A 43,351-nucleotide genomic window follows, 5' to 3' on the forward strand; every position below is an offset into this window, starting at 1 on the left:
GGCGCCGACGACGGCAACGTTGAAGCGACGGGTACTGGGGGTGTTCATCGGAATGGTCCGGAAGGGTGTGCAGGGGAGTGTCGTGGAGTGACGCGCGCGGCAGGCACCGGCCGGGCGCGCGCGCCGTCGCTGTCTTCGGGGGAACCCGCGCGGGACGACCCGCCGGCGGCTCCCCTATCGTTTCGCGGGAATCCCGCCCGCGGCCGGCGCGCCGATCGGCGTCGGCGGATCGCCGGCGCGCGGGCCGTGGCCGAGCGCGGCGATCAGGTTGTCGACCGCCAGCGACGCCATCGCGCGGCGCGTGGCCAGGCTGGCGCTGCCCACGTGCGGGGTCAGCACCACGTTGCGCAGCGCGAGCAGGCGCGGATTGACCGACGGCTCGCCTTCGAACACGTCGAGCGCGGCCGCGGCCAGGCGCCCATGCGAAAGCGCGTCGGCGAGCGCGTCCTCGTCCACGAGCCCGCCGCGGGCGATGTTGGTGAGCGTCGCGGTGGGCTTCATCTTCGCGAGGGCGGCGGCGTCGATCAGGTGGCGGGTGGCGGACGAATACGGCAGCACCAGGACCAGGTGGTCCGCGGCGCGCAGCAGTGTATCCAGATCGACCCAGGCCGCACGACTGTTGCTTTCGATACGTTCCGGCAGGCGGCTTCGGTTGTGGTACAGCACCCGCATGCCGAAGCCGAGCGCGCCGCGGCGGGCGACGCCCTGCCCGATCCGGCCCATGCCGAGGATGCCCAGGGTACTGCCGTGCACGTCGTGCCCCAGCAGGGTGTCGAACGACCACTGCGTCCAGCGCCCCTCGCGCAGCCAGCGCTCGCCTTCGGTGACCCGCCGCGCCGCCGCCATCAGCAGCGCGAAGGCCATGTCGGCCGTGGTCTCGGTGAGCACGTCGGGGGTGTTGGTGGCGACGATGCCGCGCGCGTGCAGCGCGGCGACGTCGAGGTTGTCGTAGCCCACCCCGACGTTGGCGACCGCGCGCAACGCAGTCGCGGACGCGATCTCGCCGGCGCCGATGCGCTCGTTGAGCGTGACAAGTGCCCCGCTGGCGTCGTGCAGCCTGTCGGCGATCGCATCCGGCGACCAGATGGTCACGTCCGTGGCGGCATCGAGTTCGAAGTGCTCGCCCAGGCGCGCGACGATGTCGCCGAACAGCGGCTGCGACACCCAGACCCGGGGCCGCGCCTCAGCCATCGGCGGACGCGGGGATGCGCGGCGACACCTCGCCCACGTCGCCGCACTGCGCCCGGTGGCGCAGCGCCTGGTCCATCAGCACCAGCGCCAGCATCGCCTCGCAGATCGGCGTGGCGCGGATGCCCACGCAGGGGTCGTGGCGGCCGGTGGTGATCACGTCGACGACGTTGCCGTCGACGTCCACGCCCTCGACCGGCAGGCGCAGGCTGGAGGTCGGCTTGAACGCCACCGACACCACCACCGGCTGGCCGGTGGAAATGCCGCCCAGCACCCCGCCGGCATGGTTGCTCAGGAAGCCGCCCGGCGTCATCACGTCGCGGTGCTGCGTGCCCTTCTGCGCCACGCAGGCGAAGCCGTCGCCGATCTCCACGCCCTTGACCGCGTTGATCGACATCATCGCCGCGGCCAGTTCGCCGTCGAGCTTGCCGTAGACCGGCTCGCCCCAGCCCGGCGGCACGCCGTCGGCGACCGCGACCACCTTCGCGCCGACCGAATCGCCCGACTTGCGCAGCGCATCCATATACGCCTCGAGTTCGGGCACCTGCCCGGCGCACGGCCAGAAGAACGGATTGTCCTCCACCGCCTCCCAGTCCTGCGCCCGCGGCAGCACGTCGCCGATCTGCGCCATGCAGCCGCGCACGCGCACGCCGTAGCGGTCCGCCAGCCATTTCTTCGCGATCACCGCCGCGGCCACGCGCATCGTGGTCTCGCGCGCCGACGAGCGCCCGCCGCCGCGTGGATCGCGGATGCCGTACTTGTGCCAGTAGGCGTAGTCGGCGTGGCCGGGACGGAACTGGCGCGCGATCTCGCGGTAGTCCTTGCTGCGCTGGTCGGTGTTGCGCACCAGCAGCGCGATCGGCGTGCCGGTGGTGAGGCCCTCGTACACGCCGGAGAGGATCTCGACCTCGTCCGCCTCACGCCGGGCCGAGGTGTGGCGGCTCTTGCCGGTGGCGCGGCGCGCCAGGTCTTGGGTGAAGTCCTCCACCGCGATCGCGATGCCCGGCGGGCAGCCGTCGATCACGCAGCCGATGGCCGGGCCGTGGGATTCGCCGAAGGTGGTGACGCGGAACAGATGGCCGAAGGTGTTCAAGCGGTCGATGCCCCTGGGGTCAGAACAGCCCGCCGCCCGTCGACGGCGCGGGCGCGAAGGCGCCTGGCGGCGCCGGGGCGGCGGCTTCGCGCGCGTCGGCCAGCGCCCGGATCCGCGCATGGTGCGCCACCAGGTCGTGGCGGTCGGCGACGAACACGCCCATCTGCCCGACCTTGAACTCGACCCACATCAGCGGCAGCTCCGGCAGCAGCCGGACCAGGTGCTGCTCGGACTCGCCGACCTCGCAGATCAGCAGCCCGTCGTCGGTCAGGTGCAGCGGCGCGTCACGCAGCATGCGCAGCACCAGGTCCAGGCCGTCGTCGCCGGCGCGCAGGCCGAGTTCGGGCTCGTAGGAATATTCCCGCGGCAGCGCGTCGGTCTCGGCGTTGGTCACGTAGGGCGGGTTGCTGACGATCAGGTCGTAGTGCTCGCCCTGCAGGTTGGAGAACAGGTCCGACTGCACGAACCGGGTGTTGCGCGAGAGCAGCCGCTGCGCGTTCTCGCGCGCCAGCGACAGCGCGTCCTCGCTGATATCGGCGCCGTCCACGTGCCAGTCCGGCTGGTAGTGCGCCATCGCGATCGCGATGCAGCCCGAGCCGGTGCACAGGTCGAGCGCGCGCCGCACCTCGCGTCCGCCGAGCCAGGGCTCGAAGCCGGCTTCGATCAGCTCCGCGATCGGCGAACGCGGCACCAGCGCGCGCGGATCGCTCTTGAAGCTCAGCCCAGCGAACCACGCTTCGCCGGTCAGGTAGGCGGCGGGCACGCGCTCCTCGATCCGGCGCAGGAACAGCGCCAGCACGTCCTCCTTCTCCGCCAGCGTCACCCGCGCCTGGCCGTAGGCGGGGCCCAGGTCGTGCGGCAGGTGCAGCGCGTGCAGGGTGAGCTGGGTGGCCTCGTCGATCGCGTTGTCGTAGCTGTGGCCGAACGTCAGCCCGGCCGCCTGGAAGCGGCTCGCGCCGTAGCGGATCAGGTCGATGATCGTCTGCAGTTCGTCGGTCATGGGCGCGGGCGTCGGGGCGGGATTCGGTGCCGGCATCGGGCGGGAGCCTCCCCGCGCGATCCGTCGTGCCGGCGCTGCGCGCGGGCCCGGCGCGGGCCGGCATGGCATCGCCGCAGCCCTGCCCGGCGCCGCGGGGGGACCGGCGAGTATAGCGGCGGCGGGGGTATCATGGCCGCACCGCACCTGGATCCCCGGATGTTCAACCGTACCGTCCTCATCGTCCTGCTGGTGGCCGTGTTCGCCGGCCTCGGCCTGCTGGCCTCGCGCCAGTTCCTGTCCGAGCCCGCCGCGCCGCAACCGGACCTGCGCGCGGTGAAACTGTTTCCCGCGCCACGCGAGATCCCGCCGTTCGCGCTGCAGCAGTCGGACGGCACCCAGCTGGTGCCCGGCGAGCTGCACGGGCACTGGACCCTGGTCTTCATCGGCTTCACGTTCTGCCCCGACGTGTGCCCCACGACGCTGGCGCAGCTGGGACAGGCGCAGCGGCAGTGGGAAGCGCTGCCCGAATCGACCCGGCCGCGCGTGCTGTTCGTGTCGGTCGACCCCGAGCGCGACTCGCCCGACCGGATCGGCGAGTACGCGCACGCGTTCCACCGCGATACCCTCGCCGCCACCGCCGACATTCCCTCGCTGGAAGCGTTCACCCGCTCGCTGTCGCTGGTGTTCGCCAAGGTGCCGGGACCCGACGGCGCCCCGGCCGACCAGTATTCGGTCGACCACAGCGCCTCGATGGCGGTGCTCGATCCGAAGGGCCGCATGGCCGGCGTCGTCACCGGCGCCGCGCTGGACGACCCGGCCGCGATCGCGGCGGACTTCGCCGCGCTCACTGCGGCGCCGCGTCCGTGAGCCTGGTCACCGCGCTCACCTATGCGCTCCCGCACCGGCTGCTGTCGTCGCTCGCGCGCTCGCTGGCGTATTCCGATTCGCCGCGCCTGCGCCGCTGGCTGATCGACACGGTCACGCGCCGCTTCGGCGTGGACCTGTCGGAAGCGGCGGAACCGGATCCGGCCGCCTATCCCACCTTCAATGCATTCTTCACCCGCGCGCTCAGGCCCGGCGCGCGCGTGCCCGACCCCGACCCGCGCGCCCTGCTGATGCCCGCCGACGGCCGCATCAGCCAGTGCGGGCCGATCGCGTCGGGACGCATCTTCCAGGCCAAGGGCCGCTCGTTCACCGCCGCCGAACTGCTGGGCAGCGAGGCCGCGGCCCGGCCCTACGACGACGGCCTGTTCGCCACGGTCTACCTGTCGCCGAAGGACTACCACCGCGTGCACATGCCCTGGACCGGGCGCCTGCTGGAAACCGTGCACGTGCCCGGGCGGCTGTTCTCGGTCGGCCCGGCGGCGGTGGCGCGGGTACCGCGGTTGTTCGCGCGCAACGAGCGCCTGGTGTGCCACTTCGAGACCGACTTCGGCCCGATGGCGGTGGTGATGGTGGGCGCGCTGCTGGTCTCGGGCGTGGAGACCGTCTGGAGCGGCGAGGAGATCCCGGCCTACGGCGACCGCATCACCAGCAGGACCTGGACCGGCGAGGACATCGTGCTGGAGCGGTTCGAGGAGATGGCGCGCTTCAACTACGGCTCGACCGTGGTCGTGCTGCTGCCGCCGGGCGTGGCCGCGCTGGAGCCGGGCCTGGGCGCGGAGTCGCCGGTCCGGCTGGGCCAGGCGCTGGCGCGGCGCACCGGGGCCTAGACAGCGCGACCGGCGCCGCAGGCAGCGTGCACGGTCGCGTCCGCTCCGCTAGCGGCACCCTTCGAGCCTGAGCTTCTGCCCCTGGCGCAGCAGGTACCGCGGTGCCTTCAGATCGTTGGCGGCGGCCAGCACCTTGGTGTCGCAGGCGTAGCGCTGGGAGATCGACACCAGCGTCTCGCCGCGGGCCACGCGATGGCTGCGCGGCGCCGCCGGCGCGGGCGCAGGTGTCGCAGCCGGTGCAGGTGCCGCCGGCACCGGCATGGTCGCGACGCTGCCGTCGGGCGCGGTCACCGTCTGCATGGCGCCCACCCGCACGATCGCGGTGGACGGGTCGCTGTCGACCAGCTGCCGCGCCAGTTCCGACCGCGGGCCCCGGGTGCACCAGCGCTCGTACAGGCCGGCCATGCGCACGGTGGCATTGAGCCGGGTGCCGGCGGGGATCCAGCTCTCCGCCTCGTACTGCGGGTTGAGGTTGCGCAGCACGCGCATGTAGCCGTCGCGGGTGCCGCCGTTGCCCAGGCAGATGGTCAGTTCGTAGATCGAGGCGGGGCGCTGGAGCGTGATCGTCGCCGTCCGCGCGTCGACCTTCGGGAAGGTCAATCCGTATTCCTTCGGATGCAGGTACAGCCACGCGGCCGCGATCACCATCGGCACGTAGTCCCGCGTCTCCGGCGGGAATTCGTTGTTCACGTCCGGATCCCAGAAGCTGCGCCCGCCGAACTCGCGGTACACGCGGCGCGCCCGCCCCTCGCCGCCGTTGTAGGCGGCCAGCCACAGTTCGATGTTGTTGCCGAGCTCGGCGTAGCGCTCGCCCAGGTACACCGCGGCGGCGTCGGCGGAGGCGCGCGGGTCGTAGCGGGTGTCGAAGCCGCGCCCGTCCGGCCCCAGGCCCAGGCGGCTGCCGGTCGCCGGCATGAACTGCAGCGGCCCGGCGGCGCCGGCGCGCGAGCGCGAGTGCACGCGGCCGTTGGACTCCTTGGCCAGGATGCCGAACAGCAGCGCCTCGGGCAGGCCGCGGCGCTTGAACGCCGGCGACATCATGTGCTGCATGTACTGGTAGTTCTCGTGGCTGGTGATCAGCGCCACGCGCATGTCGGTCAGCCAGCGGCGGATGCCGGCCTGCACCGCGGGATTCATCTGGACCCGCTCCAGGAACCTGCGATCCTCGGCGGCCAGCAGCGAGGCCGCGGTGGCGGCGTCGGGGACGTCGCCGGTGGGCAGGTCGCCGCCGTCGTCGACCAGGGTGTCGTCGCCGTCGGGCTCGACCACCCCGGCGGCGGCGTCGGCCTGCGCCTTGAGCAGGCGCTTGTAGCTCGCCAGCAGGTCGCCGGTGCCGCAGCCCTTGATCCGGCCGCATTCGACCAGGACGTCCTCCATGTCCTCCAGCGCGGCGTTGCTCTCGTCCAGCCCGGCCGGATCGGCGTTGCCGATCTTCACCAGCGCCTCGCGGTAGCGCGTTTCGGCCAAGGCCATGCGCTGGTTGAGCGCGTCGATCGCGGCCTGCGCGCGCCGCGACTGCGCCTGCGCGGGCGTGGCGATGACGCACGAGGCGAGGAGGACGGGAAGCAGCCACCAGCGTGCGGCACGGGACGGCAGGGACATCGACCACCAGGGAAAGCGAAAGCGGCCCGCAGGGTATCCGCTGCGCCACGGAGCCACAAGGAACGCGCGTCGCGTCTGGGACGCATCGCCGCCAGCGCCTAGAATCGGCGCGACTCCACACGGACCGCGCGCATGGACCCGATCCTCGTCGGCAAGGCGATCACCACCCCGGACGGCGGCCCCGTGCACCTGCTGCCGCGCTACGGCAACCGCCACGGGCTGGTCGCCGGCGCGACCGGCACCGGCAAGACGGTGACGCTGATGACCCTGGCCGAGGGCTTCTCGCGGATCGGGGTGCCGGTGTTCCTGGCCGACGTGAAGGGCGACGTGGCCGGCCTGGCGGTGCCGGGGACCGCGAACGAGAAGCTGCAGGCGCGGGTGGGGCAGATCGGCATCGACGGCTGGGCGCCGGAAGGCAGCCCGGTGGTGTTCTGGGATCTGTACGGCAGGCTCGGCCACCCGGTGCGCACCACGGTCAGCGAAATGGGCCCGACCCTGCTCTCGCGGATCCTGGAGCTCAACGACACCCAGTCGGGCGTGCTCGACATCGTGTTCAAGCTGGCCGACGACCGCGGCCTGCTGCTGCTCGACCTGGACGACCTGCGCGCCCTGCTCGGCCTGGTGGCGGACGAGCGCAAGACCATCTCCACCGACTACGGCCTGGTCAGCCCGCAGTCGATCGGCGCCATCCAGCGCGCGCTGCTGCGGCTGTCGCAGGACGGCGGCGACCACGTGTTCGGCGAGCCCGCGCTCGAGCTGCACGACCTGATGCGCACCACCCACGACGGTCGCGGCGTGGTCGGCATCCTGGCCGCGGACCAGCTGGTGCTGCGGCCGCGGCTGTATTCGAGCTTCCTGCTGTGGCTGCTGTCGGAACTGTTCGAGACCCTGCCCGAGGTCGGCGACCTGGACAGGCCGAAGCTGGTATTCGTGTTCGACGAGGCGCACCTGCTGTTCGACGACGCGCCGCCGGCGCTGCGCCAGCGGATCGAGCAGGTGGTGCGGATCATCCGCTCCAAGGGCGTGGGCGTGTACTTCTGCTCGCAGTTTCCCGACGACGTGCCCGACGACATCCTCGGCCAGCTCGGCAACCGCGTGCAGCACGCGCTGCGCGCCTTCACCCCGCGCGACCAGAAGGCGGTGCGCACGGCGGCCGAGACCTTCGTCGCCAACCCGCAACTGGATGTCGCGCAGGCGATCGGCAGGCTCGGCACCGGCGAGGCGCTGGTCTCCACGCTGCAGGACAAGGGCATCCCGATGCCGGTCGAGCACACCCTGGTCGCCCCGCCCCGCTGCCGCATGGGCGCGATCACCGACGCCGAGCGCGCGCAGGTGCGCGCCGGCAGCCCGGTCGGCGCGAAGTACGACACCGCGGTAAACCGCGAATCCGCCGCGGAACTGCTCGCCAGGCGCGCTGAAGCGGCGACCGCGCATTCCGGCGCGCCGGCGGCAAAGCGTGGCAACGAGGCCCCCGCGCCCGAGGAAGGCGGCATGGGCCGGGCGGTGAACGAATGGCTGTTCGGCACCAGACGCCGCCAGGGCGTGGTGCAGGCCGCCGGAAAGCAGGCCGCGCGCACGATCACCAACCGCATCGTCCGCGGCATCCTCGGCAGCATCCTGAAGTGATCCGCGCGCCGGCCGCACGACCCGTTCACCGCCACGGCGCCAGACTCGCTTTCCGCACCTCCCCTTCACAAGGAGACGCCCCATGGCCCATCGCCCCATGATCCGCCTCGCCCTCGCCACGCTCGCATGCGCGCTGGCCGCTTGCCGGCCCGATCCGGAGCCCAGCCCCGACCCCGCACCGGAACCGCTCGCGTCGGCGACGACCGCGGATGCGGGCGCGCTTGGGGGCACCGATGCCAGCGCGGTGGTGCACCACGCGCCGAAGGATCCGGCCGGGTTCGACCGCAAGGCATTCGCCGGTGCGTTCGCCGGCACCCTGCCCTGCGCGGACTGCCCGGGCATCGACACCAGCATGCAGATCGGCGACGACGGCACCTTCCGCCTGACCGAGACCTGGCGGGACCGCGATAGGCGCACCGAAACGGCTGGCACATGGACCATCGATGCCGACGGCACCCGGCTGCAGCTGGATCCGGACAGCAAGGAGGCGGACGACCGCTGGTTCGAGATCGTCTCCAAGGACGAGATCCGCATGCTCGACACCAACGGCGAGGCCATCGCCGGCACGCCCAACACCAGCCTGCGCCGCGGCTGACCGCGCCGCCTTGGGTCGCTGGCGTCCTCCCGCCGAATCGAGCACCGCGCTGGTCACGCCGGAGGGCCACGCACGGCTGAAGGCCGAGCTCGACGATCTGTGGCGGGTGCGGCGCCCCGAGGTGGTGAAGGCGCTCGCTGCCGCGGCCGCCGAGGGCGACCGCTCCGAGAACGCCGAATACACCTACCGCAAGAAGCAGCTGGGCGAGATCGACCGGCGCGTGCGCTACCTCGGCAAGCGCCTGGAAACGCTGCGGGTGGTGGACACGGTGCCGTCGGATCCGCAGGCGGTGTTCTTCGGCGCCATCGTCGAGGTGGAGGACGCGGCGAGCGGGCAGATCGCGTGCTATCGCGTCGTCGGCCCGGACGAGACCGACGCCCGCCGCGGCTGGATCAGCATCGACTCGCCGCTCGCCCGCGCGATGCTGAAAAAGCGCGTCGACGACGAGTTCGAGGCGCTGCTGCCGGCCGGACCGGCGCGCTTCTTCATCCTCGACGTGCGCTACGGCGACTGAGCGCCGGGCCGTGCGTCAGGCCGGCGCTTCCGGGTCGCGGTCGATGTCGTCGAGCACCTCGCCGCGCTCGCGCGCGCGCCGCGCCAGCGCGATGTAGCGGGCGCGGAAGGCGTCGATCTCGCGATCGCCCAGCTCCTCCAGGTCCAGCAGTGCGTTGTGCGCGTCGCGCGTCACCCGGATCAGTTCGTCGAGCTTGATCTGCATCGCCTCGGTGTCGCGGTTCTGGGTGTTCTGGATCAGGAACACCATCAGGAAGGTGATGATGGTGGTACCGGTGTTGATCACCAGCTGCCAGGTGTCGCTGAAGCCGAACAGCGGACCGGTCAGGGCCCAGGCCGCGATCACGCCCAGCGCCAGCACGAAGCACAGCGAGCGGCCGGTGAAGCGCGAGGCCGCCTTCGCCAGACGGATGAACAGAACGTCGCCGATCATGGCGCCTGCTCCAGGTGGGAAGACGCCGCCGAGTATGCGTCCGTGCGCGGCGGCCGGACAGTCGCTCGGCGCGGGCGCCGGCGCGCCGGCGTCAGCCCAGCATGCGCAGCGGCGCGACGGTCTCGCCGTACAGGTCGTGCTCGTCGCTGCCCAGGATGCGCACGTCGACGAAGTCGCCCGGTTGCAGGCCCGCCTCGCGGCCGTCCTGCACCTGCACCACGCCGTCGATCTCGGGCGCATCGGCCATCGAACGCGCGATCGCGAGTTCGCCGTCGACCAGGTCCACCAGGCAGCGCTGCACGCTGCCGACCTTCGCCTCGAGGATCTGCGCCGAGATCTCCGCCTGCACCTCCATGAAGCGGGCCAGGCGTTCCTGCTTGACCGCCTCGGGTACCGGGTCGGGCAGCGCGTTCGCGGTGGCGCCCTCCACCGGCGAATACGCGAACGCCCCCACCCGGTCCAGCCGCACCTCGCGCAGGAAGTCGAGCAGTTCCTCGAACTCGGCCTCGGTCTCGCCGGGGAAGCCGACGATGAAGGTGCTGCGGATCGTGAGCTCCGGGCAGATCGCGCGCCAGCGGGCGATGCGCTCGATCACGCGGTCGACCGCGCCGGGGCGCTTCATCAGCCGCAGGATGCGCGGGCTGGCGTGCTGGAACGGGATGTCCAGGTAGGGCAGCAGCCGGCCTTCGGCCATCAGCGGGATGGTGTCGTCCACGTGCGGATACGGATACACGTAGTGCAGCCGCGTCCACACGCCGAGTTCGGACAGCCCCTCGCACAGCGAACGCATGCGCGTGTCGTAGTCGCGACCGCGCCACTGTCCGCCGGCGTAGCGCCGGTCGACGCCGTAGGCGGAGGTGTCCTGCGAGACCACCAGCAGTTCGCGCACTCCGCCGCGCTCGACCAGCCGCTCGGCCTCGCGCAACACTTCGTCCACCGGGCGCGAGACCAGGTCGCCCCGCATCGAGGGAATGATGCAGAAGCTGCAGCGGTGGTTGCAGCCTTCGGAAATCTTCAGGTACGCGTAGTGTTTCGGCGTGAGCTTGATGCCGATGTCGTCCTCGCGCGCGCGCCGCGGCACCAGGTCGACGAACGGGTCGTGGCGCGGCGGCAGCGCGCCGTGCACCGCGCGCATCACGCTGGCGTAGTCCTGCGGCCCGCTGATCGAGAGCACGTCGGGGTACTGCTCGCGGATCAGCTCCGAGCGCTTGCCCAGGCAGCCGGTCACGATCACCTTGCCGTTCTCGGCCATCGCCTCGCCGATCGCGTCCAGCGACTCGGCCACCGCCGAGTCGATGAAGCCGCAGGTGTTGACCACCACCACGTCCGCATCGTCGTAGCTCTGGACCAGGTCGTAGCCCTCGACCCGGAGCTGGGTGAGGATGCGCTCGGAATCCACCAGCGCCTTGGGGCAGCCGAGGCTGACGAAACCGACCTTGGGACTGGCAGCGGACATGGGGAACCGGGCGCGGAGAGGGCGCGCGACGCGAGGCGCGTCACGGGGCGCGAATTATAGCCTCGGCTAGAATCGGGCCCTCCGCCGGATGGAGCCTGCCATGGGCCGCGACATCGTCATCCACGGACCGCAGGGGCCGGTCGACGCCTGGCGCGCCGACCCGCCGGAGCACGCCGCCGCGCTGGGCGCGGTGGTGGTGGTGCAGGAGATCTTCGGAGTCAACGACCACATCCGCAGCGTGGCCGAGGGCTTCGCCGCGGCCGGCTACGTCGCGCTGGCGCCCGCGCTGTTCGACCCGGTGGCGCGCAACGTCGAACTGGGCTACGACGAGGCCGGCTTCGCCCGCGGCCGCGCCCTGGTGGAGGAACTCGGCACCGACCGCGCGGTGGCGGTGATCGCGGCCGCCGCGGGGCAGCTGCAGGACGAAGGACTGAAGACGGCGGTCGTCGGCTTCTGCTGGGGCGGCAGCATGGCGCTGCTGGCTAATACCCGGCTCGGGCTGCCGGCGGTGTCCTACTACGGGGCGCGCTCGCGCCCGTTCCTTGGCGAACCGCTGCGCGCGCCGATGCTGTTCCATTTCGGCGGCGAGGACGCCACGACGCCGGACGAGGACATCCGGGCCCACCGCCAGCCTGGCCCGAGGCCGGGATCCACGTGTATCCGGGCGCCGGCCATGCCTTCAACCGCGATGTCGATGCCCGCTACTTCCATCCCGCCAGCGCGGCGCTCGCACGCAAGCGTACGCTGGCCTTCCTGGATGCCGCGCTGCGAGGACCGGAGGCCCCATGAATGCGAACGCCCACGGCCCCTACGCGCTGGATGAGCAGCTCGCGGCCGACACCCACCCGCTGGCCGCGCTCGACCTGTGCGACCTGCGCCTGATGGACGACGCCAACTACCCCTGGCTGGTGCTGGTGCCGCGCGTGGCCGGGGCGCGCGAACTGCTCGACCTCGACGCCGCCCAGCGCCACCGCCTCACCGACGAGATCGACCTGGCCGGGCGTGCGCTGCGCGAGGTATTCCACCCGTTCAAGCTCAACGTTGCCGCGCTCGGCAACCTGGTGCCGCAGCTGCACGTGCACGTGATCGCGCGCTTCCAGGACGACCCGGCCTGGCCGGCACCGGTCTGGGGACGCGTGGCCGCACGCCCGTATTCGCCCGATGCGCTGGTCGGGCGCATCCGACTGCTCGAGGCCGCGCTGCGCGCGTGAGCGGCGTCGCGATCGAGCCGCTCGGCGAGGACGCGCTGCTGCTGCGCTTGGACCGCCGCATCGATCCTGCGGTGAACGCGCGCGTGCATGCGCTGGCGCGGCGGATCGAGGCCGCGCGCTGGCCGTGGGTGCGGGAGGTGGTGCCGGCCTACGCGTCGCTCGCGGTGTGCCTGGCGCAGGACGCCTGCGACGATGCCGGCGGGATCGACGCCACAGCCGAGGCCCTGCGCGTCCTGCTGGCCGGCGGTGACGATCCGGATGATGCGCGCGCGGCGGCTGCGCCGCCGATCGAGATCCCCGTCTGCCATGCGCCGGCGTTCGCGCCGGACCTGGACGCGGTGGCGGCGCATGCCGGCCTGTCCACGGCCGAGGTGATCGCACTGCACTGCGCGGGGGACTACCGGGTGGCGATGACCGGGTTCGCGCCGGGCTTCCCGTACCTGCTGGGCCTGGATCCGCGCCTGGCGATGCCGCGCCGGGGCACGCCGCGCACCCGCGTACCCGCGGGCAGCGTGGCGATCGGCGGCGCGCAGACCGGCATCTATCCGCGCGAAGGCCCGGGCGGGTGGCAGCTCATCGGCCGCACACCGGTGACGCTGTTCGACCCGCATCGCGATCCGCCCTGCCTGCTGTCGGCCGGTGCGCGGGTGCGCTTCGTCGCGATCGACGAAGACGCGTTCCGCGCCGCGAGCGGGGACCGCGCCCCATGAGCATCGAAGTGCTCGCCCCCGGGCTGGCGACGCTGATCCAGGACGGGGGCCGAGCGGGCCTGCGCCACCTCGGCATCGGCAGCGCCGGCGCGCTGGACCCGTGGGCGTTCGCGCTGGCGAACCTCGTCGTCGGCAATCCGCCCGGCGCGCCGGTGCTGGAGATCACCCTGTCCGGGCCGACGCTGCGCTTCCATGCGCCGGCGCGGATCGTGCTGTGCGGGGCCGCGGTCGAGGCCGAGGTCGATGGCGTGCCGGTGCCGGGTCATCGCTGCGTCGACCTGCCGGCCGGCAGCGCGCTGCACATCGGGCGCTGCACGGCCGGCGCACGCGCCTACCTCGCCGTGGCCGGCGGCCTGTCCGTGGCGGCGACCCTGGGCAGCGCGAGTACCGACCTGCGCGGCGGCTTCGGCGGCCAGGCGGGGCGCGTCCTGCGCCGGGGCGACCAGCTGGCCATGTGCCCGGCGTCCATCGACGTGGCGGCATTGCGGATCGCACCCTGGTGGATCGAGCCGGCCTGCGACGACCGTCCGAGGGGCGCGGAACCCCTGGTGCGCGTGCTGCCCGGCAGCGACACCACCATCCCACCGGATGCACTGCTCGGGCCCGCGTGGCAGGTGCGCCCCGACAGCAGCCGCCAGGGCCTGCGCCTGGCAGGGCCTGCACTCGCACGGGAAGACGACAGCGAACGCGTGTCCGAACCGGTGATGCCGGGCACGATCCAGCTGCCCGCCGATGGCCAGCCGATCGTGCTGCTGGCCGATGCCCAGACCCATGGCGGCTATCCGCGCATCGGCCATGCGATCCGCGCCGACTGGCCGCTGCTGGCGCAGCTGCGGCCCGGCGACCGGGTGCGGTTTGCCGCCTGCACGCACGCGCAGGCGCGCGACGCGCTTTGCCGCCAGCGCCAGCGCCTGCATAGAATCGCACTGGCTCTCGATGCGAAGCGCGCCCTTGCTTGACCGGATCGATTTCAACTGCGACCTCGGCGAAGGCTGCGGCCAGGATGCCGCGATCGTGCCCTACATCAGCTCGGCCAGCATCGCCTGCGGCGGTCACGCCGGAAGCGACGACACCATGCGCGAGGCCGTGGCCCTGTGCCGTGCGCACCGCGTGGCGATCGGCGCGCATCCCTCGTTCGTCGACCGCGAGTACTTCGGCCGTCGCGAACTCGCGCTGGGGCCCGGCGCGATCCACGTGCTGGTACTGGCGCAGGTGCGGCGGCTGGCGGCGATCTGCACTGCCGCCGGCGCGCCGCTGCGCCACGTCAAACCGCACGGTGCGCTGTACAACCTCGCCGCGCGCGACCACGACGTCGCCGATGCCATCGCCGCCGCGGTGCATGCGATCGACCCGGCGCTGTGGCTGTACGCCCTGTCGGGGTCGGCACTGGCCGAGGCCGGGCGCCTCGCGGGCCTGTCCGTGGCCGAGGAAGCCTTCGCCGAGCGCCGCTACGCCGCCGATGGCCGGCTGGCGCCGCGCACGCAGGCCGGTTCCGTCATCGACAGCCTCGATGCCGCGCTGGAACAGGTGCGGAGCCTGCTGCACGACGGCGCGGTCACCGCGCTGGACGGCAGCCGCGTCGCGGCGCGCGCCGACACCCTGTGCCTGCACGGCGACCGGCCCGACGCGCCCGCCTTCGCCGCCGCGCTGCACGAGGCGCTGCGGGCGGACAGCATCCGCATCCGCGCGCCCGGCGCCGACGCATGAACTGGTGGCCGCTGCTGGGCATCGCCCTGGTCGTGCTCGGCTTCGTGCTGCGGCTCAATCCCGCACTGGTCGTGGTCGTGGCCGGGATCGCGACCGGCCTGCTCGCCGGGATCACGCCGCTGGACGTGCTGGCGCTGATCGGCGAGGCGTTCACCAAGCAGCGCTATCTCGCGCTGTTCCTGCTCACGTTGCCGGCGATCGGGCTGCTCGAACGCCATGGTCTGAAGGAACGCGCGCAGCAGTGGATCGCGCGCCTGCGCGGCGCGACCACGGGCCGCGCGCTGGCCGCCTACCTCGGCGGCCGGCAGCTGCTGTCCGCGCTGGGGCTGGTCGACCTGGGCGGCCATGCGCAGACGGTGCGCCCGCTGATGGCGCCGATGGCCGTGGGCGCGGCCGAGAACGCGCACGGCACGCTGCCCGAGGCCACGGTCGAGCGGATCAAGGCGATGACCGCCGCCAGCGAGAACGTCGGCCGGTTCTTCGGCGAGGACGTGTTCATCGCCTTCGGCGCGGTGCTGCTGATGCAGGGCTTCTTCGCCGAGCACGGCATCGTGCTCGAACCGCTGCACATCGCGCTGTGGGGCATCCCGACCGCCATCTGCGCCTTCCTGATCCACGCCTCGCGCCTGCTGCGGATGGACGCGCAGCTGGCGCGCGAGGCGGCGGCGCTGCGGGATGCGGCCGCGCGGAACGCCCCGGCACCGGAGCGCGGGCCGTGATCACGCTGTCGATGGTCTACTGGCTCGCCGGCGCCTACCTGCTGGCGGTGGCCGCGCTCGGCCTGCGCGACCGGCACAATCCGCGCCGCCATGCGACCGCGCTGTTCTGGGGCCTGCTCGGGCTGATGTTCCTGGCCGCGGACCGGCTCGCGCCGGCCGTGGTCGGCGTGGTGGTCGTGGTGCTGGCGGTCCTGGCCGGCTTCGGCGGGCTCGGCCGCGGCCGCTACGACGAGCCCTCGCCGGAGGCCAAGCGCGCCGAGGCCTTGCGCCTGGGCAACCGCCTGTTCTGGCCGGCGCTGCTGATTCCCGGCGTCTGCGTGCTGCTGGCGGTGGTGCTGAAGGATGTCTCGTTCGGCGGCCGGTACCTGCTCGGTCGCGAACAGACCACCCTGGTCGCGCTGGGCGTGGCCTGCGTGGTCGCAGCGATCGCCGCCTGCCGGCTCACGCGGCAGACGCCCTGGAGCGCGGTGGAGCAGTCGCGGCGGCTGATCGACGCGGTGGGCTGGGCGGCGCTCCTGCCGCTGCTGCTGGCGACCCTGGGCGGCGTGTTCGCGGCGGCGGGCGTGGGCGAGGCGGTGGCGGCACTGGTGGAGATGGCGATCCCGGTCGACAACCGCTTCGTGGTGGTGCTGGCCTACGCGCTCGGGATGGCGCTGTTCACAATGGTCATGGGCAACGCGTTCGCCGCGTTCCCGGTGATGACCGCCGGCATCGGCCTGCCGCTGCTGGTGCAGCTGCACGGCGCCGATGCCGCGCCGCTGGCGGCGATCGGCATGCTGTCGGGCTACTGCGGCACCCTGCTCACGCCGATGGCGGCGAACTTCAACCTGGTGCCCGCGGCGCTGCTGGAGCTGAAGGATCCGAACGCGGTGATTCGCCAGCAGGTGGCGACTGCGCTGCCGCTGCTGGTCTGCAACATCGCATTGATGTACTTCATCGTCTTCCGATGAGCACCCGGGGCCCGCGCATGCGCAACGTTCTGCTCACCGGCTTCGCGCCGTTCGATGGCGCCGCTTGCAATCCGAGCTGGGACGCGGCGCGCGTGCTCGATGGCGAGGACGTCGCGGGCCACCGCATCGTGGCACGCAGGCTCCCGGTCGAGTTCGGCGTGGCGCGCGACGCGCTGCGCCAGGCGATCCGGGAACTGCGCCCGGCGCTGGTCCTGTGTACCGGGCTGGCCTCCGGGCGCAGCGCGATCTCGCTCGAGCGCGTGGCGATCAATGTCGACGATGCTCGCATCCCCGACAACGCCGGCCGCCAGCCGGTCGACGCGCCGGTGGTGCGCCGCGGCCCGGCGGCCTATTTCTCGACCCTGCCGATCAAGGCGATGTACGCGGCGATCGGCGAGGCCGGCATTCCGGTGGAGGTCTCGCAGAGCGCCGGCACCTATGTCTGCAACCACGTGTTCTACGGCCTGATGCACGCGCTGCGCGGCCGCAGGATACGCGCGGGCTTCGTGCACGTACCGCCGGCCCTGGACCCGAGCGCCGAGAACGGATCCGGAGGCGCGTTGACCCACGACCAGATCGTCGCGGCCCTGCGCATCGCGCTCCGCGTGGCGCTCACCACGCAGCGGGACCGGCGCATCGGCGCCGGCGCGACGGAGTAGCCGGGCGCGCGGCCCGCCCCGTCCGCTCAGGTGCGCTCAGGTCCGGGGAAGCGTGACGCCCGTCTGCCCCTGGTACTTGCCCCCGCGATCCTTGTACGAGGTTTCGCACACGTCGTCCGCATCGGACTGGAAGAACAGCATCTGCGCCACGCCCTCGTTGGCGTAGATGCGCGCCGGCAGCGGCGTGGTATTGGAGAACTCCAGGGTCACGTGCCCCTCCCACTCCGGCTCCAGCGGCGTGACGTTGACGATGATCCCGCAGCGCGCGTAGGTACTCTTGCCCAGGCACACCACCAGGGTGTCGCGCGGAATGCGGAAATACTCGACCGTGCGCGCCAGCGCGAACGAGTTCGGCGGGATGATGCACTCGTCGGCCTCGATGTCGACGAAGCTCTTGGGATCGAAATGCTTGGGATCGACGATCGTGGAGTTGATGTTGGTAAACACCTTGAACTCGCGCGAGCAGCGCACGTCGTAGCCGTAGCTGGACGTCCCGTAGCTGACGATGCGCCCGCCCGCGGCCTGCTTCACCTGGCCCGGCTCGTAGGGCTCGATCATCCCGTGCTGCTCGGACATGCGCCGGATCCAGCGGTCGCTCTTGATGCTCATGCGGTGTTCCCTGCGGCGCGCGGCCGGAAGCGCGCATTGTAGGGGGGGGCCGGCCCGCCGTCAGCCGTCGGCGCCCGCTGGTTCTGCGCGTCGCGCGGGTTGCCTTACGCTCGAAGGCGGCACGAGGCCGGAAGCGTAGTCGCCCCATCCGCCGGTGGTCGCAGGGATCGAAGCGCCCGGGTTCGCCTGCGCCGGCACCGGATCGCAGGCGCTCACCCGGACAGCGCTGCTGCGCAGGTCCAGGCCGATCTAAAGGAGTGAGGCGGAAATGCCCCGCGGCGCGCGCGGACGCTTCTCGAGTTCCTCGCGCAGGCGCGCGGCGGTGGCGCGGTAGGCCGCGGCGGCGGCCGAGTCCGGGGACGCGGCCACGATCGGCACGCCGGCGTCGCCCTGCGCGCGGATCCCGATCTCCAGCGGCAGCGATCCCAGCAGCGGCACGCCGTACTGCGCCGCCATGCGCTCGCCGCCCCCGTGGCCGAACAGGTGCTCGACGTGGCCGCAGTTCGAGCACACGTGCTGGGCCATGTTCTCCACCAGGCCGAGCACCGCGACGTCCACCTTCTCGAACATCCGCAGCGCCTTGCGCGCGTCGAGCGTGGCCACGTCCTGGGGCGTGGTCACCACCACCGCGCCGGCGACGGGGATCTTCTGCGCCAGCGTGAGCTGGATGTCGCCGGTACCGGGCGGCAGGTCCACGATCAGGTAGTCGAGGCCCTCTTCGCCGCCCCACAGCGTGTCGTTGAGCAGTTGCGTGAGCGCAGAGGTCGCCATCGGCCCGCGCCAGATCATCGGCGTGTCCGCCTCGACCAGGAACCCGATCGACATCGCCTCGATCCCGTGCGCGCGCATCGGCAGGATCGACTTGCCGTCGGGACTGTCCGGCTTGCCCGACAGGCCCAGCATGGTCGGGATGCTCGGCCCGTACACGTCCGCATCCAGCACCCCGACGCGCGCCCCTGCCGCGGCCAGCGCCAGCGCGAGGTTCACCGCCGTCGTCGACTTCCCCACCCCGCCCTTCCCCGAACCGACGGCGAGGATGTTGCGGATGCGGGGGTGGGGGCTCAACCCGCTCTGCACGGCACCCGGGGACACGGATCGATGAGCCTGTCTGATCTCGCCGTTCACAACCTTCACCTCTCGTCGCCCTTGTCCGGGCGCCCGCCTTGGATCAGCCCGACGGCCAAAAAATGACTGGCCGATGACCACATCATTAAGGTCATGTTAACCTCCGGCGCAGCCATCGCAAAAAAGGGCATTGAGTCCTGCGCAATGGCCATGCTCCCGGCAATCGTCTTGGAACTCATTGGGGAATCGTATGAGACAGAAGAAGTATCTCGGTGCGCGAAGCAAACTGACCGTCGCCTTGATGGCAACCCTCGTTTCTGTGGCCGCCATGCCTGCCTCGGCCCAGGACCAGTCCTCGTCCCAGGACGCGGCCGACCAGCCGGCTTCGACGGAACTGGACAAGGTCGTGGTAACAGGCTCGCGGATCAAGAAGGTCGACATCGAGGGGCCCGCCCCCGTTACCGTGATCACGGCCGATGATATCGAGCGGCAGGGTTTTTCCACCGTCTACGATGCGCTGAACACCCTGACCGAGTTCACCGGCTCTGTCCAGAACGAACTCAATCAGAACGGCTTCACACCCAACGCGAGCTTTCTCAACCTGCGCGGCCTGGGCCCCGGATACCAGTTGATCCTCGTCAATGGACGCCGTACGGCGGACTACCCGTTGCCCTACAACAGCCAGTCGAACGCAGTGAATCTGGCGAACATTCCCGCGGCCGCAATCGAACGCATTGAAGTGCTGTCCGGTGGCGCCTCGGCGATCTACGGCTCCGACGCCGTGGCTGGCGTTGTGAATATCATCATGAAGTCGAACTACGACGGCGACATGCTGACCCTGCGCGGCGGCACAACGACTCGCGGCGGCGGCGATAGCGGCCGACTTCAGTGGATTGGCGGCAAGGTCGGCGACAACTGGAGCCTGACGTATGCGGCGGAGTACTTGGAACGCGAGGAGATCTTCGCCGCGCAGCGCGACTTCATGGATTCGTACCGGGACGACCCGTCCGTGGATCCGGAGGACGCCACCGCGGTCATCGGCATCCGCCTGCGCGACCGACTGATCGGGACTGGGTTGGATTCCTACATCTATCCCGAAGGCGAGGATGCGGCATCCACCTGCGCACGGTTCTCCGAGTTCGAACTCGAGGCGCGCGGAACCTGCGGTTATTTCGGCTATCCGGCCACACAGCAGATACGCAATTCGGACTCGACCTTCACCGGCTACCTGTACGGGACGTACGACTTCGCCAACGACCTGCAGGCGTTCGCCCAACTCTCCGTGGCTCGCGCCGACGCCAAGATCGCTTCCGCGACCCAATTCTGGCAGTCCCCCCTGGCGTACGACCCCACGCTCGATACCATCGTGGACACGCAGCGCATTTTCACTCCTACCGAACTCGGCGGACGTGGGGCTCAGCAGACGGAGGTGAGCGAACGCTCGTTCGACCTGGCAACCGGCCTGCGCGGCATGATGTTCTCGGATCGGTTCGACTGGGACGTGACCCTGTCGCACGCGCGCTACGAACTGGAAGTGCAGCAACCGCGCTTCCTCGCGAATCGGATCAACGAGTACTTCCTCGGCCCGGAGACCGGAGAGCTCGATCCGTTCTTCGGCGCGTATCCGGTCGTCAATTTCAACGTCGATCGCTACTTCACGCCGCTTGATCCTGACACCTACCAGTCCCTGATCACGACGGTCAACACGGATGCGACCTCCGAAGTTTCTCAGGCGTCGTTCGTCCTGTCGGGCGACCTGTTTGAGCTGCCTGCGGGCCCGGTCGGAATGGCCGCCACGCTCGAGGCCGCGCGGCAGGAGTACGACCTCGAGAACGATCCGCGCATCGCCCCGAACTACGACGGCCCCGAGCCGATCTACAACCTCACGGGTACCGGTGGTGGAGGCGAGCGCGATCGCTATGCGGTTGGCGTCGAATTTAGCGTGCCACTGCTGGAAACGCTCAAGCTCAGTGTCGCCGGCCGGTACGACAAGTACGACGATGTGACCGATGTCGATGGCGCCTTCACCTGGTCGTCGGGACTCGAGTTCAGGCCGACCGACAACTTCATGATCCGTGGCAGTTTCGCCACGAGCTTCCGCGCGCCCGACATGCATTATGTCTTCGCGCAGGAGTCGGGCTTCTTCGTCACTGTGCTGGATGAGTACCGCTGCCGCCGTGACGGCTTCGATCCCACTGAAGCCGGCGGTCCGTGCAACACCGGCGACTACACCTACTCAGTCTTCGGAACCCGTCAGGGAAGCACCGAATTGCAGGAGGAAGAGGGGCGCTCGGCGACCGTGGGTATCGTCTGGGACGTGACCGACAGCATGTCCTTGAGCGTGGATGCCTATCGGATCAAGCTTGAGGGAGCGGTGAGCGATATCTCGACCAGTTACCTCCTCCGGGAGGAGGCAGCGTGCCTGCTCGGCACCGACCGCAACGGGAATCCGGTTGACTCCGGTTCGTCGTCGTGCCAGTTCTTCACCGGCCTGGTCGAGCGCACTGGCGTCGACGAAGTCAATGACGACGAGATCGACAACTACCTATCGTTTCCGTTCAACCAGTCGATGCTCGAAACATCTGGCATCGACGCCAAATGGCGCTACCAGCTCGACACCGACCGGATGGGAGATTTCAACTTCGGCTTGGGCTGGACCCACGTCCTGAAGCTCGACGAGCAGGAATTCCCTGGCGACGAGATTCGGAACCTGCGTGACAACCGCCAGTTCTTCAACTTCCGGAGCCGCGTGAATTGGGAAGTCAACTGGGAACTGGACGACTGGACCTTCAATGTCAATGGTTATCGCTGGGGTTCCCTCCCGAACTGGGCTGAAACCGGACGGATCGGTTCGTACGTGATCTGGAATGGCCGTGTCGAGAAGAAGATCACCGAAAAGGCGACGGTTGGCTTCGCGGTCAACAACATTCTCGATGAGCTGCATCCGGAAGACGACACCTTCAACTCGTATCCGTTCTTCTGGCGGGCGTATAGCCCGATCGGACGTGAGGTGTTTGCAAGCTACAGCTATCGTTTCAACTGACCTCGTAGCAATGCGCTGGCCCGGCGATGCCCGGGCCAGCGCAACGAAGTCAGGACTCACCCGACCCGCGCCACAGGCTTTGGCGGACGCATGCCAAGAGGACCCATGAAGTACTCTTCCAGCTTTCTGATCGTGCTTGCCGCACTCACCGCCCCGCTCTCGGCACGGGCCGCCGGACTCCAGCCGGTCGAAGATTTCGTATCCCATCCGTCCTACAGCGCGGTCCGAATCTCGCCCAATGGCGAGTACCTCGCGATGACCGTGGACAAGGGGGAGCAGGATGTTCTGGTCGTCATGCGCACTGGCGACCTTGAGCTTCTCAAGGTCAATCAACTACCTGACGACAAGAGCATCGGCTCCTTCTACTGGGTCAGTCCGGAAAGACTGATCTTCAATGCGGTCAAGAAGCTCGGCGGCTACGCCCAGCCTTTCAACACCGGTGAGTGGTTCGCGGTCAATGCGGACGGAAGCCAGCCGCGCCCGCTCATCTTCTACGGCACTCGCGATGCAACGCAACGCGGCAAGACTGTCGGCAACGAGCGGTTCACCCTCCTGGACACCCTGAAGGACGACGATACGCAGGTCGTGATGCAGGCCCAGTCGCCGCGGTCCTCCGAAGGCGCCGGCAGCGAGGCCTTCCTGGTCGATACCTTCACCGGCCGCCGCAGTTCGCTGGGGCGGGCGCCGAAGGAGAACTGCAGCATCGTGCTGGACGCCAACAAGCAACCGGGCTTCGCGGTGTGCTCGTCCAGCAAGGATGATGTCGGTGAGTACGAGGAACGTACCGAGCTGTATCGGCGGGAGGGCCGAAACTGGACCTTGCTGAGTGCATCGAAGTCCGACGGGAAGCACCTGTCCGTCGTCAGGACCACCGACGAAGGTACCGTATTCGCGGAGCAGGATGACGGAGTTCGTCCAGCTGCAATCGGAACTCTCGATCTGGAGAGCGGCGCATTCAAGACGCTCTTTCAGGACGATGTCGCCGAGGCGTCGAACCTGATCTGGTCGACTGACGGCAACGCGCTGGTAGCGGTCGTCAGCGAGGCAGGCGCTCCCAAGGTCACGCTGATCGATGAAACCGATCCGGATGCAGAACTGTATGCCTCGCTTGCGGCCGCGTTCGAAGGTCAGATGGTCGACTTTTCCAGCTACACGCGCGACGGACAAAAGGTGGTTGTGTCGGTCGCAAGCGATTCGAATCCGGGCGAACTTTACCTGTACGATCGAGCGTCGGGACAGGCCAAGTTCCTGATGCATCGCCGCCCCAGGCTCGACAAGGACGCGATGGCGTCAGTGAAGCCGTTCACGCTCCAGGCTCGGGACGGCCGGCGTCTCCATGGCTTTCTCACGCTGCCCCATGGGTCCAACGGCAGAAATCTGCCCCTGATCGTCAACCCCCACGGCGGCCCCATCGGACCCCGCGATTATTGGAGCTTCAACCCGGAAGCTCAGTTGTTGGCCAGCCGCGGCTACGCAGTGCTGCAGGTGAACTACCGGGGTTCGGGCGGCTACGGCAAGGAATTCCGCGACGCGGGTCACCTGCAATGGGGCCAAGGAATTCAGAATGACATCGTAGACGCCACTCGATGGGCGGTGGAGCGCGGACACGCTGATCCGGATCGCATCTGCATCTACGGAGGCAGCTTTGGCGGGTACTCTGCGTTGATGGCACCGATCCGCGCCCCCGGACTGTTCAAGTGCGCGTTCGGCTATGTCGGCGTCTACGACGTCGACATGATGTTCAAGAAGGGCGATATCCCGGAGACGGAAAGCGGGCAGCGCTACCTGAGGCGTACCCACGGCTCGAATACGGCCGTCTGGTCGGAGAATTCGCCTGCCAGGCTCGCACAGGAAGTGAAGATTCCCGTTTTTCTGGCGGCCGGCGCTCGGGACGTGCGCACACCACCCGAACAAACCGAGTTGATGGACAAAGCTCTGCGCGAAGCGGGTAATCCTCCCGAGGGTATGATCATCCAGTCGGGCGAGATGCATGGATTTTACGATGTGCCAGCCCGAGTAAACCTGTACACCAAGATGCTGGATTTCTTCGCACGCCACATCGGTCGATAGGCTGCGGGTGGGGTGCCAGCGACAACCGGTGACCGTCAGCCTCGTGTCCGCTCGAGGGCGCCAACGTTGTGCGGACGAGGCGTTGTCTGAGGTACGCGGATTGTTGTCACCCGTCGCCGATCGCGCCCGTTCTCGAAGCGGTGCAGCGGTCGCGTGGTGTGGCGCGATGCTGAACGACCCAGCGGGATTGCGGCTGTTCTGCCCTCGCAGCCAGCGGGTCGACGAGCGTCGATCGCCGCAGCGACACACGTCACCCTTTGCTGATCGGCAAGTGCTGGCGTGCTGGAATGACATCCGAACCGTATCCTGAAGTGAAGCGGATACGGGGCTTGAAACCCGCAGCGCGCGCCCAGCCGCCAATCAGCAGTTCATCAGGCGGGGCCCTCCGGCAGATGCCGCTGGCGGCTCTTCTGGGGTAGCGGTCCCGTCCTATTACTTTCGGGACTGGCCTTAATGCGACGATCATCCGATCTTCAGCCGCGTATTCCACTTCCCAGGCTCACCGTGAAAGCGAGCATCCGGCCACTCTATGTTCACGCTGTCCTGTGCGTCTTACTGGCGTGTCCAGCCGCATGGGGCCAAGCGACCGCCCTCCCCGAAGATCCGACCCAGGATCGGCTCATGATCAACGCCGGTTTCCTGTCAGCGCATCCCGATCTTCGCTACAGATTGCTTGGACTGGAGGACATGCGCGCCGGGCGCTACGAGGATGCGCTGCGGTTCTTCATGCGCGCCAGCTATTACGCAGACAAGCCTTCGCAGGGAATGGTGGCGGAAATGCTCTGGAACGGGCAGGGCGTGGAGAATCCCGACCCGGTGCTGGCGTATGTATGGATGGATCTGGCGGCTGAGCGCGGGTACGAGGGCTTCATCGGCCTGCGCGAGCGCTACTGGGCGGCGCTGGATGAGGATCAGCGAGCATCTGCCTTGGAGCGCGGCCAGGAAATCTACGCTCGCTATGGAGATGATGCGGCGCGGCCGCGCCTGGCGACGGCGATCCGGCGTGGCCGCAACCAGATTACCGGTAGCCGCGTAGGAGCGGTCGGTAGTCTCCAAATCTACGTTCCCGGCCCTGCTGGTTTCGAACAGATCGATGGCGCCAAGTTCTTCGATGAGAAGTACTGGGATCCCGAGCAATACATGGCTTGGCACGATTCCATCTGGCTGAAGCCCAGGGTTGGCAGGGTGACCGTCGGAGAGATCGAAGCCGCCAATGCGGCCGTGGGGGATGCCGCTTCGCGTATTCCCACTTCGACGCCGCAGATCGACGCAGCGGAGCCGACGACACCCTATCGCGACGAGCAACAGCTGGGCTCCAAGCCGCTGGAGTAGTTGCTGTCACCTTGGGGTCGGTGAAGACCTCAGCCGACCTCGCCCGTCTCCGCGCGAAGGCACCAGTCGCGACGTCGATTGCGGTATAACTTCGGCGACGGCGGTCTGCCGCTATTCTCGAGATGCCCATGCTCAAGTATTCCTGCCTGCTCATCGCCGCACTCATGCCCGTGCTCGCCATCGCCGCCGACCCCGCCGAAGGCCGCTGGAAGACCATCGACGACGAGACCGGGCAGGCCAAGTCGATCGTCGAGATCACCCAGGGGGCCAATGGCGCCCTGAGTGGGCGGATCGTCGAGCTGCTCAACCCCAGCCGGCCGAACCCGGCCTGCGACAAGTGCAAGGACGACCGCAGGGGCAAGCCGATCACCGGGATGGAAATCATCCGCGGCATGAAGCGCGACGGGGACGCGTACTCCGGCGGCACCATCCTCAAGCCCGACGAAGGCAAGGTGTACAAGTCGAAGATGGAGCTGCTCGAGGGCGGCGACAAGCTCGAGGTCTCGGGCTGCATCGCCTTCATCTGCAAGTCGCAGGTCTGGCTGCGGCAGTAGCCGCTCCAGCCGCCGGCCTTGCCCGGTCCGCGCCGGGCGTCCCGCGTCCGCGCATCGCGCGGATTGCGCCGTGCCGGGGAAGAACAAGGCGCCAGGCGGCCCTTGGGCCCTTGGGCCCATGCGTCGATGAACGCGTGATTCCGATGCGGGACACGGGCGAAGCCCGCCGCCGGCGCGCGCGCCGGGCGCCGCATGGGGCCATGCGATAATCCCGGCCCCTCGTCGTCGCCCACCCCCATGCCCCGCCCCGCGATCGTTTCCAGCGCCCTGCCCTACGGCAACGGGCACCTGCACATCGGCCACCTGGTCGGCTACATCCAAGCCGACATCTGGGTCCGGGCACGGCGCATGGCGGGCGGCACGGTGCATTTCGTGTGCGCCAACGACACCCACGGCACGCCGATCATGCTCGCCGCCGAGAAGGCCGGCGTGGCGCCGGAGGAGTTCATCAAGGTCACGCAGGCGAGCCAGCAGCGCGATTTCGCCGACTTCGCCGTCGACTTCGACTGGTACCACTCCACCCATTCGGCCGAGAACCGCGAGCTGACCGAGCGCTTCTACGCCGCGCTCGACGCAGGCGGCCACATCGCGCGCCGCTCGATCGAGCAGCTCTACGATCCGGTCAAGGCGATGTTCCTGCCCGACCGCTACGTCAAGGGCACCTGCCCGGTGTGCGGCACCGACGACCAGTACGGCGACAACTGCGAGAACTGCGGCGCGACCTATTCGCCGACCGAGCTGAAGAACCCGCGCTCGGTAGTGTCGGGGGCGACGCCCGAACTGCGCGCGTCGGAGCACTTCTTCTTCCAGGCCGGCGACTTCACCGGCGTGCTGCGCGACTGGCTGCAGGGCGATGTCGGCATCCCCGGCGTCAAGGCGAAGCTGCGCGAGTGGATCGACGCCGAGGGCGGCCTGCGCGACTGGGACATCTCGCGCGACGCGCCCTACTTCGGCTTCGAGATCCCCGGGCACCCCGGCAAGTATTTCTACGTCTGGCTCGATGCGCCGATCGGCTACCTGTCGAGCCTGCTCGCGCTCGCGCGCAGCGGCCAGGTGCCAGGCTTCGACGAACCCGCGTTCGAGGCGCTGCTGAAGCCGGGCGACCATGCCGAACTGCGTCACTTCATCGGCAAGGACATCGTCAACTTCCACGGCCTGTTCTGGCCGGCGGTGCTCGCCGGCAACGGCCTGCGCCTGCCCGAGCGCCTGCACGTCAACGGTTACCTGACCGTCGACGGGGCGAAGATGTCGAAGTCGCGCGGCACCTTCGTGATGGCGCGCACCTACCTCGACAGCGGACTGGATCCCGAGGCGCTGCGCTACTACTTCGCCACCAAGTCCTCCGGCGGCGTGGACGATGTGGACCTGAACCTGGCCGACTTCGTGGCGCGGGTGAACAGCGACCTGGTCGGCAAGTTCGTCAACATCGCCAGCCGCTGCGCGAAGCTGCTGCAGACCCAGTTCGACAACGTCCTGCCCGGCGCCACGCCCGGCGGCGTGAGCGAGGGCTGGGAGCCCCAGGCGCACGCCGTTCGCGCAGGGGTCCGCAACGCGAGCCTGCTCGCGCCGCAGGAATACGAGTCGGGCAACTTCGCCGCCGTCGCGCGCAACGCGATGGCCGCCGCGGACAGCGTCAACGAGTACATTGCACAGACGGCGCCCTGGGCGCTGGCCAAGGAGTCGTCCCGCCGCGCGGACCTGCATCTGGTCCTCGCCACCGCGCTGCAGGCCTTCGCCGACATCGCCGGCATGCTCAAGCCGATCCTGCCGGGCATCGCCTCGCGCGTGGAGCGCTACCTCGCGGTCGACGGCCTGCGCCCCGGCGCGTTCATCGAACTCGCGGGCCGCACGCTGCAGTCCTACGAGCCCCTGTTCACCCGCATCGACCCCAAGCACATCCAGGCCATGACCGACGCCAGCAAGGACACCTTCTCCGCTTCCGCCGACACCGCCAGCGCCGCGCCGAGCGCGAAGCGGGACGCGGGCCCGCAGCCGGCCCCTGCGGACAACGCGCCGGCACCGGCACCTGCGTACATCGGCATCGACGATTTCGCGAAACTCGACCTGCGCATCGGCAAGGTGCTCGAGTGCGGGGTCGTGGACGGTTCCGACAAGCTGCTCCGCTTCCTGCTCGATGCCGGCGAACTCGGCCAGCGCCAGATCTTCTCGGGCATCCGGGCCAGCTACGCCGACCCCGACGCCCTGGTGGGACGCAACGTGGTGTTCATCGCCAACCTCGCGCCGCGCAAGATGCGCTTCGGGGTGAGCGAAGGGATGATCCTCTCGGCCGGCTTCGACGGCGGCGCGCTGGCGCTGCTCGATGCCGACGCGCGCGCGCAGCCCGGCATGCCGGTGCGCTGAGCGCGCCGGGCGCGGACCCCGCATGGCGGCCCTCGCCCGCATCGAACGCCTGGACCGGCTGCTGCCGCAGACCCAGTGCGGGCAATGCGGGTTCGACGGCTGCCGCCCGTATGCCGAGGCGATGGATCGCGGCGAGGTCGGCGTCGACCGCTGCCCGCCCGGCGGCGACTCCGGTGCGCGCGCGCTGGCGCACGTGCTCGGCGTGCCCGCCCTGCCCTACGACCGCAGCCGCGGCACGTGCGAGCCGCCGCAGGTGGCCTGGGTGGTGGAAGCCGACTGCATCGGCTGCACGAAGTGCATCCAGGCCTGTCCGGTGGACGCCATCGTCGGCGGCACGAAACTGATGCACACGGTGATTCCGCCACTGTGCACCGGCTGCGAACTGTGCGTGCCGGCCTGCCCGGTGGACTGCATCGAACTGCATCCGCTGCCGTCTGGCGGCCTCGACGCCGGTTGAGGCCGTGCACAGGCGCAGCGCGGACGCCGCGGGCGACGTGCGGACGACGCCGGTCATCGACACGCCCCGGACACGCCGCATCCGACGGCTGTCCGTCTTCGACCGCTCAGCCGGGGCCTGGCCGCAGCGTTCGCCGCCTCACTGCGCCGGGCACGCCGAACAGATGCGCTCGACCTCGTAGCCCTTCGCGCGCAGCTTCTCGACCACGCCATCCTCGCCCAGCAGGTGCAGCGCGCCGACCACGACCAGGGTGTCGTCGGTGCCGGAGGCCGACAGCTTCGCCTCGAGCTTCGGCACCCAGGCGTCGTTGCGCTCGACGTTGATGCGGTGGTACAGCTTCGGGAACTGGGTGCGCATCTCCGCGGCCATGCCGCTCCACAGCGCCTCGGCATCGCCGCTGCGCCAGGCCGCGTGCAGCTTGTCGATCTCGGCGCGGCCCTCGCCGGCGCTGGCCAGCGACTCCTGCAGGAACTGCAGCTGCTCGGCCCGGTCCATGCCGTCGAGGAAGGCGATCTGCTGCGCGCCGGTCTCCAGCCCGCCGGTCGGCTTGCCGGCCTGCGAGGCCTTCTGCGCCAGGTTGCTGTCGAGGCCGAGCGCGGGATCGAGGCCGGCCTTGCCCATCTCCACGATCGTCACCATCAGCCCCGCGAACCACGGCTCGAACAGCTGCAGCGCCTGCGGCGTCATCTGCATCTTCTGCAGTTCGGCCGCATTGGCCTCGATCCACGCGTCCAGCGCCTGCTTCGTCCCGGCCGGCAGTTCGCTGTCGAGCGCGGTGCCGTCGGTCCGCAGCGCGGCCTGGCCCATCTGCATGCCCAGCGCGGGGGAACCAAGCTCCTCGGGCGGGATCTCGAATACCACCTTCTCGGCATCGGCAAACGCGGCATCGACGTCGCGCGAGAGCGGGTAGTCGTCCGGCTTGAGCAGGTGGAACGAGCCCAGCAGGTACAGCGCGTTGTCGTCGTCGGAGACCTTCCACAGCAGCGGCACCGGCGCGGCGCTGCGCGCGGTGTCGGCGTGTAGCCCGCCGGCGAACGCGACGAGCGCGGTGGCCGCGAGCAGGGATCGGATCAGGCGTGGCGCGCGGCTGGGCTGGGATCGCATCGGACATCCATGGTGGTGATGTGGGGTACCCGGACGCGATCGGCGCACCGGGTGTGACGCCGCCTCGGGCGGCATGCTGGCCGTCCCGCGGGCGACCGCCCTAGGTGGTGGGCACGGGCCGCACGTATTTTTTCTCGCCGGCGGTGACCGCCAGGTCGAGGCGGTTTTCAGGCGGCGGGAGCGGGCAGGTGGCGTAGTCGGTGAACACGCACGGCGGGTTGTAGGCGCGGTTGAAGTCGACCTCCACCGTGCCGTCGGCCGCAGGCGCCGGCGTGTACAGGTAACGACCGGCCGCGTAGCTCTCGTGGCCGCTGGTGCGGTCCGCGAACACCAGGAACAGGCCGCCGTCCTCGCCCTCCAGCGCCTCGAGGCGATAGCTCGCGCCGCCGCGCTCGAACTCGACCACGCCGGGATTGGGCTGCGGCTGCTGCTGGCTGAGGATGTCCATGATCGGAATCGTCTTGCCGGCCGGGTGCGGCACGAAACGCGCCTGCACCCGCCACGCCGGATCGGCCGGCCAATAGTCGAGCGGCGCCAGTCCGGTGAGCGTTTCGGCTTCGGCATGGCGGACCCGCAACGCCTTGCGCCCGCCGCGATCGACCAGCACCAATTGCCCCTTGCCGTCGTCGAAGCCGACCACCGTCGGCGTGCCGGTCACGTCCGGCACCAGCTCGAAGCGTCCCTTCGCCGGCGCGCCGTCCACGGTGAGCGCCGCATCGGATTCGGGCGTGAGATACACCTTGCCGCCCTGGCGCTGCAGCAGGCCCATCCGCTCGGGCCCCTTGGCGAGGCGGATACCGCTGGTCGGGCCGCTGCCCACGTAGTGCGCCGGCAGTTCGATCCAGTGCAGGCCGATCAGGCTGGCCCAGCCGTCGGGCTGCAGCAGTCGCTCGCGGCGCTCCGCGCGCCAGGCCTCGTTGTCCGCCACGAACGCCGGATCGGCCGGGGCCGCCTCCACCGGGGTATCGGCCGTGCCGCGATCTTCCGGCTGGCCACCGCAGCCCACCAGCAGCACGCCGAGCACGAGGCCCGCCCATTTTCCATGCCTGCCCATGCTCAACGCCCCCTCAGGAACCAACGGTCGATCTCGGGCAGCGGGAAGTGCGCCCAGGTCGGGCGTCCATGATTGCATTGTCCGGAGCGCTCCGTCGCCTCCATCTGCCGCAGCAGCGCATTCATCTCCGGGACGGTGAGCCGGCGGTTGGCGCGCACCGCGCCGTGGCAGGCCATGGTCGAGAGCAGTTCGTCGCGGGCGCTGCGCACGCGCAGGCTCTCGCCGTGCTCGCGCAGGTCGGCCAGCACGTCGCGCAGCAGCGCCTCGGTATCGCCCTGCGCCAGCAGTGCGGGCACGCTGCGCAGCAGCAGCGACTGCGGGCCGCCACGCGAGAGTTCGAAGCCCAGTTCCGCCAGCGTCGCGGCCTCCTGCTCGGCCACGTCGGCCTCGCGCTCGGACACCGCCACCGCCTGCGGCACCAGCAACGGCTGCGCGCGCAGGCCCTCGCTGTCGTGCGCGGTCTTGAGGCGTTCGTAGCCGATGCGTTCGTGCGCGGCGTGCATGTCGACCACGATCAGGCCGTCGGCCGCTTCGCTGAGGATGTAGATGCCGTGCAGCTGCGCGATCGCGAAGCCCAGCGGCGGCACGCCGGCAGCGGCGTCCTCGCGCGGCAGGGTTGGCCGCTGCGGATCGCCGCCATACAGCGCCGCGTACGCGGCGCGCGCTTCGTCGACCTGCAGCCGCATCGGCACCTGGGAGCCACCCTGCGGCATCGCGCCCAGGGGCGACCACGCACCCGCCGCCGGCGGTTCCGCGGTGTGCTGCGATGGCGTGCCCCATGACGCGGCCGCCGGTTCGCCTCCGGGCGCCGCCGCGGCGCCGCCGGCGCGGGTCGCCGCGAGTGCATCGTGGACGGTGCGGTAGACGAAGTCGTGCACCAGGCGCGAATCGCGGAAACGCACCTCGTGCTTGGCCGGATGCACGTTGACGTCCACCCGGGTGGGGTCCAGCTCGAGGAACAGCACGTAGGCCGGCTGGCGCCCGTGGTAGAGCACGTCGGCGAAAGCCTGGCGCACCGCATGCGCGATGCTGCGGTCGCGCACGGGGCGCCCGTTGACGTAGACGTACTGTTGGTCGGTGCTGGCGCGCGAGTAGGCCGGCTGAGCGATCCAACCGTGCAGCCGCAGCCCGGCGCCCGCATGGTCGATGCGCAGCGCGTGGCGCGCGAACTCCTCGCCAAGCGTGCCGGCCAGGCGCTCGTCGGTGAACAGGCCCGCGCCCGCCTCGGACAGCGCGCGGTAGCGTCGCGACGGCTTGCCGTTGTGGGTGACGCGCAGTTCGACATCCGGGCGCGCCAGCGCGAGCGCGCGCAGCCACTCCTCGATGTGGCCGAGCTCGGTGCGCTCGGCGCGCAGGAACTTGCGCCGCGCCGGCACGTTGTAGAACAGGTCGCGCACCTCGACCACGGTTCCGGTCGGCTGCTGCTTCGGCGCCACCTGGCCCACGCGCCCGCCATCCACGGCCAGCGCGGCACCGTGCGCGTCGCCGACGCGGCGGGTGGCGATCAGGAACCGGCTCACCGAGGCGATCGACGGCAGCGCCTCGCCGCGGAAGCCGAGCGTGGCCACCGCTTCGAGGTCGTCGAGGCTGGCGATCTTGCTGGTGGCATGGCGCGACACCGCCAGCGGCAGGTCGCCGGCGGCCATGCCGCCGCCATCGTCGCGCACCCGCACCAGGCGCACGCCGCCTTCCTCGAGGTCGATGTCGATCCTCCCCGCCCCGGCGTCGAGTGCGTTCTCGACCAGTTCCTTCACTACCGATGCGGGTCGTTCCACGACCTCGCCGGCGGCGATCTGGTTGATCAGGGTGTCGGGCAGCTGCTGGATGGGCACCCGCGCATGATACCGGCGCGCGGCGGCGCGGTCCTCGCCGCGCGGCTGTCAGCGGCTGCCGGCGGCGCTGGCGACGCGCTCGTCCGCCGCACGCGCGGCGTACAGCGTGCCCGGCGGCGGCTGGCTGGAGAAGTAGGTGTGCACGCCGTCGAGGATCGCGCGCGCCACCGTGCCCTGGAACTTCGGGTCGATCAGCCGCTTCTCCTCCTCCGGGTTGGAGAGGAAGGCGGTCTCGACCAGCATCGCCGGCATGTCGGAGGTGCGCAGCACGGCGAAGTTGGCGCGCTCGATGTGCGGCTTGTGGTTGTTGCCGATGCGCTTGAGGCCGGACAGGATGTGGTTGCCGGCGTCCTCGGAGGCCTTCATCTGCCCGCTCTGGGTGAGGTCGAGCAGCACGTTGGTCAGCACGCTGTCGTTGGACGGCGCGCGCACGCCGCCGATCAGGTCGGCTGCGTTCTCCTTCTCCGCCAGCCAGCGGGCGCGCTGCGACGAGGCGCCGCGCAGGGAAAGCACGTACACCGAGGAGCCCTTGGCGTTGCGGTTCTCGGCCGCGTCGGCGTGGATCGAGATGAACATGTCCGCCTTGGCCTGGCGCGCGATCCGGGCGCGGTTGTTCAAGGGGATGAACACGTCGCGGTCGCGCACCAGGTGCGCGCGCAGGCCGGGCGTGGCATTGACCTGCCGTGCCAGTTCGCGCGCGATCGCCAGCGTGATGTCCTTCTCGCGCTTGCCGCTGGGGCCGATGGCGCCGGGGTCCTGGCCGCCATGGCCGGCATCGATCGCGATCACCAGCGGCCGGGTGCCGCCAGTGACGGCACGGACGGGCGGTGGCGCTTCGACCGGCGCGGGCGCCACCACCGGCGGCGTCGCAGGCACCACTGCGGCGGCGACAGTGGCCGGCGCGGGTGTGGAGCTCGGCACCGCGCGGGGCAACGACGGATCGGAAGTCGGCTGCGGTTGCGGCGGCGATGCCGGATACGTGGCGGGCGCGGCGCCGGCCTGGCCGGCGGCGCGCAGTTCGGCGACCAGGCGCGAGGTCGCGGCGGCCGAGGCGGCGGCGGGGTCGGGCTGCGGCGTCACGCCCGGGGTCGCGGTGGCTGCAGGGGACGTGCCGGCTGCCACGGCAGCGGTGTCGGCGGAGACCGGAGCGGCCGGCTGCCCCGCGGCAATCGCGGCAATCGGATCGGCCTGCCCGTCGCCCGGCCACTCGATGACCAGGCGCGTGCCGCCGGAGCCTGCTTCGATACGGGGCTTGAGTGCCACCACCGGGGTGGCCAGGTCGAACACGATGCGGCTCGTGCCCGGCTCGGGCTGACCGCTGCGGACGGCCTTCACCACGCCCACCGCGGCCGGCAGCGCCAGGCCGCCGCCAAGGCGGCTGCCGGGCAGGTCCACGACCAGCCGGTGCGGATCCTTGAGGTGGATCAGCCGGTACTCGGCGTCCTGATCCAGCCGCAGTTCGGCCCGGGTCCCGGTGGGGCCGCTGTCCAGCTGGACCGCCTTCAGCTCCGCGGCATGCGCGAGATTCCAGACCAGCGCCGCCAGCAAGGCGAGGCCGAGCAGGATCTGTTGGACGTGGAGACCCCGGGTGCGCATGCGGCGTAGTGAATCATCGATGACTCACCTTTGCAACGCACTTTTCCTTTCAAATCGGCGACCTGCCGCCCGTTCCTATGGGTTCGGTTCAGGAATCGGCTGCAACTCGGCATCATCGCCAAGGCGCGCAAGCCAGGCGGTTCCGGCGGCACTAGCCGGGATCAGTGTCGCCCGGCGCCCCGCCCCCGCCATCCCAAGCCGGACGTGCAGGTCGGCCGGCGGCAGCGCGCCCGCCCCGCGTTCGGGCCACTCGATCAGCCACAGTACGGCCTCCGGCTCATCCAGGCCGAGGAATTCGAGTTCGCCGGCATCGCCGATCCGGTAGAGGTCCAGGTGCAGGGCCTCGCCGCCCGTGGCCAGCGGGTAGCGTTCGACCAGGGTATAGGTCGGGCTGCGGACGGTGCCGGTGACCCCCAGCGCCCGCAGCCAGGCCCGCGCCAGCGTCGACTTGCCGGCGCCGAGGTCCCCGTGCAGGTGGACGACGGCCTGCGGCGGGGCGTGGCTGGCCAAGACACCAGCCAGGCTGCTGGTCGCGGCTTCGTCGGGAAGCGACACGTCGATCATGCGTGCGGCCCGCCGTTGACCCAGGTGCGCAGCGGGGCCAGGAGGTCCGTCGGCAGCAGGCCACGCTCGCCGTCCTGCGCCGCGGTGTCGCCGGCGACCGCGTGCAACAGGGCGCCGTGGCAGGCGGCGTCGAACGCCTCCAGCCCGAGCGCGCGGAGCGCGGCGATGCAGCCGGTCAGGAGATCGCCCATGCCGCCCACGGCCATGCCCGGATTGCCGGCCGCGATCACCCGCGGCACCTGCTCCGGCGCGGCCACCAGGGTGCCGGCACCCTTGAGCACGACCACGCAGCCGAACATCTCCGCCAGCAGCCGCGCCGCGGCGAAGCGGTTGGCCTGCACCTCGGCCGTGGTGAAGCCCAGCAGCCGCGCCGCCTCACCAGGGTGCGGAGTGAGGATCGTGCCGGCCGGCAGCACGCGCGTATGGCGGGCGAGCACGTTCAGCGCGTCCGCGTCGAGCACCAGCGGCTTGCCCGCCGCGAGCGCTTCGGCATGCAGCCGCGCGCCCCAGTCTTCCTGCCCGAGACCCGGCCCGAGCGCGACCACGTCGGCGCGGTCCATCAGCGCAGCCAGCGCGGTCGCCTCGTCGACGCCATGGACCATCGCCTCCGGCCGCCGCGCCAGCAGGGCCGGGACATGCGCCGGCCGGGTCGCCACGCTGACCAGGCCGGCGCCGCAGCGCAGCGCCGCGTCGGCCGCCAGCATGACCGCCCCGCCCTTGCCGGTGTCGCCGCCGATGCACAGCACGTGGCCGCTGTCGCCCTTGTGCGCGTCGCGTGCGCGCGGCGCGATCCAGTCGCGCAGGTCGTCGCGATCGAGCCGGATCGCCGCCGCGGGCGCCCGCGCGAGCGCCTCGTCGGCGTCGAGCGTGGCCAGCGCCAGCGAGCCGGTGCAGCGCGCCGCCGCGCCGGTGTACAGGCCCGCGTGCGGGGCGAGCAGCTGCAGGGTGTGGCTGGCGTGCACCACGCGCCCGGGCGCGCTGCCGCGATCGGCGTCGAGTCCGCTGGGCACGTCGAGCGCGAACACCGGCAGGCCCGAGGCGTTGATCGCATCGATGACGCGCGCGGCCTCGGCATCGGGCTCGCGCGACAGTCCGATGCCGAACAGGGCATCGACCACCAGCTGCGCACGTCCGAAGCCGTCGTCGAAGGCCTTGATGCGGCCGCCTGATTCCCGGTACGCCCCGCAGGCCTGCCGCGCGAGTGCAGTGCGCGGCGCATGGGCCTCGAGCCGCAGCACGCGCGCATCGCGTCCGGACTCGTGCGCGTGCCGGCACAGCTCGTAGCCGTCGCCGCCGTTGTTGCCCGGCCCGCACACCACCACGATGCGCTGCACGTCCGGCCAGCGCGACAGCAGTTCGCGCCACGCGGCCTGGCCGGCGCGCGCCATCAGCGCGAAGCCGTCGCCCAGGCGCGCCGCCATGTCGGTTTCGATCACGCGCAGCGCCGCGGCGTCGTACAGCGGCGTGCCGCGGGGGCGTGGGACGGCATCCATCGGCCGGATTCTATACTTGCGGCGGTGTCCCTCCGCCCCGCCCCGCCGGTCTACGATCCCGCTGCGCTCGCCCTGCGGATCAAGGCGCTCGCGCGCGAGTCGGGCTTCCAGCGCTGCGGCATCGCCGGCGTGGACCTGGACGAGGACGAGGCGCACCTGCGCGACTGGCTGGCGCAGGGCCTCTACGGCGACATGGACTGGATGGCGCGCCACGGCGACAGGCGCGCCCGTCCGCGCGAGCTGGTGCCCGGCACGGTGCGGGTGGTGTCGGTGGGCCTGGACTACGGCCAGGATCCCGACGCCGCCTGGCGCACCCTCGCCGACGGCACCCGCGCCTACGTCGCGCGCTACGCGCTGGGCCGCGACTACCACAAGCTGATGCGCCAGCGCCTGCAGCGGCTGGCCGACCGCGTCGCCTACGAGATCGGGCCGTTCGGCCACCGCGTGTTCGTGGACTCGGCGCCGGTGCTCGAGCGCGCGCTGGCGCGCAACGCCGGCCTGGGCTGGATCGGCAAGCACACGTGCCTGATCGATCGCGACGGCGGCTCGTGGTTCTTCCTGGGCGAGATCTACGTCGACCTCGCGCTGCCGGTCGACCCGCCGGCGAGCGCCCATTGCGGCAGCTGCGTGCGCTGCATCGAGATCTGCCCGACGCGCGCGATCACGGCGCCGCACCGGCTCGATGCGCGACGCTGCATCGCCTACCTCACCATCGAACACGAAGGCGCCATCGATCCGGAGCTGCGTCCGCTGATCGGCAACCGCATCTTCGGCTGCGACGACTGCCAGCTGATCTGTCCGTGGAACAAGTTCGCCCGCCGCACCGACGAGCCCGACTTCCGCGCCCGCAACCGGCTCGACGAAGCCACGCTCGAGGAGCTGTTCGCCTGGAGCGAGGACGAATTCCTGCAGCGCACCGAAGGCTCGCCGATCCGCCGCAGCGGCTACGTGCGCTGGCTGCGCAACCTGGCGGTGGCGCTGGGCAACGCCCCGACCTCGCCCGGGGTGCTGGCCGCCCTGCAGGCGCGTCGCGGGGTGGACGATCCGATGGTGCGCGAACACGTCGAATGGGCGCTCGCGAGACACGGCGCGTAGCCACCGGAACGTCCAGGGCGGGCCCGCCCACGGCACGGGAACTCGACGCCTCGTCGCCCGAAAGGGCGGACTCCGCAGCTGTTTGACGTCATCGGGTGGCCGGCGGCGCTGTTCGCAGGCGCGCCGCGGCCGCTTCACCGATGCGGAGCCTCAGCCGCGCGACGCGATCTCCGCCAGCAGCGCGCGGGTGACCGGGTCGTCCGCTTCGGCCTTGCCTTCCAGCGCCGGCAGCAGCCGGTTGGCCACCTGCTTTCCGAGTTCGACGCCGAACTGGTCGAAGGCGTTGATGCCCCAGGCCACCGACTGCAGGTACACGCTGTGCTCGTACAGCGCGATCAGCATGCCCAGCGACTGCGGCGTGAGCGCATCGAGCAGCAGCAGGGTGCTGGGGCGGTTGCCGGCGTAGGCGCGGTGCGGATCGTCGCTGGACTGGCCGTTGGCCAGCGCCTCGGTCTGCGCCAGCAGGTTGGCCAGCAGCGCGCGGTGGTTCCCCTCGAAGCCATCCTCGCTGCGGACGACGCCGATGAAATCCGCCGGCACCACCTGGGTGCCCTGGTGCAGCGCCTGGAAGAAGCTGTGCTGGGTGTCGGTGCCCGGCCCGCCCCACCACACCGGGACGGTGTCCTCGGCCAGCGGCACGCCGTCGAGACGTGCCGACTTGCCCAGGCTCTCCATTACCAGCTGCTGCAGGTAGTTGGGCAGCAGCCTGAGGCGCTCGTCGTACGGCAGCACCGCCTGCGTCGCCAGCCCGAGCGCGTTGCGGTTCCACAGCGCGGTCAGCGCGTGCAGGATCGCGAGATTCTCGCGCGGCGACGCGTTCGCGGCATGCGCGTCCAGTTCCGCCGCGCCCGCCAGCAGCGCTTCGAAGCGGTCCATCCCGATCGCCAGCGCGATCGGGAAGCCCACCGCCGACCACAGCGAGTAGCGTCCACCCACCCAGTCCCACATCGGCAGGATCCGCTCGGGCGCGATGCCGAAGGCGGCCGCGCGCTCGACGTTGGCGCTGACCGCGTACACGCGCGCGTCGTCGCCCAGCCAGTCGCGCACGATGGCGCCGTTGAGCAGGGTCTCCTGGGTGCCGAAGGTCTTGGAGATCAGGATCGCCGCGGTCTTCGCCGGATCGAGGCCGGCCAGCGTGCGTCGGGCCGCATTGCCATCGACGTTGGACAGGAAGTGCACGCGCACGCGCGCGTCCGGCTGCGCCAGCGCATCGGCCACCAGCCGCGGGCCGAGGTCGGAGCCGCCGATGCCGACGCTGACCACGTCGGTCACGCCGCTCGCGACGACCGCCTCGACCAGCGTGCGCATCCGCACGCGCGCCTGCGCCGCCTGCGCGCTGCACTCGCGCGCGAACGGCGCCGTGGAGGCATCGCCACGCAGCGCGCTGTGCAGCGCGGCGCGGCCTTCGGTGGCGTTGACGGTCTCGCCGTCGAGCAGGCGGCGCATGGCACGCGCGAACCCGGCGTCGTCGGCCAGGGCGTACAGCGCATCCAGCGCGGCGCCGTCGTAGCGCTGGCGGGCGAAGTTCGCGTACAGCGGCCCCACCCGCAGCGACAGGGCGCGCGCCCGCTCCGGCTCGTCCTGCAGCAGACGCGCCACCGGCGTGTCGGCCAGGCGTGCGGCGTGGGATCGAAGGGTCGCGAAATCCGGCATGGGCGGGGCCTGCAGTGTTGGGGAGGGGCGGTCCATCCTCGCCGACACGGTGGCGCGTGCGCGGATCGCGCCCGGCGCGCGCCGTGGCGTGGACCACCACGGAGTATAGAAGGCAACCGCGTCCGCCCGCAGGCGCGTGCTCAACCGATGTCGAAGGCCAGATTGTCGATCAGGCGCGTCCGTCCCAGCCGCGCCGCGACCAGCGCCACGTACGCCCCGGGCACGGCGCTGCCCTCGCCCGCATCCGACAGGTCGGCGCGCCGGACCACGGCGTAGTCGACCTGGAAGCCGGCCCCGCGCAGGCGCGTGGTGGCCGCTGCTTCCACTGCCTGCAGGCCGTCGCCCGCGCGCGCGGCGTCGCGCATCGCCTGCAGCGTGCGATGGATCTCCGGCGCGATCGCGCGTTCGCCCGGATCGAGATACTGGTTGCGCGAACTCATCGCCAGCCCGTCGGCCTCGCGCACCGTTTCGCCTGCAAGCAGTTCCACCGGGATCGCGAGGTCGCGCACCAGATAGCGGATCACCGCCAGCTGCTGGTAGTCCTTGCGCCCGAACGCGGCCACGTCCGGCTGCACCTGGTTGAACAGGCGCGCGACCACGGTGGACACGCCGTCGAAATGGCCCGGGCGGTGCGCGCCGTCGAGCACGTCGGTGATGCCGGGGACGCGGATGCGCACGGCCTGCTCCGCCCCGAACGGGTACATCGTCTCCACCGACGGCATCCACAGCGCGTCGCAGCCGGCGCCGTCCAGGCCGACGGCATCCTCGGCCGGGGTCCGGGGGTAGCGCGCGTAGTCCTCGTTCGGGCCGAACTGGGTCGGGTTCACGAACACGCTGGCGACCACGCGGTCGGCGTGCCGGCGGACGAGCTCCACCAGCGAATGGTGGCCGGCGTGCAGGTTGCCCATGGTCGGCACGAAGCCCACCCGCAGGCCCTGCCGCTTCCAGTCCGCCACCCGCGCACGCAGGGCGGCGAGGTCTTCGAAGGTCTCGAGCATCCGTCGCGTCGTTCAGTCGTAGGCGTGGCCGGGGCCCGGGAAGCTGCCCTCGCGCACCGCGGCCACGTAGGCGCGCACCGCGCCGGCGACCGAGCCGCCGGTTTCCAGGAAATCCTTCACGAATTTCGGGCGCCGGTGGCCGCTGTCCAGGCCCAGCATGTCGTGCAGAACCAGCACCTGGCCGTCGCAGTGTGGACCGGCGCCGATGCCGATGGTCGGCACCGGCGAGGCGCGGGTGATCTGGCCGGCCAGCGCCGACGGCACGCATTCGAGCACCAGCAGCGCCGCGCCCGCCTCGGCCACGGCGAGCGCATCGGCGCGCAGCTGCGCGGCGGCGGCGGCCTCGCGTCCCTGCACCTTGTAGCCGCCGAAGCGCAGCACCGACTGCGGCGTGAGCCCCAGGTGCGCGCAGACCGGGATCTCGCGCGCGGACAGGAACCGGATCGCCGCCAGCTTGTGCGGGCCGGCGCCCTCGAGCTTGACCATGCCGGCGCCCGTCTGCAGCAGGCGGGTGGCGGCATCGAGCGCGCGTTCGGGCGTGGCATCGGCCTGGAACGGCAGGTCCGCCAGCAGCAGCGCCCGGCGCAGGCCGCGGGCCACCGCCGCCACGTGGTAGGCCATCGCGTCGACGTCGACCGGGAGGGTGGACGCATGCCCCTGCACCACCATGCCCAGCGAATCGCCGACCAGCACGATGTCGGTGCCGTTGGCATCGAGCACGCGCGCGAACCCGGCGTCGTAGGCGGTGAGCATCGCCAGCCGGCGCCCGGCGGCGCGCGCCTCGGCCAGCGCCGGGACGGTCAGGGGCTTGTCGGGCGCGGATCGGTCCATGCGCCTAGGGTATCGCTTCGATGCCGGACGCATCCAACGCCGCCAGCGCCTCGGCCACAGGCCCGTGCCCGGGGATGACCGCCGCCGGCGCGATCTCGGCCAGCGGCAGCAGCGCGAACGCGCGCTCGTGCAGGTGCGGGTGCGGCACCCGCAGGCCGGGGATGTCGATCACCGCGTCGCCGTACAGCAGCAGGTCGAGGTCGAGCGTGCGCGGGCCCCAGCGTTCGCCCTCCCCGTCCCCCCGCGCGCGGCCGAAATCGCGTTCGATGGCGAGCAAGGCGTCGAGCAGGGCCTGCGCCGCCAGGCCGGTCTCGAGCACGGCCGCGCCGTTGAGGAAGTCCGGCTGGTCGCGCCGCCCCCAGGCCGGCGTGCGGTAGAAGCGCGAGGCGCGCAGCAGGCGCGTATCTGGCAGGCGGTCGAGCGCATGCAGCGCCGCCGCCAACGTCCGCGCCACCTCGCCGACGTTGCCGCCGAGGCCGACGCAGGCGTGGACCCCGCTCATTCCGCGGACGCGTGCCGCCGGCGCCGGCGCCGGCGCTTGCGCGGAGCAGCGCCGTCCGCATCGTCGGCATGCGCGGCGTCGCCCGACTGGTGGGCCAGGGCCGCATCGGGATCGCCCTGCGCCTCCTGCCAGAACGCGATGTCGTCCTCGTGCGCGGGCGACGCAGCGCGCCGCAGCACCAGGAAATCGAATGCGGCGCGGAAGCGCGGATGCGACAGCGTGCGCACCACCCGCTTGCGCTGGCGCTGCGAGAACCGGGCCTGCATCAGCCAGATCTCCTGCATCGGCAGCGAGAACCGGCGCGGCAGCGCGATCGTGGACAGCTGGTGCAGGGTCACCCGGTCGGCGGCGCGGCGCTCGGCCTCCACCGTGTGCAGGCCCTGCGCCTGCAGCGCCATCAGCGAGCGGCAGTACGCCGGCCACAGCAGCACCGCGAACAGGAACGCCGGCGAGACCGGTTCGTCCATCGCCACCCGCCGGTCGGTGCCGCGCAGGCCCTCGACGAGCATCCGCCGCAGCGCGCCGCTGCGGTTGGCCGCGAGCGCGGCGGCGGTTTCCGGAAACAGCGCCGACAGCAGGCCGTGGCGCTCGAGGCCCTCGAAGCTGGCCACAGCGTTCCCGGACAGGAACATCTTCAGGCATTCCTCGAACAGGCGCGCGGGCGCGGCCTCCGACAGCAGCGGCGCCAGGCCGGGCAGCGGCGCGGCGGTGTCCTCGGCGATGTCGAAGCCGAGCTTCCCGGCCAGGCGGATCGCGCGCAGCATGCGCACCGGGTCCTCGCGGTAGCGCGTTTCGGGATCCCCGATCAGGCGCAGCACGCGGTGGGTGACGTCCTCGAAACCGCCGACGTAGTCGCGCACCGAGAAGTCGGCGATGTCGTAGTACAGCGCGTTCGCGGTGAAGTCGCGGCGGACGGCGTCGTCCTCGATCGTGCCGTAGACGTTGTCGCGCAGCAGGCGGCCGTCGTCGTGCACCTGGCGGTCGCCGCTGCCGTCGTCGATGTTGGCGCGGAAGGTGGCTACCTCGATGATCTCGCGGCCGAACACCACGTGCGCCAGCCGGAAGCGCCGCCCGATCAGGCGGCAGTTGCGGAACAGGTGCCGGACTTCCTCCGGGGTGGCGTCGGTGGCGACGTCGAAGTCCTTCGGGGCCAGCCCCGCGAGGAGGTCGCGCACGGCGCCGCCGACCAGGCACGCGCGGTGGCCGGCCTCGTGCAGGCGGTAGAGCACGCGCAGCGCATTGGGGCTGATGCCCCGGCGCGAGATCGGGTGCTGGTCGCGGGGGATGATCCGCAGTTCGGTCGGGACGGACGGGGTGTGGGTCGGCATCAGGCCAGGGGCTTCCGGGGGCGGCGCCAGGATGGAGGTGTCGGTCGCCATATCGCTGCTATACTAGCAAGCTGCATCGGCGTCCTGCCCTCCCGGGTCGGCCCGGGCAGCCGGTCGTCCAGCCGGCGCTGCGTTCCGCAGCACCCTGCTCCCTTCGTCTAGAGGCCTAGGACGTGGCCCTCTCAAGGCTAAAACACGGGTTCGAATCCCGTAGGGAGCGCCATCTTCCGGAAAGGCCCGCGCAAGCGGGCCTTTTCTTTTCTGCCTCTCCTGCAGTTGCCCCCGCCTCGCCGGATCCGAGGACCGCTGGCCGGTTGAACCGGTCTTGCCTCGTGCGGTTCTCTTGGAGTTCCGGGCTTCGAAGCGTCGGACGGGCCCTCATCGTTTTCCCGTGGCACCGGGCACGGGCGCCCTCGGCGGCGAATGTCCTCCGGCGACGGCCCCCGGCCGTCGCCTCCCCCTTGAGTTCGCCCCCGAGGACGCCCGCACCCGGCGCTTCGGACATCGCAGGCGTGACGAAGTGGGCGCATCGGTACGCGCGCCATTTGATTCGCCACCGCGAAAGAACTGGCATCGGATCCAGCGGGAGCCGAGGCTGGCCGCAGGCGGCGGGTCTTCGCGGCGAAATCAAGGAGGAGGCGTCCGCCGGCAGGCGGA

At 70.9% G+C, this 43,351-nt stretch carries 39 protein-coding genes, 1 tRNA gene and 2 pseudogenes; 22 read left to right on the forward strand and 20 right to left on the reverse strand.

The window, feature by feature from the left end; genetic code table 11:
• Nucleotides 1–174 precede the first annotated feature (174 nt).
• The 3 genes and pseudogenes from QFW80_RS02825 to prmB form a co-directional block, all read right to left on the reverse strand.
• Nucleotides 175–1,191 (reverse strand): 2-hydroxyacid dehydrogenase, encoded by a 1,017-nt coding sequence (locus tag QFW80_RS02825; protein WP_280599604.1) that lies wholly within the window; start codon nt 1,189–1,191, stop codon nt 175–177.
• On the reverse strand, nt 1,184–2,281 hold the full coding sequence (gene aroC, locus QFW80_RS02830; protein ID WP_280599606.1) for a chorismate synthase: 1,098 nt from the start codon (nt 2,279–2,281) through the stop codon (nt 1,184–1,186). Before aroC ends, QFW80_RS02825 begins: the two co-directional genes overlap by 8 nt.
• 88 nt (nt 2,282–2,369) lie before the next feature.
• Nucleotides 2,370–3,317 (reverse strand): annotated as a pseudogene (gene prmB / locus QFW80_RS02835) (50S ribosomal protein L3 N(5)-glutamine methyltransferase); the annotation flags it as partial.
• A gap of 159 nt (nt 3,318–3,476) precedes the next feature.
• Between prmB and QFW80_RS02840 the strand changes: the two are divergent.
• Nucleotides 3,477–4,127 carry an SCO family protein gene (locus QFW80_RS02840; protein ID WP_280599608.1) on the forward strand — a complete coding sequence of 217 codons (651 nt, stop codon included), beginning with the start codon at nt 3,477–3,479 and terminating at the stop codon, nt 4,125–4,127.
• Nucleotides 4,124–4,972, forward strand: coding sequence for an archaetidylserine decarboxylase (gene asd / locus QFW80_RS02845; RefSeq protein ID WP_280599610.1), 849 nt, complete (start codon nt 4,124–4,126; stop codon nt 4,970–4,972). Before QFW80_RS02840 ends, asd begins: the two co-directional genes overlap by 4 nt.
• Before the next feature lie 48 nt (nt 4,973–5,020).
• Here asd and QFW80_RS02850 read toward each other — a convergent pair whose 3' ends face one another.
• Nucleotides 5,021–6,574, reverse strand: coding sequence for a transglycosylase SLT domain-containing protein (locus QFW80_RS02850; RefSeq protein ID WP_280599611.1), 1,554 nt, complete (start codon nt 6,572–6,574; stop codon nt 5,021–5,023).
• A 132-nt stretch (nt 6,575–6,706) separates the two neighbouring features.
• Here QFW80_RS02850 and QFW80_RS02855 point away from each other — a divergent pair, with 132 nt between their 5' ends.
• The 3 genes from QFW80_RS02855 to greB all read left to right on the forward strand — a co-directional run bounded on the left by QFW80_RS02855 (nt 6,707) and on the right by greB (nt 9,309).
• Nucleotides 6,707–8,200, forward strand: a complete 1,494-nt coding sequence (locus QFW80_RS02855) for a helicase HerA-like domain-containing protein (protein WP_280599613.1) — start codon at nt 6,707–6,709, stop codon at nt 8,198–8,200.
• Between the two features lie 82 nt (nt 8,201–8,282).
• Nucleotides 8,283–8,795 carry a copper resistance protein NlpE gene (locus QFW80_RS02860; RefSeq protein ID WP_280599614.1) on the forward strand — a complete coding sequence of 171 codons (513 nt, stop codon included), beginning with the start codon at nt 8,283–8,285 and terminating at the stop codon, nt 8,793–8,795.
• Between the two features lie 10 nt (nt 8,796–8,805).
• The gene (greB, locus tag QFW80_RS02865; RefSeq protein WP_280599615.1) at nt 8,806–9,309 is read left to right on the forward strand and encodes a transcription elongation factor GreB; all 504 of its coding nucleotides are present in this window, start codon (nt 8,806–8,808) and stop codon (nt 9,307–9,309) included.
• Between the two features lie 15 nt (nt 9,310–9,324).
• Here greB and QFW80_RS02870 read toward each other — a convergent pair whose 3' ends face one another.
• Nucleotides 9,325–9,741 carry a low affinity iron permease family protein gene (locus QFW80_RS02870; protein WP_280599616.1) on the reverse strand — a complete coding sequence of 139 codons (417 nt, stop codon included), beginning with the start codon at nt 9,739–9,741 and terminating at the stop codon, nt 9,325–9,327.
• A 91-nt stretch (nt 9,742–9,832) separates the two neighbouring features.
• A complete protein-coding gene (gene rimO / locus QFW80_RS02875; RefSeq protein WP_280599618.1) occupies nt 9,833–11,197 on the reverse strand; it encodes a 30S ribosomal protein S12 methylthiotransferase RimO in 1,365 nt (454 codons plus the stop codon).
• A 100-nt stretch (nt 11,198–11,297) separates the two neighbouring features.
• On the opposite strand from rimO, the pseudogene QFW80_RS02880 reads away from it, so the two are divergent.
• The 9 genes and pseudogenes from QFW80_RS02880 to pcp form a co-directional block, all read left to right on the forward strand.
• Nucleotides 11,298–11,753, forward strand: a pseudogene (locus QFW80_RS02880) (dienelactone hydrolase family protein); the annotation flags it as partial.
• 98 nt (nt 11,754–11,851) lie between these two features.
• Nucleotides 11,852–11,986 carry a dienelactone hydrolase family protein gene (locus QFW80_RS02885; RefSeq protein WP_280599931.1) on the forward strand — a complete coding sequence of 45 codons (135 nt, stop codon included), beginning with the start codon at nt 11,852–11,854 and terminating at the stop codon, nt 11,984–11,986.
• On the forward strand, nt 11,983–12,408 hold the full coding sequence (locus QFW80_RS02890; protein WP_280599620.1) for an HIT domain-containing protein: 426 nt from the start codon (nt 11,983–11,985) through the stop codon (nt 12,406–12,408). The genes QFW80_RS02885 and QFW80_RS02890 overlap by 4 nt, the downstream gene beginning before the upstream one ends.
• Nucleotides 12,405–13,118, forward strand: coding sequence for a 5-oxoprolinase subunit PxpB (gene pxpB / locus QFW80_RS02895; RefSeq protein ID WP_280599622.1), 714 nt, complete (start codon nt 12,405–12,407; stop codon nt 13,116–13,118). Before QFW80_RS02890 ends, pxpB begins: the two co-directional genes overlap by 4 nt.
• Nucleotides 13,115–14,077 carry a 5-oxoprolinase subunit C family protein gene (locus QFW80_RS02900; protein WP_280599623.1) on the forward strand — a complete coding sequence of 321 codons (963 nt, stop codon included), beginning with the start codon at nt 13,115–13,117 and terminating at the stop codon, nt 14,075–14,077. The genes pxpB and QFW80_RS02900 overlap by 4 nt, the downstream gene beginning before the upstream one ends.
• Nucleotides 14,070–14,825, forward strand: a complete 756-nt coding sequence (locus QFW80_RS02905) for a 5-oxoprolinase subunit PxpA (RefSeq protein WP_280599625.1) — start codon at nt 14,070–14,072, stop codon at nt 14,823–14,825. Before QFW80_RS02900 ends, QFW80_RS02905 begins: the two co-directional genes overlap by 8 nt.
• Nucleotides 14,822–15,544 (forward strand): DUF969 domain-containing protein, encoded by a 723-nt coding sequence (locus QFW80_RS02910; protein WP_280599626.1) that lies wholly within the window; start codon nt 14,822–14,824, stop codon nt 15,542–15,544. Before QFW80_RS02905 ends, QFW80_RS02910 begins: the two co-directional genes overlap by 4 nt.
• Nucleotides 15,541–16,494, forward strand: coding sequence for a DUF979 domain-containing protein (locus QFW80_RS02915; protein ID WP_280599628.1), 954 nt, complete (start codon nt 15,541–15,543; stop codon nt 16,492–16,494). Before QFW80_RS02910 ends, QFW80_RS02915 begins: the two co-directional genes overlap by 4 nt.
• A gap of 17 nt (nt 16,495–16,511) precedes the next feature.
• The gene (pcp, locus tag QFW80_RS02920; protein WP_280599630.1) at nt 16,512–17,153 is read left to right on the forward strand and encodes a pyroglutamyl-peptidase I; all 642 of its coding nucleotides are present in this window, start codon (nt 16,512–16,514) and stop codon (nt 17,151–17,153) included.
• Between the two features lie 36 nt (nt 17,154–17,189).
• Here pcp and dcd read toward each other — a convergent pair whose 3' ends face one another.
• The 3 genes from dcd to QFW80_RS02935 all read right to left on the reverse strand — a co-directional run bounded on the left by dcd (nt 17,190) and on the right by QFW80_RS02935 (nt 19,066).
• Nucleotides 17,190–17,762 carry a dCTP deaminase gene (dcd, locus tag QFW80_RS02925; RefSeq protein ID WP_280599631.1) on the reverse strand — a complete coding sequence of 191 codons (573 nt, stop codon included), beginning with the start codon at nt 17,760–17,762 and terminating at the stop codon, nt 17,190–17,192.
• A 249-nt stretch (nt 17,763–18,011) separates the two neighbouring features.
• Complete coding sequence (gene apbC / locus QFW80_RS02930; protein WP_280599632.1) at nt 18,012–18,854, reverse strand: iron-sulfur cluster carrier protein ApbC; 843 nt, start codon at nt 18,852–18,854, stop codon at nt 18,012–18,014.
• A gap of 38 nt (nt 18,855–18,892) precedes the next feature.
• Nucleotides 18,893–19,066: a hypothetical protein gene (locus QFW80_RS02935; RefSeq protein ID WP_280599633.1), complete on the reverse strand. Its 174-nt coding sequence runs from the start codon at nt 19,064–19,066 to the stop codon at nt 18,893–18,895.
• 11 nt (nt 19,067–19,077) lie between these two features.
• On the opposite strand from QFW80_RS02935, the gene QFW80_RS02940 reads away from it, so the two are divergent.
• The 6 genes from QFW80_RS02940 (at nt 19,078) to rnfB (ending at nt 28,644) form a co-directional block, all read left to right on the forward strand.
• Nucleotides 19,078–21,870: a TonB-dependent receptor plug domain-containing protein gene (locus QFW80_RS02940; protein ID WP_280599636.1), complete on the forward strand. Its 2,793-nt coding sequence runs from the start codon at nt 19,078–19,080 to the stop codon at nt 21,868–21,870.
• Nucleotides 21,871–21,975: 105 nt separating this feature from the next.
• Nucleotides 21,976–23,940, forward strand: coding sequence for a S9 family peptidase (locus QFW80_RS02945; RefSeq protein WP_280599638.1), 1,965 nt, complete (start codon nt 21,976–21,978; stop codon nt 23,938–23,940).
• Nucleotides 23,941–24,561: 621 nt separating this feature from the next.
• Entirely contained in the window at nt 24,562–25,272 is a 711-nt protein-coding gene (locus QFW80_RS02950) for an SEL1-like repeat protein (RefSeq protein ID WP_280599640.1), read from the forward strand.
• A gap of 122 nt (nt 25,273–25,394) precedes the next feature.
• Complete coding sequence (locus tag QFW80_RS02955) at nt 25,395–25,826, forward strand: DUF2147 domain-containing protein (RefSeq protein ID WP_280599641.1); 432 nt, start codon at nt 25,395–25,397, stop codon at nt 25,824–25,826.
• A 237-nt stretch (nt 25,827–26,063) separates the two neighbouring features.
• Nucleotides 26,064–28,187: a methionine--tRNA ligase gene (gene metG / locus QFW80_RS02960; protein ID WP_280599642.1), complete on the forward strand. Its 2,124-nt coding sequence runs from the start codon at nt 26,064–26,066 to the stop codon at nt 28,185–28,187.
• A gap of 22 nt (nt 28,188–28,209) precedes the next feature.
• The gene (gene rnfB / locus QFW80_RS02965) at nt 28,210–28,644 is read left to right on the forward strand and encodes an Rnf electron transport complex subunit RnfB (RefSeq protein ID WP_280599643.1); all 435 of its coding nucleotides are present in this window, start codon (nt 28,210–28,212) and stop codon (nt 28,642–28,644) included.
• Nucleotides 28,645–28,782: 138 nt separating this feature from the next.
• On the opposite strand, the gene QFW80_RS02970 is transcribed toward rnfB, so the two are convergent.
• The 6 genes from QFW80_RS02970 to QFW80_RS02995 all read right to left on the reverse strand — a co-directional run bounded on the left by QFW80_RS02970 (nt 28,783) and on the right by QFW80_RS02995 (nt 36,287).
• Complete coding sequence (locus tag QFW80_RS02970) at nt 28,783–29,748, reverse strand: TraB/GumN family protein (protein ID WP_280599645.1); 966 nt, start codon at nt 29,746–29,748, stop codon at nt 28,783–28,785.
• A 100-nt stretch (nt 29,749–29,848) separates the two neighbouring features.
• Nucleotides 29,849–30,802, reverse strand: coding sequence for a DUF1684 domain-containing protein (locus QFW80_RS02975; RefSeq protein ID WP_280599933.1), 954 nt, complete (start codon nt 30,800–30,802; stop codon nt 29,849–29,851).
• A 2-nt stretch (nt 30,803–30,804) separates the two neighbouring features.
• Nucleotides 30,805–32,634: a DNA mismatch repair endonuclease MutL gene (gene mutL, locus QFW80_RS02980; protein WP_280599646.1), complete on the reverse strand. Its 1,830-nt coding sequence runs from the start codon at nt 32,632–32,634 to the stop codon at nt 30,805–30,807.
• A 48-nt stretch (nt 32,635–32,682) separates the two neighbouring features.
• Nucleotides 32,683–34,230, reverse strand: coding sequence for an N-acetylmuramoyl-L-alanine amidase (locus QFW80_RS02985; RefSeq protein ID WP_280599647.1), 1,548 nt, complete (start codon nt 34,228–34,230; stop codon nt 32,683–32,685).
• A 75-nt stretch (nt 34,231–34,305) separates the two neighbouring features.
• On the reverse strand, nt 34,306–34,794 hold the full coding sequence (tsaE, locus tag QFW80_RS02990; protein ID WP_280599648.1) for a tRNA (adenosine(37)-N6)-threonylcarbamoyltransferase complex ATPase subunit type 1 TsaE: 489 nt from the start codon (nt 34,792–34,794) through the stop codon (nt 34,306–34,308).
• Complete coding sequence (locus tag QFW80_RS02995) at nt 34,791–36,287, reverse strand: NAD(P)H-hydrate dehydratase (RefSeq protein ID WP_280599649.1); 1,497 nt, start codon at nt 36,285–36,287, stop codon at nt 34,791–34,793. Before QFW80_RS02995 ends, tsaE begins: the two co-directional genes overlap by 4 nt.
• Nucleotides 36,288–36,299: 12 nt before the next feature.
• Here QFW80_RS02995 and queG point away from each other — a divergent pair, with 12 nt between their 5' ends.
• Nucleotides 36,300–37,382 (forward strand): tRNA epoxyqueuosine(34) reductase QueG, encoded by a 1,083-nt coding sequence (gene queG / locus QFW80_RS03000; RefSeq protein WP_425603493.1) that lies wholly within the window; start codon nt 36,300–36,302, stop codon nt 37,380–37,382.
• 150 nt (nt 37,383–37,532) lie between these two features.
• Here the strand turns inward: queG and pgi are convergent, their stop codons facing one another.
• The 5 genes from pgi to pcnB form a co-directional block, all read right to left on the reverse strand.
• Entirely contained in the window at nt 37,533–39,035 is a 1,503-nt protein-coding gene (gene pgi / locus QFW80_RS03005) for a glucose-6-phosphate isomerase (RefSeq protein ID WP_280599652.1), read from the reverse strand.
• Between the two features lie 140 nt (nt 39,036–39,175).
• On the reverse strand, nt 39,176–40,033 hold the full coding sequence (panC, locus tag QFW80_RS03010) for a pantoate--beta-alanine ligase (protein WP_280599654.1): 858 nt from the start codon (nt 40,031–40,033) through the stop codon (nt 39,176–39,178).
• A 12-nt stretch (nt 40,034–40,045) separates the two neighbouring features.
• Nucleotides 40,046–40,864 carry a 3-methyl-2-oxobutanoate hydroxymethyltransferase gene (gene panB, locus QFW80_RS03015; RefSeq protein ID WP_280599656.1) on the reverse strand — a complete coding sequence of 273 codons (819 nt, stop codon included), beginning with the start codon at nt 40,862–40,864 and terminating at the stop codon, nt 40,046–40,048.
• A gap of 4 nt (nt 40,865–40,868) precedes the next feature.
• A complete protein-coding gene (gene folK, locus QFW80_RS03020; protein WP_280599658.1) occupies nt 40,869–41,366 on the reverse strand; it encodes a 2-amino-4-hydroxy-6-hydroxymethyldihydropteridine diphosphokinase in 498 nt (165 codons plus the stop codon).
• Entirely contained in the window at nt 41,363–42,694 is a 1,332-nt protein-coding gene (pcnB, locus tag QFW80_RS03025) for a polynucleotide adenylyltransferase PcnB (RefSeq protein WP_280599934.1), read from the reverse strand. Before pcnB ends, folK begins: the two co-directional genes overlap by 4 nt.
• 147 nt (nt 42,695–42,841) lie before the next feature.
• On the opposite strand from pcnB, the gene QFW80_RS03030 reads away from it, so the two are divergent.
• A tRNA-Glu gene (locus QFW80_RS03030) sits at nt 42,842–42,917 on the forward strand.
• Nucleotides 42,918–43,351: the final 434 nt, after the last annotated feature.

This window comes from Luteimonas rhizosphaericola (genome assembly GCF_029888045.1).
In the GTDB taxonomy this organism is placed as follows: Bacteria; Pseudomonadota; Gammaproteobacteria; order Xanthomonadales; family Xanthomonadaceae; genus Luteimonas; species Luteimonas rhizosphaericola.

Coding starts and splice junctions, on each gene's coding strand:
- QFW80_RS02870 (WP_280599616.1), bottom strand. CDS start 9,741: ATGATCGGCGACGTTCTGTTCATCCGTCTGGCGAAGGCGGCCTCGCGC.
- QFW80_RS02995 (WP_280599649.1), bottom strand. CDS start 36,287: ATGGATGCCGTCCCACGCCCCCGCGGCACGCCGCTGTACGACGCCGCG.
- QFW80_RS02825 (WP_280599604.1), bottom strand. CDS start 1,191: ATGGCTGAGGCGCGGCCCCGGGTCTGGGTGTCGCAGCCGCTGTTCGGC.
- panC (WP_280599654.1), bottom strand. CDS start 40,033: ATGCTCGAGACCTTCGAAGACCTCGCCGCCCTGCGTGCGCGGGTGGCG.
- QFW80_RS02850 (WP_280599611.1), bottom strand. CDS start 6,574: ATGTCCCTGCCGTCCCGTGCCGCACGCTGGTGGCTGCTTCCCGTCCTC.
- QFW80_RS02910 (WP_280599626.1), top strand. CDS start 14,822: ATGAACTGGTGGCCGCTGCTGGGCATCGCCCTGGTCGTGCTCGGCTTC.
- metG (WP_280599642.1), top strand. CDS start 26,064: ATGCCCCGCCCCGCGATCGTTTCCAGCGCCCTGCCCTACGGCAACGGG.
- QFW80_RS02950 (WP_280599640.1), top strand. CDS start 24,562: ATGATCAACGCCGGTTTCCTGTCAGCGCATCCCGATCTTCGCTACAGA.
- QFW80_RS02985 (WP_280599647.1), bottom strand. CDS start 34,230: ATGCGCACCCGGGGTCTCCACGTCCAACAGATCCTGCTCGGCCTCGCC.
- tsaE (WP_280599648.1), bottom strand. CDS start 34,794: ATGATCGACGTGTCGCTTCCCGACGAAGCCGCGACCAGCAGCCTGGCT.
- pgi (WP_280599652.1), bottom strand. CDS start 39,035: ATGCCGGATTTCGCGACCCTTCGATCCCACGCCGCACGCCTGGCCGAC.
- QFW80_RS02840 (WP_280599608.1), top strand. CDS start 3,477: ATGTTCAACCGTACCGTCCTCATCGTCCTGCTGGTGGCCGTGTTCGCC.
- QFW80_RS02945 (WP_280599638.1), top strand. CDS start 21,976: ATGAAGTACTCTTCCAGCTTTCTGATCGTGCTTGCCGCACTCACCGCC.
- folK (WP_280599658.1), bottom strand. CDS start 41,366: ATGAGCGGGGTCCACGCCTGCGTCGGCCTCGGCGGCAACGTCGGCGAG.
- pcp (WP_280599630.1), top strand. CDS start 16,512: ATGCGCAACGTTCTGCTCACCGGCTTCGCGCCGTTCGATGGCGCCGCT.
- QFW80_RS02935 (WP_280599633.1), bottom strand. CDS start 19,066: ATGAGTTCCAAGACGATTGCCGGGAGCATGGCCATTGCGCAGGACTCA.
- QFW80_RS02860 (WP_280599614.1), top strand. CDS start 8,283: ATGGCCCATCGCCCCATGATCCGCCTCGCCCTCGCCACGCTCGCATGC.
- QFW80_RS02955 (WP_280599641.1), top strand. CDS start 25,395: ATGCCCATGCTCAAGTATTCCTGCCTGCTCATCGCCGCACTCATGCCC.
- rimO (WP_280599618.1), bottom strand. CDS start 11,197: ATGTCCGCTGCCAGTCCCAAGGTCGGTTTCGTCAGCCTCGGCTGCCCC.
- rnfB (WP_280599643.1), top strand. CDS start 28,210: ATGGCGGCCCTCGCCCGCATCGAACGCCTGGACCGGCTGCTGCCGCAG.
- pcnB (WP_280599934.1), bottom strand. CDS start 42,694: ATGCCGACCCACACCCCGTCCGTCCCGACCGAACTGCGGATCATCCCC.
- QFW80_RS02975 (WP_280599933.1), bottom strand. CDS start 30,802: ATGGGCAGGCATGGAAAATGGGCGGGCCTCGTGCTCGGCGTGCTGCTG.
- panB (WP_280599656.1), bottom strand. CDS start 40,864: ATGGACCGATCCGCGCCCGACAAGCCCCTGACCGTCCCGGCGCTGGCC.
- QFW80_RS02890 (WP_280599620.1), top strand. CDS start 11,983: ATGAATGCGAACGCCCACGGCCCCTACGCGCTGGATGAGCAGCTCGCG.
- QFW80_RS02940 (WP_280599636.1), top strand. CDS start 19,078: ATGAGACAGAAGAAGTATCTCGGTGCGCGAAGCAAACTGACCGTCGCC.
- QFW80_RS02900 (WP_280599623.1), top strand. CDS start 13,115: ATGAGCATCGAAGTGCTCGCCCCCGGGCTGGCGACGCTGATCCAGGAC.
- QFW80_RS02855 (WP_280599613.1), top strand. CDS start 6,707: ATGGACCCGATCCTCGTCGGCAAGGCGATCACCACCCCGGACGGCGGC.
- QFW80_RS02970 (WP_280599645.1), bottom strand. CDS start 29,748: ATGCGATCCCAGCCCAGCCGCGCGCCACGCCTGATCCGATCCCTGCTC.
- dcd (WP_280599631.1), bottom strand. CDS start 17,762: ATGAGCATCAAGAGCGACCGCTGGATCCGGCGCATGTCCGAGCAGCAC.